Annotated in this window: 45 protein-coding genes and 2 pseudogenes (1 of these 47 running past the window's edge); 32 read left to right on the top strand and 15 right to left on the bottom strand. The window is 63.0% G+C overall.

Annotated features, from left to right (window positions below):
• Positions 1-67: 67 nt before the first annotated feature.
• Together H276_RS0120505 and H276_RS0120510 are read left to right on the top strand one after the other, a co-directional pair.
• Positions 68-817, top strand: a complete 750-nt coding sequence (locus H276_RS0120505; RefSeq protein WP_026357071.1) for an SDR family oxidoreductase — start codon at positions 68-70, stop codon at positions 815-817.
• Positions 818-1068: 251 nt separating this feature from the next.
• A complete protein-coding gene (locus tag H276_RS0120510; protein WP_026357244.1) occupies positions 1069-1521 on the top strand; it encodes a pyridoxamine 5'-phosphate oxidase family protein in 453 nt (150 codons plus the stop codon).
• Between the two features lie 142 nt (positions 1522-1663).
• Here H276_RS0120510 and H276_RS0120515 read toward each other — a convergent pair whose 3' ends face one another.
• Positions 1664-5134 carry a serine/threonine-protein kinase gene (locus H276_RS0120515; protein WP_019973159.1) on the bottom strand — a complete coding sequence of 1157 codons (3471 nt, stop codon included), beginning with the start codon at positions 5132-5134 and terminating at the stop codon, positions 1664-1666.
• A 705-nt stretch (positions 5135-5839) separates the two neighbouring features.
• Entirely contained in the window at positions 5840-6292 is a 453-nt protein-coding gene (soxR, locus tag H276_RS0120525) for a redox-sensitive transcriptional activator SoxR (protein ID WP_026357245.1), read from the bottom strand.
• Positions 6293-6458: 166 nt separating this feature from the next.
• Here soxR and H276_RS0120530 point away from each other — a divergent pair, with 166 nt between their 5' ends.
• From H276_RS0120530 to H276_RS0120545, 4 genes are all read left to right on the top strand, one after another.
• The gene (locus H276_RS0120530; protein WP_019973162.1) at positions 6459-7640 is read left to right on the top strand and encodes an FAD-dependent monooxygenase; all 1182 of its coding nucleotides are present in this window, start codon (positions 6459-6461) and stop codon (positions 7638-7640) included.
• 26 nt (positions 7641-7666) lie between these two features.
• Entirely contained in the window at positions 7667-8134 is a 468-nt protein-coding gene (locus H276_RS23365) for a pyridoxamine 5'-phosphate oxidase family protein (protein WP_019973163.1), read from the top strand.
• A gap of 300 nt (positions 8135-8434) precedes the next feature.
• Entirely contained in the window at positions 8435-8653 is a 219-nt protein-coding gene (locus tag H276_RS0120540) for a dodecin (protein ID WP_019973164.1), read from the top strand.
• A 246-nt stretch (positions 8654-8899) separates the two neighbouring features.
• Positions 8900-9754, top strand: a complete 855-nt coding sequence (locus H276_RS0120545; protein WP_019973165.1) for an SDR family NAD(P)-dependent oxidoreductase — start codon at positions 8900-8902, stop codon at positions 9752-9754.
• A 109-nt stretch (positions 9755-9863) separates the two neighbouring features.
• Here the strand turns inward: H276_RS0120545 and H276_RS0120550 are convergent, their stop codons facing one another.
• Both H276_RS0120550 and H276_RS0120555 read right to left on the bottom strand, forming a co-directional pair.
• Positions 9864-11999: a DNA gyrase subunit A gene (locus tag H276_RS0120550; RefSeq protein ID WP_019973166.1), complete on the bottom strand. Its 2136-nt coding sequence runs from the start codon at positions 11997-11999 to the stop codon at positions 9864-9866.
• A gap of 9 nt (positions 12000-12008) precedes the next feature.
• Complete coding sequence (locus H276_RS0120555) at positions 12009-14051, bottom strand: toprim domain-containing protein (RefSeq protein WP_019973167.1); 2043 nt, start codon at positions 14049-14051, stop codon at positions 12009-12011.
• A gap of 490 nt (positions 14052-14541) precedes the next feature.
• On the opposite strand from H276_RS0120555, the gene H276_RS0120560 reads away from it, so the two are divergent.
• The 5 genes and pseudogenes from H276_RS0120560 (at position 14542) to H276_RS0120580 (ending at position 18225) form a co-directional block, all read left to right on the top strand.
• Complete coding sequence (locus H276_RS0120560; RefSeq protein WP_019973168.1) at positions 14542-15159, top strand: YigZ family protein; 618 nt, start codon at positions 14542-14544, stop codon at positions 15157-15159.
• A 594-nt stretch (positions 15160-15753) separates the two neighbouring features.
• Positions 15754-15936, top strand: a complete 183-nt coding sequence (locus tag H276_RS23370) for a hypothetical protein (RefSeq protein WP_036461477.1) — start codon at positions 15754-15756, stop codon at positions 15934-15936.
• Positions 15903-16064: pseudogene (locus H276_RS24285) on the top strand (pyridoxal 5'-phosphate synthase lyase subunit PdxS); the annotation flags it as partial. The gene H276_RS23370 and the pseudogene H276_RS24285, both read left to right, overlap by 34 nt.
• Positions 16065-16069: 5 nt before the next feature.
• Positions 16070-16396: a WhiB family transcriptional regulator gene (locus tag H276_RS24290; protein WP_026357246.1), complete on the top strand. Its 327-nt coding sequence runs from the start codon at positions 16070-16072 to the stop codon at positions 16394-16396.
• 518 nt (positions 16397-16914) lie between these two features.
• A complete protein-coding gene (locus tag H276_RS0120580; RefSeq protein ID WP_026357247.1) occupies positions 16915-18225 on the top strand; it encodes an NAD(P)/FAD-dependent oxidoreductase in 1311 nt (436 codons plus the stop codon).
• Between the two features lie 318 nt (positions 18226-18543).
• Here H276_RS0120580 and H276_RS0120590 read toward each other — a convergent pair whose 3' ends face one another.
• A complete protein-coding gene (locus tag H276_RS0120590) occupies positions 18544-19554 on the bottom strand; it encodes a response regulator transcription factor (protein ID WP_231376726.1) in 1011 nt (336 codons plus the stop codon).
• A 628-nt stretch (positions 19555-20182) separates the two neighbouring features.
• Between H276_RS0120590 and H276_RS0120600 the strand changes: the two genes are divergently transcribed.
• From H276_RS0120600 to H276_RS0120640, 9 genes are all read left to right on the top strand, one after another.
• A complete protein-coding gene (locus tag H276_RS0120600; RefSeq protein ID WP_051111494.1) occupies positions 20183-20425 on the top strand; it encodes a hypothetical protein in 243 nt (80 codons plus the stop codon).
• Positions 20426-20429: 4 nt separating this feature from the next.
• Complete coding sequence (locus H276_RS23375; protein WP_019973177.1) at positions 20430-21977, top strand: sodium:solute symporter; 1548 nt, start codon at positions 20430-20432, stop codon at positions 21975-21977.
• A gap of 152 nt (positions 21978-22129) precedes the next feature.
• Complete coding sequence (locus tag H276_RS0120610; RefSeq protein WP_026357248.1) at positions 22130-22963, top strand: urease subunit gamma; 834 nt, start codon at positions 22130-22132, stop codon at positions 22961-22963.
• Positions 22960-24666, top strand: coding sequence for an urease subunit alpha (gene ureC, locus H276_RS0120615; RefSeq protein WP_019973179.1), 1707 nt, complete (start codon positions 22960-22962; stop codon positions 24664-24666). The genes H276_RS0120610 and ureC overlap by 4 nt, the downstream gene beginning before the upstream one ends.
• A gap of 10 nt (positions 24667-24676) precedes the next feature.
• Complete coding sequence (locus H276_RS0120620; RefSeq protein WP_081625517.1) at positions 24677-25135, top strand: urease accessory protein UreE; 459 nt, start codon at positions 24677-24679, stop codon at positions 25133-25135.
• Positions 25128-25820, top strand: a complete 693-nt coding sequence (locus H276_RS0120625) for an urease accessory protein UreF (protein WP_019973181.1) — start codon at positions 25128-25130, stop codon at positions 25818-25820. The genes H276_RS0120620 and H276_RS0120625 overlap by 8 nt, the downstream gene beginning before the upstream one ends.
• A gap of 13 nt (positions 25821-25833) precedes the next feature.
• Positions 25834-26457 carry an urease accessory protein UreG gene (ureG, locus tag H276_RS0120630; RefSeq protein ID WP_019973182.1) on the top strand — a complete coding sequence of 208 codons (624 nt, stop codon included), beginning with the start codon at positions 25834-25836 and terminating at the stop codon, positions 26455-26457.
• On the top strand, positions 26454-27317 hold the full coding sequence (locus H276_RS0120635; RefSeq protein ID WP_019973183.1) for an urease accessory protein UreD: 864 nt from the start codon (positions 26454-26456) through the stop codon (positions 27315-27317). The genes ureG and H276_RS0120635 overlap by 4 nt, the downstream gene beginning before the upstream one ends.
• 759 nt (positions 27318-28076) lie before the next feature.
• A complete protein-coding gene (locus tag H276_RS0120640) occupies positions 28077-28316 on the top strand; it encodes a helix-turn-helix domain-containing protein (RefSeq protein WP_019973184.1) in 240 nt (79 codons plus the stop codon).
• 628 nt (positions 28317-28944) lie between these two features.
• Here H276_RS0120640 and H276_RS0120650 read toward each other — a convergent pair.
• Positions 28945-30240, bottom strand: a complete 1296-nt coding sequence (locus H276_RS0120650; RefSeq protein ID WP_019973186.1) for an MFS transporter — start codon at positions 30238-30240, stop codon at positions 28945-28947.
• Positions 30241-30448: 208 nt separating this feature from the next.
• Between H276_RS0120650 and H276_RS0120655 the strand changes: the two genes are divergently transcribed.
• Complete coding sequence (locus tag H276_RS0120655) at positions 30449-31084, top strand: GntR family transcriptional regulator (protein ID WP_036461490.1); 636 nt, start codon at positions 30449-30451, stop codon at positions 31082-31084.
• Positions 31085-31312: 228 nt separating this feature from the next.
• Here H276_RS0120655 and H276_RS0120665 read toward each other — a convergent pair whose 3' ends face one another.
• The 4 genes from H276_RS0120665 to H276_RS0120680 all read right to left on the bottom strand — a co-directional run bounded on the left by H276_RS0120665 (position 31313) and on the right by H276_RS0120680 (position 34498).
• Entirely contained in the window at positions 31313-33004 is a 1692-nt protein-coding gene (locus H276_RS0120665; RefSeq protein WP_019973189.1) for an MFS transporter, read from the bottom strand.
• Positions 33005-33439 carry a MarR family winged helix-turn-helix transcriptional regulator gene (locus H276_RS0120670; protein ID WP_019973190.1) on the bottom strand — a complete coding sequence of 145 codons (435 nt, stop codon included), beginning with the start codon at positions 33437-33439 and terminating at the stop codon, positions 33005-33007. It lies immediately after the preceding gene.
• Between the two features lie 59 nt (positions 33440-33498).
• Positions 33499-34125 (bottom strand): thioredoxin domain-containing protein, encoded by a 627-nt coding sequence (locus H276_RS0120675; protein ID WP_019973191.1) that lies wholly within the window; start codon positions 34123-34125, stop codon positions 33499-33501.
• A 127-nt stretch (positions 34126-34252) separates the two neighbouring features.
• Complete coding sequence (locus H276_RS0120680) at positions 34253-34498, bottom strand: MerR family transcriptional regulator (RefSeq protein WP_026357251.1); 246 nt, start codon at positions 34496-34498, stop codon at positions 34253-34255.
• A 210-nt stretch (positions 34499-34708) separates the two neighbouring features.
• On the opposite strand from H276_RS0120680, the gene H276_RS0120685 reads away from it, so the two are divergent.
• The 3 genes from H276_RS0120685 to H276_RS0120695 all read left to right on the top strand — a co-directional run bounded on the left by H276_RS0120685 (position 34709) and on the right by H276_RS0120695 (position 36950).
• Positions 34709-35158, top strand: coding sequence for an Hsp20/alpha crystallin family protein (locus H276_RS0120685; RefSeq protein ID WP_026357252.1), 450 nt, complete (start codon positions 34709-34711; stop codon positions 35156-35158).
• Positions 35159-35515: 357 nt separating this feature from the next.
• Positions 35516-36166, top strand: a complete 651-nt coding sequence (locus H276_RS0120690; protein ID WP_155943202.1) for a PAS and ANTAR domain-containing protein — start codon at positions 35516-35518, stop codon at positions 36164-36166.
• 82 nt (positions 36167-36248) lie between these two features.
• Entirely contained in the window at positions 36249-36950 is a 702-nt protein-coding gene (locus tag H276_RS0120695; RefSeq protein WP_019973195.1) for a M24 family metallopeptidase, read from the top strand.
• 27 nt (positions 36951-36977) lie between these two features.
• Here H276_RS0120695 and H276_RS0120700 read toward each other — a convergent pair whose 3' ends face one another.
• Together H276_RS0120700 and H276_RS0120705 are read right to left on the bottom strand one after the other, a co-directional pair.
• Positions 36978-37892, bottom strand: coding sequence for an undecaprenyl-diphosphate phosphatase (locus tag H276_RS0120700; RefSeq protein ID WP_026357254.1), 915 nt, complete (start codon positions 37890-37892; stop codon positions 36978-36980).
• 201 nt (positions 37893-38093) lie between these two features.
• Positions 38094-38759, bottom strand: coding sequence for an SDR family oxidoreductase (locus H276_RS0120705; protein ID WP_019973197.1), 666 nt, complete (start codon positions 38757-38759; stop codon positions 38094-38096).
• Between the two features lie 322 nt (positions 38760-39081).
• On the opposite strand from H276_RS0120705, the pseudogene H276_RS23380 reads away from it, so the two are divergent.
• Positions 39082-39862, top strand: a pseudogene (locus H276_RS23380) (SDR family oxidoreductase).
• Between the two features lie 76 nt (positions 39863-39938).
• Positions 39939-40721 carry a hypothetical protein gene (locus tag H276_RS0120715; protein WP_019973200.1) on the top strand — a complete coding sequence of 261 codons (783 nt, stop codon included), beginning with the start codon at positions 39939-39941 and terminating at the stop codon, positions 40719-40721.
• Between the two features lie 64 nt (positions 40722-40785).
• On the opposite strand, the gene H276_RS24295 is transcribed toward H276_RS0120715, so the two are convergent.
• Positions 40786-41136 (bottom strand): hypothetical protein, encoded by a 351-nt coding sequence (locus H276_RS24295; RefSeq protein WP_081625518.1) that lies wholly within the window; start codon positions 41134-41136, stop codon positions 40786-40788.
• 332 nt (positions 41137-41468) lie between these two features.
• Between H276_RS24295 and H276_RS0120720 the strand changes: the two genes are divergently transcribed.
• The 3 genes from H276_RS0120720 to H276_RS0120730 are packed head-to-tail and all read left to right on the top strand — an operon-like array spanning position 41469 to position 45021.
• Positions 41469-42356 (top strand): fructose bisphosphate aldolase, encoded by an 888-nt coding sequence (locus H276_RS0120720; protein ID WP_019973201.1) that lies wholly within the window; start codon positions 41469-41471, stop codon positions 42354-42356.
• Positions 42357-42379: 23 nt separating this feature from the next.
• Complete coding sequence (locus H276_RS0120725; RefSeq protein WP_019973202.1) at positions 42380-43306, top strand: ATP-binding protein; 927 nt, start codon at positions 42380-42382, stop codon at positions 43304-43306.
• Positions 43303-45021 carry a VWA domain-containing protein gene (locus H276_RS0120730; protein ID WP_019973203.1) on the top strand — a complete coding sequence of 573 codons (1719 nt, stop codon included), beginning with the start codon at positions 43303-43305 and terminating at the stop codon, positions 45019-45021. The genes H276_RS0120725 and H276_RS0120730 overlap by 4 nt, the downstream gene beginning before the upstream one ends.
• 61 nt (positions 45022-45082) lie before the next feature.
• On the opposite strand, the gene ykgO is transcribed toward H276_RS0120730, so the two are convergent.
• A complete protein-coding gene (gene ykgO, locus H276_RS0120735; RefSeq protein WP_026256513.1) occupies positions 45083-45205 on the bottom strand; it encodes a type B 50S ribosomal protein L36 in 123 nt (40 codons plus the stop codon).
• Positions 45206-45292: 87 nt separating this feature from the next.
• Here ykgO and H276_RS0120740 point away from each other — a divergent pair, with 87 nt between their 5' ends.
• Positions 45293-46309 carry a GTP-binding protein gene (locus H276_RS0120740; RefSeq protein WP_019973205.1) on the top strand — a complete coding sequence of 339 codons (1017 nt, stop codon included), beginning with the start codon at positions 45293-45295 and terminating at the stop codon, positions 46307-46309.
• Positions 46310-46339: 30 nt separating this feature from the next.
• On the opposite strand, the gene H276_RS0120745 is transcribed toward H276_RS0120740, so the two are convergent.
• On the bottom strand, positions 46340-47164 hold the full coding sequence (locus tag H276_RS0120745) for a class I SAM-dependent methyltransferase (RefSeq protein WP_019973206.1): 825 nt from the start codon (positions 47162-47164) through the stop codon (positions 46340-46342).
• Positions 47165-47472: 308 nt separating this feature from the next.
• Between H276_RS0120745 and H276_RS23385 the strand changes: the two genes are divergently transcribed.
• Positions 47473-56607 carry a non-ribosomal peptide synthetase gene (locus H276_RS23385; protein ID WP_019973207.1) on the top strand — a complete coding sequence of 3045 codons (9135 nt, stop codon included), beginning with the start codon at positions 47473-47475 and terminating at the stop codon, positions 56605-56607.
• Positions 56604-57671, top strand: partial view of a non-ribosomal peptide synthetase gene (locus H276_RS0120755; protein ID WP_019973208.1) — the start only. Its footprint extends 4446 nt past the window's final position; only the first 1068 of its 5514 coding nucleotides appear in the window; the start codon lies at positions 56604-56606; its stop codon lies beyond the right edge, outside the window. Before H276_RS23385 ends, H276_RS0120755 begins: the two co-directional genes overlap by 4 nt.

Raw genomic sequence — 57671 nt, forward strand, 5'->3', positions numbered from 1 at the left:
GTGGTGTGCGACGTAGTCTGGGTTTCCGTTGTTTGGGTTGGTGGTGTGGATGGAAGGTGTTGGCAGGGTGAAGGTGACGGTGTTGGGGGCGAGTGGTCTTATCGGGAGTCTGTTGGTTGATCTTTTGGTTCGGGAAGGCGAGGAGGTGGTGGGGGCGTCGCGGCGCTCGGGGGTGGATGTGTGTAGTGGGGTGGGGGTGGCCAAGGCGGTGGCTGGTGCGCAGGTTTTGGTGGATGTGACGAATGCGTCGTCTTTTGATGATGAGGAGGTGATGGATTTTTTTGTGTCCTCGACCAGGAATGTGGTGGCGGCGGCGCGGGCGGCGGGGGTGGGTCATTATGTGGTGTTGTCGGTGGTGGGGGCTGATGGTTTGCCGGATAGTGGGTATTTGCGGGCGAAGGTGGCTCAGGAGCGGATTGTTGTGGGTTCGGGGTTGCCGTTCACGATTGTGCGGGCGACGCAGTTTGGGGAGTTCGCGGGGGTGATTGTGGAGTCGATGGTGGTGGAGTCTGATGCTGATGAGGATGGTGAGCATGATGTGCGGGTGCCGGATGCGTTGATTCAGCCGATTGCTGCTGATGAGGTGGCGGCGTTTTTGGCGGAGGTGGCGATTTCGTCGCCGCGTAATCATGTGGTTGATATTGGGGGGCCGGAGAAGATTTCGTTTGCTCGGTTGGCTCGGGAGGTGTTGGCTGTGCGGCATGATGATCAGCGGGTGGTGGTGGATCGGCAGGCGCGGTATTTTGGTGCGGCGTTGAAGAAGGACAGTTTGGTGACTGGGCCGGGAGCGATGATCGCCTCGATCCCCTTCTGCTAACCAGTCCGCGACAGTGCCATCCTCACGCGCGGTGGCGGGATTCTCCATCTTCATCGACCCGAGTCGATCGCCCAAGTGAGTAGCCTTGTTGCGCAACGGAATTGAGGCGAAGACCCTGTCGGCGATCTGGTTGTCGGTCACGAGTTGTTGGTAATGCGCCCTGGGCGAATCGGTGCCGGTCGAGCTCGCCGGTGACACGACAAGCCGGCAACATCGAGACGTTTTGTACCCCGAGACGATAGTCTTGCTCTATGTATACTGCGGGACCACCAGTGACCGTGCTCGGCGAAGACGAGTGCTGGAGCCTTCTGTCGAGCTTGTCGTTAGGCCGGTTCGTGACCTGCCTGGACGGGCAGCCCGAAATCTTCCCGGTCAACTTCGTCACCCAACGTCCTACGGTGCTGTTCCGAACTGCCGAGGGCACCAAGCTCTTCGGCGCAGCGGCGGACTCTATCGTGGCTTTCGAGGCCGACTATCACGACGCCGCACTCACCTATGGCTGGAGTGTCGTCATCAAGGGCCGGGCACACGTGTTGTCGGGCAGCGCCGAAATCGACGAAGCTGAGCGGGCGCACCTCCGGCCGTGGACTCCGACGCAAAAGCTTCACTATGTGCGGGTGGAGGCTTCGGAGATCACTGGTCGTCGGTTCAAGTTCGGCCCAGAATCTGACCACGCAGTCGTCTACGACCGAAGCGGCACATGACCGCTGGTGTCGGCTCTCAGGTCTGCGCTGCTTGTTCGGCGCGCACCGAGCCTGTTGCCTGATCCGGGGATAGTGTCTGCGCGCAACGGCATCCCGGTCAGTATCTTTGCTGCACAAGGGATTCAGGTAGCACGATATCAGCTCACAGATCCGGACTGAGGCTGTCGTCCAGGAAAGACGAGGGGACTGGCGCCCAGTCGGGTTTCCACCGGTTCGCCTGCAACTCGCGGCGTAACGTCGCGAGCAGTGCACGGACCGGTGGCCCCTCATCAAGGAGGAACCGGACCATCCGGTGCTCGGCGCACACGGCCGCCGCCGCGGACAGCAGTTGCAGCGCCTCGGTGTCGTGGCCGGCAACCGCCAGGCACGTCACCAGGAGTCGCTTGGCTTGCAGCAGCGCCCTATCCCGTCCGCGTCCCTCCAACTTGTCTACCCATTCCCGCGCCCAGGTGATGGCCAGGTCGAGACGTTCTGGTTGAGTCTCGTTGAGCAGCAACCGAATAGCGGTGGCCTCCTCCAGCTGGAGGGTGACCTCGTCGATGCCGTCGACGGGATCGCGGCGAGCGGCGTGATCGATCCGCGGCGAAGCGGCCAGTCCGGCAGCGGCGGGTACGTGTAAGCGGACACGTTCGTGCTCGACAGCGGCGCGCAGGCGTCGCAGCGCCAGGGACTCGGCGACCTGCGTCCCCTCATCGAGATACTGCGCCGCGGCAACGAGGTTACCGCGCAGAGCCTTGATCCGAGCGCCGGTCGTATAACGCGCGATCATGAAGTCAACAGTGCCGTTCTCGGCGCCAAGTTCTTGGCTCAGGTCGAGAAGTCGCTCGGCTTCGGCGATCTCGCCGCGCTCATACAGCAGATCCCCCAGTAGAGCGGAGGCGATGCGGGCGGTATAGGAGTGTTGATCTCCGGCGCTTATGGCCAACCGAAGACCCTCGCGGAAGAGGTCTTCGGCGGCGGTCATGTCGAGTTGCTCGGAGGCGGCGAGCCCGGCAAAGCGATAGCCGTACACCACCGAGAGTGGCCCGCGCGTGCGTGCGTGATAGGGCAGAGCCCATTGGTGGCGGCGACGTGCGGCGTCGAAATCGAACCGGAACAGACTGGCGAACACTGCGTCGTCAGCCGCACAGGAGACCACCCAGGCAGGCAACGTTTCCGGGCGCGACAGGCACTCGGCGACAAGCTGTTCGACACCGTCGAGCTGATCGCTGATGACATGGATATCGGCCTGAATGATGTCGGCCTCTACCCGCAGATCGGCGAGTGCGGGGTCGTCACCCTGTTGCGCTGTGAGCAGGGTGCGCGCGCCACTCACGGCGGCCTGCGCGGGCACTGGGGAGACCGCCGCGTTGTTCGCCCAGGCGAGAGTGAGCTGCAGTCGTGGGCTCTGATTCACCCGCCGAAGCGGCAGTTTTGCCACCAGCCCGAGCAACGTGAACATCCGCCCTTGCTCAAGTAGCTCCATACCGTCGCGTTCGACCAACTCGACAGCTCGTCCCGGATCATCTGCGGCCAAGGCGTGATCGACGGCTTCGCTGAGCATCCCGTGCTCGGCGAACCATGCGGACGCGGTGCCGTGAAGATCATCGATGCGGCCCGGTTGATCGCGGTCAAGGCGTTGCCGCAGATACTGTGCGAACAGATGGTGGTATTGAAACCACTGCCCCTCCTCGTCGAGCCGGCGAAGGAACAAATCGCGCTGTTCAACCTCTTCCAGCATGGCCTGCCCGCCTCGGGCGCCGATGAGCGCGGAGGCGAGTGAGCCGCAGATCCGTTCAGCCACCGATGTCGCCAACAAGAAGTCGAGTATCTTCGGGTCGAGGCCGTTCAGGACGTTCTCGGCCAAAAACTCCCCGACCGCACGATGGCGTCCCGACATTTGCCCGATCAGGGTGTCCGGGTCTGACGATTCCCGCAGCGATAGCGACGCGAGCTGCAAGCCGGCAACCCAACCCTCGGTTGCCTCGGCCAGCCCGGCGATCGCCGAATCCGCCAACGACAGACCGCCGCGCTCGACCAGAAACGCCCGCGCCTCATCGACGTCGAAACGCAGTGCGGCGGCGTCGATTTCGATGAGCTCGTCTCGCACACGCAGACGACCCAGCGGCAGACCGGCTTTCGTGCGACTGGTCACCATCACCTGTAGGTGATGGCAGCCGCTGTCGAGCATGAATTCCATCGCCGCGATGGCCGCCGGATCGGAGACGAGGTGCCAGTCGTCGACGACCACCGCCACCGTCTCACCGCTCTGGTGGATTTCGTTGATCAGCGAGGTCAGCACATACCGCTCGGCCTGATCGCCATGCTCCTCGAGCACCCGCCCCAGTTCACCGGCAAGGGTGGGTCTGACCTGGCGGATGGCCTCGATGAGATGAGTAAGGAACCACACCACGTTGTTGTCGTCGGTATCGATCGACAACCAGGCCACCGCTGCCCCTTGCTCGGCGAGCAGTGTGCTCCACTGTCCGGCCAACGTGGTTTTGCCGTACCCGGCCGGGCCATGGATGAGGGTCAGTTGCCGACCCGCCCCGCTACGCAGGGTCTCGATCAATCGGTCCCGGTCGATCAGTGGCCGCGACGGGCTGGGTGGATGAAACCGGGTCAGTGGGACCGGCGGTGTGATCGAAATGGAGCGACGGGAGGTCAAAACTGGCGCGGCGCGCACCTCGGATCGCTGCGTATCGGACACGGTGGATCGCTGTGTATCGGACACGGTCGGTAGTGCCAGTTCGTCGACGATCAGCCCGCCGACGAGCTGTGCGTGCCGCAGCTGCTCCCCGAATGCCGCCGCCGTACTCGGTCGGTCTGGGGGATCGACGGCCATCGCCGCTGCGATGGCCGCCGAGACTTCGGCGGGGATATCTCCGCCGCGCAGGATCGGGGTCGGTTCGCTGGTGATCCTCAGGAACTGGGCGATCACCTGTTCGCCGTGGCGCCGCTCGAACGCGGCATGCCCGGTGATCGCGCAAAACAACGTCGCGCCCAGACCGTAGATATCGGAGGCAGCCGATGGTGACCGGCCCCCCAAGACCTCGGGGGCGGTGAAGGCGGGCGATCCGGTGATCACGCCGGTGCCCGTCTCATATCCGCCCGCCATCCGGGCGATGCCGAAATCGGTCAGCTGCGGCTGACCGTAATCGGTGAGCAGGATGTTCGCCGGTTTCACATCCCGGTGCAGGATCCCTGCCTGGTGTGCAGTCTCGAGTGCTCCAGCCAGCTTGACGCCCAGCGACAGGGCTTCGGGCCAGCCGAGCGGACCATGCTCGCGGATCCGGGTGTCCAGCGAGCCCCGCGAGTGGTACTGCATGACGATGAATGGACGACCAGAAGTTGTTGTCCCGACGTGTAACACGTTGGTGATGTGTGGATGGCCCGATAGCCGGCCCATGGCTCGTTGTTCGCGCAGGAACCGTTCCACATTCTCTGTACCCAGATCAGCGAGGAGTACCTTGACCGCCACCGTCCGGTCCAGGGCTGGTTGCAGACAGCGGTAGACCACACCGAATCCGCCTCGCCCAATCTCGACCACTTGTTCGAAACCCGCGGCCTGCAACTCCTCGGGTATCCGCACCATCGGATCGGGCTGGGTTGTCAGCGGATCGACTTCGGCCATCGCCGTCGCGCCTCCTTTCCGCCGTCCAATACCCGCCACAGTCCGCCGGACTTTGATCCCCGACCTGTGATGCAAGGATCCAGGCCGGACCGCCGAACACTGACCACGCGCATCATGCACCTGGTCGACCACCCATTATCGCCCAGTCGGCATCGCCCCACATGATCTCTGGCAACTTCGGCCCGCACCGTAACCGACAGTCGACCGGTCCGTAGAAGGTTTCAATTAATCTGGTTGCTGGCACCGTCTGCGATCCGACGGAAGTGGACGCGGGTCTCTTCGGGAAACGTCTCATCTCGCACCGCCGAGCTTGGTGCGCGATGCGCTCGTGTGCGGCCGCGAGTCACATGCTGATCTCTTGGTACTGCTGGGAGCTGAACCGAGCGTCTGGGATGCGGCCGGTCGCCGCCGAAGCCCGCATAGTTGCCGGTCGCTACACACGGTGAACCCGTCCGTGGGATCTGTTATGGCGCATAGTTTTTGGCCCAGCGCTATGGTGGCCCACGTTACGGCGTTCCGCCCCGAGGCTGTCTGGTGCGAGATTCAGAGTATGGATGAGAAGCTCTGACTGGGCGCCGCCGCGTTGCGCAGACATCGGGACACTTTGAGGGGCAGTGCCGAATGTCCATCAATACCTCGTAAAAGGCTGTCAGAGAATGCGTCGACGAGCTCGCTCTGATGGCCGGTGACGACAAGCGCGATCGGCTAGGCGGGGGTGATGAGTCGCCGTGGGCCGGGGCCGTTCCGGGACAGCGCGTCGTCGGGGTTGACGATGCGGCAGGTGGCCAGTGAAAGGCACCCGCATCCGATGCATCCGGTGAGCTCCGATTCGAGATGCTCGATTTCGCGGCGGCGGGCTTCGAGCTGAGCGTGCCAGCGACGAGAGATGCCGGTCCAGTCAGACTTGCTGGGCATGCGGTTGTCGGGTAGGTCGCTCAGTACGGCCGCTACCTCGGCCAGAGTGACGCCGAACCGTTGCGCGGCTTGGATGATGCTGATGCGACGCAGTACATGGCGTGGGTAGCGGCGCTGATTGCCGGAGGTGCGTGTCGAGGTGATGAGCCCTTGCTGTTCGTAGAACCGCACGGCGCTGGTGGCCATACCCGCGCGTTGGGCAACTTCTCCCACGGTGAGCAGCTCTGTTGGGTTGTGTGACAACGCCTTCCTCGTCCACTTGACTTCAACTGAACTTGAAGTTTTAGCGTACTGGATCGTGGACGAACGGATCTCGCTTTCCATCAAGTCCCTGATCGAACCTGTTGACACCGATCCATGAGTGAACGCATCGCCCGACCCATCGGCCATTATCCGAAAGGATTCGTCCATGACCGACAACGCGCCACCCGTTCTGATCGCCGGTGCCGGCATCGGTGGCCTCACGACGCTGCTGACGTTACATGCCTGCGGGATCGACGCGATCGCGATTGACCGCGCGACCACCCTTGACGCTGTTGGGGTCGGTATCAACCTGCAGCCGCACGCCGTGCGAGAACTGCACCGCCTCGGCCTTGGTGAGCGGCTCGGCGCCATCTCCATCGTTCCGCACGACCTCGAGTTCTACGATCCCCGCGGCGAGTTGCTCTGGCGTGAACCCTTGGGGATGTCCGGTGGATACAAGTATCCGCAATGTTCGGTGCACCGTGGAGACCTGCAAATGCTGCTGCTGGATGCGGTGACTGATCGCCTTGGTGAGCACGCCGTCATCGTCGACACTGCACTGGTCGGTGTCGACGACGTCGGCGACCATGTCCGCGTCACCACCAGCCAGGGCAATTCGTCGGCTGCGATGGTCGTGGGCGCCGACGGTATCCATTCCACGGTTCGCGCGCTCCTGCACCCACCAGAGGATGATCCGATCCTGCCATCAGGCACGCGGATGTACCGCGGTGCTACCCCGATGTCAGGGTTCCTCGACGGCGCCACCATGGTCATCGTCAAGACCGGTCACGGTGTGGAACTAGTGCTCTACCCCCTGGTCGGCGGGCTGATCAACTGGGTGCTGCTCGTCCCCGACGACCAGGACCCCGCCATGGGCCAAGCGGACTGGCAGCTACCGGTCGACCGCGATTACCTCATTGCGCAGGTGCAGGGCTGGCGCTTGGACTGGTTGGATCCGGGGGCGTTGATCGGGTCAACCAACACCATCACCCCCTACGCGATGGTCGACCGGGAACCGCTGACGTGGTGGGGCAGCGGACGCATCACCCTGCTCGGCGACGCCGCTCACCCCATGTATCCGGTCGGCGCCAACGGCGGCTCGCAAACCATCGTCGATGCCGCCGTGCTCGCCCAATGCCTGGCCCACGACCCGGCCGACGGTGTACGCGACTACGAGCGCCGACGCATCCCTGCCACTGCCGACGTCGTGCGTGCCAACCGGGAACGCCACCACAGCGATCCCCACCACCAAAGCGAGGCCGCCGCCCGCTATCGCGCCCAAACGCGGGCCGACGCCGATGCTACGACCACCGACGCACTCCATACTCCTGGCACAACAATCAATTAGAAGGGCGAGTAAGGCAGGTGCCGACGATGAAACCCTCCCAACTGACCACCCCGGAGTATGACTTCCTGCTGCATCATCATGTCGCGGCCATGCTGACTGTCGGCGCCGACGGCCGACCCAAGGCCGCCAAAATGGAGCCGGCCCTGCTCGACGATCGACTGCTGGGCATCGGCCACCGCCACAAGGTCCGCACCCGTCGGCTACGCCGCGACCCGCGCGCCACCCTGTTCTACGACGCCCCCGGCCCGGCCTGGCTGGCGGTCGAGGCCACCGTCGACATCATCGACACCCCCGACACGCCGCGTCTCATCGTCGAGTTCATGCGTGTACGCCAACAGCGCCCCAGCGGCCCCCTGGCCTGGCACGGCGACAATGACACCGAAGTCGAACTCGACGACACCGACTTCATGAACACGGTGTCCGCCGAAGGCTGCATCCTCTACCACTTCAACATCGACAATACTTACGGCAACCTGCCGGCTAACCGCTGCTAGCCGGGGTCGGTCCGATTAACGGTGTAAGTGGCATTTTCGGCTAGATCGTTTGGCCTCCCGGTATGCGGATCGAAGCGATGCCGACTAACCACGTCGTGCGAGTCGACCGGTGTTGTGGGCGAACACTTCCCGTGCACATCAGGTTGGAGAACTGATAGCGCGGCGTCACCGTGGTGGAATGGTTGCGCCGCACGATGTTCGGCACTGAACGATGAGTGGACAGGTCTAGAGGTTTGACCCCCGCCAGCGTATCTAGCCAGTACTCTGGGCGGTCAGGGTGATGTCGGAAAGGGGACCACTGTGAACGATCACGTCTACCGTGTCATCGAGGTCGTAGGAACTTCGTCGGACGGCATCGACGCGGCGATCCGTAACGCCGTCGCACGCGCTTCGCAGACCGTGCGCGAACTGGACTGGTTCGAGGTGGAGCAGATCCGCGGGCACCTCGACGACGGCGCGGTCAAGCACTTTCAAGTCACTATCAAGGTCGGATTCCGGTTGGAATCCGGCGGCGACTGAATTCGGGTTGACCGCTTGATCTCGGAGATCGTAGCGCCCTGAACGAGGGCCGGTTCATTCTTCACGGACTTGTTGCCACTCGCTCGATGGTTGGCGCGCCAACCGGTCCTGTCGTCTCGATATCGATTGCGGTGAAGGTCATCCCGGCCGCCGGATGCGGGGTGAGTCAGCTGTGAATCACCCGGGCCACGGTGCAGCGCGGTTAGGGTTGGTGGAGTAAGTGAATCGGTAGAGGGGGGTGCAGAGTTGGGTGATGGCCGGGTAGTCGTGGTGACAGGAGCGGCCCGCGGGATCGGACGTGCCAGTGCGGTCGCGTTCGCCCGGGCTGGTTACCGGGTTGCGGGCGCTGACATTGCGGCGCTTGCCAGTTCCGCGATGGACTACGAACCCGCTACACGCGATGATCTCGCCCGCACGGGAACACTCGTCGAGGAGGCCGGCGGCGAGTGGATGCCCGTGGTGTTCGATCAGCGGGATATAGCGGCCGTCCGCGACGGGTTCTCGGCAATCGTAGAGCGGTTCGGGGGCATCGACGTCGTGTTCGCCAACGCTGGTATTCAAGGCTTTGCCCCGTTGCTGGAGATGAGTGACGAGCTCTGGCATGACCAGATCGACATCAACTTGACCGGCACCGCCAACGTTCTGCGTGTTGCCGCTCCGCTGCTGGTGGATCGTGGTGCGGGTCGCATCATCATCGCGTCCTCGACGCAGGGGCAGCACGGCACCCTAGATGGGAGCGGGTACTCAGCGTCGAAGTGGGGCCTGATCGGGTTGATGAAGTCCGCAGCCCTGGAGCTGGGGAAGTACGGGATCACGGTCAACGCTCTGATCCCCGGATTGGTCAATACTGTGCTGACACGGCACGAGGAACGGTACGCACAGATCATCCACACCGGCGGAAACGAACCTTCGGGCAATCTGGGGGAAGATGAGCAGTCCGCGGCAGACAGCATGAAAAAGAAGCTGCCCCTGGGCGTCCCGTGGGTCGAACCCGAAGACGTCGCGCCGCTGGCGGTGTTTCTCGCATCCGATGAAGCGCGGATGGTGACTGGGACCAGCTTCGCCGCCACAGCCGGAGACAGTGCCAACATCACGGCATGAAGCCCTCAGGCGCAGCTGCAGCGAGATGGACGGTTGCCCAGGAGACGATGGACACCGTTGCGTTGCGCGCAACAACCCTGTGAACGCGCTCATCTCCTGACCATCCACCCTACGGCGCAGGCGACACGTCGGTGCCCGAACCCTTCACCGAAGCCTTCGCACGCTTCTCGGCCCGTACCGCCTTCCCGCCGCGCACAAACCCGGTTGGAGAGACCGACACCGACAGCAGCGCGTCCTCGCCGCTCACGAACGAGTGGAACCCGACGCCCGCGCCACCACGGCCTTTCACTGGGATATCGGCGACTTCGGTGACTTTCCAACCTTTTTCGGACGTCGACAGGATCGCTTCTCCGTTTTCGCACGTAATCGGCAGAGCAGCGATCACCTCGTCACCGGGGTCATCGGCGGTCAGCTTCACACCGGCCACGCCGTTGCCTGCCGCACCCTGCGGATTCACCGCGGCGGGGTCGATACGCAGAATCCTGCCGCGTCGAGTCACCAGCGCCAGATGGTACCCAGGTGTCAGCACACCGGAACGCAGCAGTCCGGTGATGTCCGGGGCGACCGGGATGTCGCGGATCTTGAACGGCAAGCCGTTTCCGTTGGTGAATTTGATCCGTCCGTCGATCCATACCGCCCAACCCAGGCCCGAGGTGAGTAGTTCGCCGTGACTGTCGGAGAACACACCGCGGTCGTCAAGGCGCCAAGCAGTGTTGACCTTGCGTTCGCGGGAGCCGTCCTCGTCGGCGCTCGATGCTGTTGGGGTAGCTTCAAAGTCCAGCACGGTCCGACGGTCGAATTCAGGCCCTTTGAACAGCTTTGCCGTATCCACGAGTTCGTTGTCGATGACCGTCCGTCGCGCGTCGGGGTTCGACACCAGCTCGGTCAGTTCGGCGAACTCGGCGTCCAGCTTCTCGGCCTCGGTCTGCAGTTCGATCACGTCGAGCCGTGTCAAGCGCCGCAGCTGCAGTGCCAGCACGTAATCGGCCTGCTCGGCGTCGATACCGAACCGCTCCTGCAGCCCTTGGCGGGCCTCGTCGACGGTGTCAGAGCTGCGGATGACCGCGACGGCAGTATCAATGTCGAGGTGGATCAGCATCAGGCCGGCCACCAGATGGCGCCGTGCGGTGACCTTCTCCAGCCGATACTCGCTGCGGCGCACCACCACTGAATCGCGCAGATGCAGGAACGCGCTGATCAGCTCTCGCACCGACCACCAGCGTGGCACCCGGTCCTCGTCGAGGGCCACCAGGCTGGCGGCGAACGTCGACTCCAGCGGTGTCAACGCGAGCAGTTGCTCGCGGATGGTTTCGGCGCTGTGACCGCGCTTGGCGGTGACCACGATCCGCAGCCCGTTGCGGCGGTCGGTCAGATCGGACATATCGGCCACGCCGGACAGTTCGCCGGACTCGACCAGGGCCCGGATCCTGTCCTGCACAGTATTACTCGCGACACCGGGCGGTAGCTCGGTGATGATGACGTTCTTCCCGTCGACCGTCAAGGTGCCGCGCACGGTGAACGCTCCGCGACCAGTGGTGATGTACTCCCGCAGCCCGGCTGTGCCGACCACGGTGGACCCACAGCCCCAGTCGGGGCCGGGAATGAGCTTCACCAACCTGTCGTCGGTCATGTTCGGGGTTTTCAGCAGTGCCCGGCACGCGGCCATGACCTCGCGGGGATTGTGAGCCGGCACCTTGGTGGCCCAGCCTTCCGCGATGCCGACCGCGCCGTTGCACAGCAGTACCGGCCACCGCGCCGGCAGCACCGTCGGCTCGATCCACTCACCGTCGAAGGTGGACACCATGGGCACCGCGTGATCGTCGAGTTCGGCGGTCAGCGCCGCGCCGGGCGCCGACAACCGCATCTCGGTGTAGCGGTCGGCAGCAGGAATATCACCTTGAATACGTGGGAAAGCGCCTTGCCCGTCAATGACTTTCACGCGCTGGAAGTCGGCGGCCATCAGCGCCGCGGCCCCGTACATCGACGCGCCGCCGTGCGGGTGCAGGTTGCCGGTGACCGCCGAACACACCTTCGAGGACTTCTGCGGTTTGTTGCCCGGCAGCAGTTTCGAGTCGTGCATCTGATAGAGCAGGCGTCGCTGGCCAGGCTTGAGCCCGTCGAATGCCGAAGGGATGGCGCGGTCGCTGACGCTGTAGAGCGCGAAGGTCAGCTGGTAGCGGTTCCAATAATCGTCGGCGCTCTGGTCGAGCACCAGGTCAGGGTTCTGTTCAATGATCGCGGTCACGTCGTGGTCCTAATCGAGGTCGAGGGCGGAGGTGTCGACGCGGGAAGCGACGTCGGCCATCCACGTGCGCCGGCCTTCCGGCGGCCCACCGAACAGGGTGTGGTGCAGTTTGTTCTCGTTGTCGTCGGGATGCACCCGAATCACGGTGCGCCGCTGCGGATCCAGCACGGTGTTCCAGAAATCGTCGGCGTCCATCTCGCCGAGGCCTTTGTTGCGCTGCACCTCTACCTTGCGTTTGGAGGTGGCGCGCATCTGCGCCACCGCGGCGTCGCGTTCGGACTCGTCCTGGCAGTAGATCCGCTGCGTGCCGTCCTTGACCACGAACAACGGCGGCAGTGTTACGTAAACCATCCCGGCCTCGACGAGCGGGCGGTAGAAGTCCAGGAACATCGATATCAAGCTCGAGTTGATGTTGCCGCCATCGGGATCGGCATCGGAGGCGAACAGGATCCGGTCGTACCGGCACTGCTCCGGATCGCAGTTGTCACGCAACCCGCAGCCCAGGATGCGTTCGATCGAGTCGAACTCGTCCTTGACCCGCGCCTTGCTCACGGTGAACCCATAGACGTTGGGCGGCTTCCCTTTCAGCGGGAAAGCTGCCTGGAATGTGGCGTCGCGCGCCGCTTTGATGGTGCCCAACGCCGAATCGCCCTCGCACAGGAACAGTTCCGCGCCCGAACCGCGGCCGGTCTCCCGGCTGGGCAGCAGCTTCGGCGGCAGCGACAGATTCGTCCCCAGCCCTTTGGCTTTCGACGCCGCGCGGGAGCGGGCCTTCGCGCCTTCGGCGCTGCGCCGCGCCCGGGCCGACTCCAGGGCCAGCTTGGTCCACAGCGACACGGCGTCGCTGTTGCCGGGGTTGGCTGCCCAGATGGTGACGCTGCGCGCCACGTCCGGCGCCATCGCCACATTCAAAGATCGTGACGACACCGCGGTCTTGGCCTGGGAGTCCCAAGCGACGTCGGGCGCGCGAGTGTCCACCGCCAGCGCGGTGACCGCGGCGAAATCCTGCGGCTCCGGGCCGTCCTCACCTTTGGCCAGGCCCAGGTCGCGGATGCGGGACGCCCGGTCGGCCAGGGCTTCGGACAACCCTTTCATCGCGGCCGTCAGATGGGACCCCCCGCCCGGGGTGCGCACGGTGTTACAGAATGCGGCCACCGTGGCCGGCTCGGCAGGCCCCGCGGTCAACGACCAGCGGAACGGCGTCGGACCGCGGCCGGTCGTGTACTCACCGCGCCCCTCCACGGCTGCGCGCACGTCGGGCAGAGGAGTGCCGCCGGCGGTGCACATGAGGTCGAGCAGGGTGTCGGTGCCCCACGGGCCGTTGAACGGTTCCATCAACGCGGGCGGCACGTCCTCGGCGGGCCAGCCTTCGTCGACGACGTGCAGGTGCACGCCGGGCGACATTCTGGCCGCGGCGTGCGCCCGCAGCAGCACCTCGTCGATGTCCACGTTCGAATCCGGCACCACGGCCGGGTCGAACAGGATGCGCACCGTGGTGCCGTGCGCGTCAGGCCTGCGGTTGCCTGAGCCGCGGAGTTTGTGGGTGTCAGCGCGGGTGAAGGGTGCATTTGCGTCGAACCCCCGGCCCCCGGCGCCGTCGAACACACCCGGGTAGCCGCGGCCGAAACTCTGCAGGTACGTCTTTCCTGCTCGATGAACCGTCACGTCGGTACGGGCGGAGATGAACACCGCGGCTGCGGCGCCGATGCCGTTCAAACCGGCGCCCGTGCTGGTGGCGTCAGAGTGGGCGGAGAACTTGCCACCGGCCCGTGCCGTGCCGAGCGTCTTGACGATGCCGTTCTTCCCGGTGACCGGGTCGGAGTCGACGGGCAAGCCGCGGCCGTCGTCGGCGACGCTGACCGATCCGTCGGCATGCAGGGTGATCGTCACGGTGGATCCGCCGTGGCTGGGGTCGGCGACCTCTTCGATCGCGTTGTCCACCAGCTCACGCAACGCGGTGTTGAGCACGTCCAGGCCCAGATTCACCGCTGGTCGTAGGCGGGTGTGCTGGACATCGTCGAGTTCGGTGATGTCTGCAGCGTTGTAACTCACTGCTGGTCCTTTCCATCAGGGCCGGTGCGGGACCGCAGGGTCCTGTAGGGGCGTGCCGGAGGAATGGTAGGCGGCAGAACCGACATCTTCGGGTATCCCTCACGGTGGCCGAGGCAAGTCTCTTCCTCGCCGCTGCGTTGATTGGTCCGGAGCTGGATGTTTACCAACGTCGCTGTCGGTGAGACAGAACGATCCTAGACGCTACTGGAGAACGACGATCTCGGCGCGTCCGGGATGACGGTTGACGATCGGTGGGTCGGCAGGGCGTCCCGACAACGATGACGACACTCCCGGGGACCATGACCTGAGAGTAATAGCGCCGGTGTGACTCCTGATGCGGTGGCTTTCGGGCCAAAAGTTGATGGTGGGATCATCTGCGGCGCAGACCGCTCATGGTGGTCGGCGTGAAACTTATTGCGTCATAACATATTGCGGAGCGCATGATCTGGTAACAGGTTCGTGCGCGACATCGACTCTTACAATTCCCCATATGCCGTTCTCGCTTGATCCTGAGGCAACGCCGCACTCCGATGAGACGATCAAGAAGTCGAGGTTCATTGCCCGACTTCGCTATGCCGACTGCGAAGAAGACGCCTACGGATTCATTGCTCTCGCACGCGAACTCGAGCGCGGAGCCGGTCATCACTGCTTCGCCTACATCATCGGTGACGAAGTCGAGAGTCGTATTGATCGGTACAACGACGATGGGGAGCCGAGCGGGACAGCCGGCGTGCCGATCCTGCATGTGCTGAAGGCCCGAGACGTGGTGAATGTGGTCGCAGTGGTGTCGCGATACTACGGGGGTATCAAGCTCGGAGCCGGCGGACTGGCGCGGGCCTATTCCGGCGGCGTAGTCGCTGCGCTCGAATCGACGAACCTGCGGCGTCGCATTCAATCGCAGGTGTTCACTCTCGCGGTGGACCATGCCGAGGCCGGTTGGGTTGAGGCGGAATTGCGCCGGCGCCGGTTTGATGTGGATGGTGTCGATTACGGCCAGAAGGCGGTGATCACCATTCACTGTGCCGAGACGGCAAAGCTGGACTCGGTGATAGGCGAAATAACCTCCGGCCGTGGTGAACTCATTCATGTGGGCCACGTATGGGGGTAGTTGCTCTACGAGTTGTTACCAACCGCTGTGGACGCTGGTCGGTGGGGGTTGCACCGGCGTGGACGAGAGTGGCCGACCTGAGGCATCGGTGATGTCGGTTCGACGCCCAATGCGAAAACCGGTGCCGCAGTGGGTTTCCCTCACCTGATCGTAGTGCGGCGGCTTGGCTGGGGCGCAACGGATCTAGCTGCTCCTCAGTCCGTCCTTAGCCATCAGTGATACATGTGTGTGTCAATTTCTTTCCTCGTAATGCGAATCAGCTTCCGCCTCCTGAATGTCATGTCCGGCAACAGCTGTCACAGGGTCCGTACCAGGGTAACCATTCGACGGAGCAACGTGACCGAGTGCGGCAAAGATGGGGAGAACTCCGTATCCAATTCATGCGGATCTCATCGCAGAATTGGTTTCGTCATCACGGCAAACACGCTGCGAGAACAACGTCAGCGGTCAACGGTCGACCCATCACGGTTAGCTCTCAGCTTAAGCCGCTTCGTATGCCACATGCATTGGAGGCATGAGACATTCGGAAATACGGCACGGTAATGCTCGGCCGCTGACACCAATTGCTCGCCAACTTGCAGGGAGGCATAGCTAGTGATCTCCGAAGGCTCAGCGCCAGCCGGGGTGGGTACTGCGCGCGTCAAGCGTGGTACGGCTGAGACGCTCAAGGGTGGCGTCATCATGGATGTCGTCACTCCTGAACAGCCGAAGATCGCCGAGGTCGCCGGTGCGGTGGCTGTCATGGTAATCCGGCTCAGCGGGCCGCGGCGATCGTGAAAGCCACCATGTTCTACGACGATCCCGATGTGCTGGCCAAGGTGTCGCAAGGGCTGGGGGAGACCATGGTCGGCATCAACGTGGAGGACATCGCCCAGCCGCATCGGCTCGCCGAGCGTGGCCGGTGATTGTAATGCCTGCTATCTTCCACTCACCTGCGCGCAGGTCAGGTGACGAGTGGGAATGGCAATTGCGTGCCGAATGCAGGACGGTAGATCCCAGCCTGTTCTTCCATCCCGATGGTGAGCGAGGTCACGCGCGACAGGAACGTCAGAAGCGCGCCAAGCAGGTGTGTGCGGACTGTCCGGTGGCGGACCAATGCCGGGACCACGCGATTGTGTTTCAGGAAGCCTTCGGAACATGGGGCGGAATGTCTGAGGAGGATCGCGCCCGCTCATTGTTTGCCCGTAAGGTTCACATCCGCACGCACCGACCTGCGCCAAGTAAAGACCACGGTTGACGATCGCACACTCTCGAGATCTCTGCGCATGCCGCTGAGACACCGCGCTGTGCTGAGACAAAATCCTAGGTGGTCGGTGTCGGTTAGCACCCTAGACACGACGCTCGACGTAGCCGGAGAAGCCACCGTTTGCTCCCCGTTTGCTCAACGAGGTCCTAGTTCTGTCGGACGAAACCAGGTGTTGGCGGGGCACCTAGCGCGTCCCACACTTGCGCTCCGTCCCGACGGGCTCGCCTACCCGGGCTGGGTGCTGAACACCCTCGGAGGTTTCCCGTCGCGATCGACCCGAGGATCGAGGTCGCCGCACGGCGATCGCGGACACATTTGTCCGTCTGCTACTCGAGCCGAACGCGCCGGCTGCCGCCCACGAGGAATTCAAGGTCTGGCAGGGGGACGCCGGTGATCCAAAACTACTGTTGCCGAACAATTCTGATCATCTATCGGTCCCCCCTGGCCCCACTACGACAGCGCCGCCGATGGTGCCGCATCTGGAACTGACAATGGAAGGAACATCCAGCATGGCGCAAGACGATATTGACGTTGTCGTGATAGGCGCTGGCTTCGCAGGCCTGGCTGCCGCCCGTGAACTCGGCTGGCTTGGCTTGCGAGTCACCACTGTTGAAGCGCGAAACCGTATCGGTGGCCGCACGCATACCGAACAACGCTGGGGCATCCGCCTTGAGATGGGCGGTACTTATGTGCACTGGCACCAGCCGCACGTCTGGGCCGAACTCTCTCGCTACGGCTTGGGCGTCGTCGTCGCCGGCGCCGCCGACGCGTCGCTCGCCTACTGGTACGCCGACGGGGCACTGCACAGTGGCACTGTCGGCGAATTTAACGAGCTCGCGGCCCAACGGATCCGCGACTTGATGCAGTCCGCGCGTGACTATCTGCCGCACCCGTATCGGCCCCTCGCCGGTATCCGAGTCGGGGATGTCGACAAGCTAGCAGTACCTGAGTATCTCGATCGGCTCGAACTGAGCGCGGTGGAACGTGATCTCGTCGACGCACTGATAGCGACCGACTCTAGCGGACAACCCGGCGAGGTGGCGATGAGCCAGACCTTCCGCTGGTGGGTGTTCGCCAATGGCGACTGGGACCAACACTTCGACATGACCGGCGGGTTCAAGATCGCCGAGGGCACCAGCGCGCTCGCGGCCCGCATGGCCGCCGACGCCCGCGGCGAGATTCGGCTGACTACCCAGGTGACCGCAGTCGAGCAGCAGGCGAATCGCGTCATCGTGACTCTGGATAACGGTGAGCAGCTCAACGCGGCCGCCGCGATCGTGACGGTGCCGCTGTCGACACTGCAGCGCATCGACTTCACACCGCCACTGTCTGACGGTAAGCGGGCAATGATCGCCGAAGGGCAGATGGCGAAAGGCACGAAGGTGTGGGCGCGCCTGCGTGGCGACTACGAACCGTTTCTGGCAATCGCTCCGCCGCGATTTCCGTTGACGGCAGCGCAAGTCGAAGGCCACGTCCACGGCGACACCATCGTCGTCGGCTTCGGACCCGACGCCGAGGCGTTCGACCCATGTGATCGCGCCGCCGTCGAACAGGCACTTCGGCTATGGATCCCGGACGCTGACGTGATCGACAGCTTCGGTCACAACTGGGTCGCCGACGAATTCGCAGGCGAAACATGGCCGATGCTGCGGCCAGGGCAGCTGACCCATCACTTCGCCGACCTGCGCCGACCCCACGGGCGCGTGTACTTCGCCGGATCCATATATGCCCGCGGCTGGGGTAGCTTCATCGACGGCGCCCTGGAGAGCGGCATCGAACAAGCTCGAGCCATCGCCGAAATCATCCAGCCGGGAGTATGAAATGGCCATTTTCATAAGTGCATTTAACGCCCACGATGCCCGAGCTCAAGCGTCCGCTCAAACTCTGGCACATCGCCTTCTTCGGGCTGACATATATGTCCCCCTATACCGTGTTCGACATCTTCGGTGTGTTACCCAGACGCCGCTTTGCGCTATTCGATATCAAAACGCGCACAACAGTATTCGATATTCTGCTGATTCGGCGCGTTCGCCCTGCTGTCAGACTCGATGAGTATGAGCACTCGGCCACGAACAGGTAGTCCCACTCACGCAGGGTCAGCCTGTCACCGCAGCGCGGTGATTCGAGGATGCCTGGCCTCAGCGGGCACAACCGAGGAGTAGCAAACCTTCGTCGAGTGCGACGACGGCTGCGCCAGTGCGCGATGAGCATCCAAGCTTGGCCATGACGTTCTCGATGTGCTTGCCGGCAGTTTTGGCAGAGATGGTGAGCTCGGTAGCGATTTGGGTGGTGGTCCGACTGCGTTCAAGCAGCGTGAGGACCTCCAGTTCGCGAACGGTCAATCGGTGAGGAACCGATGTCGAACGCTCGGTGACAAGGAAACCAGAAGGCAACGGAGTACGCGAAACGCGGTGCCATCCGCCATCCTGGTCCTGCCACAAACCTCGCCACTGCCGGGAGTGCACTGAAGCGCCAGCCGTGACGGCCTGCACCAGAACGGTTCCGGTCGCCAGCCAGGGTCCACTGAATCGTCCCGGGACGTCGTGACATTCGCTTTCGCCGCTCACGATCGTGCAGTGTGCGTCGGGCTCGATGATGCTCGCGATGTGGGCGGGTTGCCGCAGCACATCGGTGAGGATGGCCAGAATCGGCTGCAGTGCGGTCAGCGCTCCGCGATTACTGTCGCTGGGATACTTGACTGAATCGGTGTTCAGGTGCAGGTTTCCGGTGTAGCGGCCGTCTGCTGCGAACAGACAGGTCGTCACTCCTTCCCGGTACCCTGCAGGCAGCCAGTGGGTCTGCGCCGAGTAGAACGACCGATAGTCGAATGGCATATCAGCCCACCGCAGGGGATCCCTGTCCACATCACGCATATATCGGAACGCCTCGTCCTGCGCGACGAACCAGGTGTCCAGGTGGGCGATCTCTGTCTCTGAGTACCCTCGATTGGCGATCGTCCGATGACATCCGTTGATGGGGTCCCACACCTGCAAGCTGGCTGCCACATAGGGGATCGACGAGTGAATCTGCTCCAGAACGGAATCCGCAGTCGCAGCGGTATTCCCGCCGCTTGGCATCGTGGCAACGGCGGAGTTGATATCAAGGACGTTCACGATGTCTGCGGACGTCATCGACGTTCGAAGATCCATTTCTACTCCAGACTTCACCTTGTGGTTGAGGCCTTCACCTTGTGGTCGGCAGCGGTCATCGCGCCATCAGGTGGTTATGTTAAGCCAGTGCAGGCCAGCATCCTGCCGGTTTCGGCCGAAAATCGAGCAAGGTAGCTGTTGTCGAAAGGTGCGGGCCCTTCGACGATTGGAGAGTGACCGCTAAAGGACTGGGCTGAGACTGCTCAGTGGCGGGGCTTGGCACGCAACGCCGTGGCCGAATCTACTGTTCGGCATCGCCGCCGCGATATAAGTGGCCGCCGGCGACGCCGGCATCACCCTCCTTGCGGTGATCAGCTCCGTGCGACGCGAAGTGGTGTGCCGCAGCGCGGCAAAGATGGGGAGAACTCCGTATGCAAATCCCGCGTGCATGCGTCGCAGAATTGAGTTCGCCGTAACGGCAAGCACACTGCGAGCGCAACATCGGTCGTCATCATCGACGATCTCCATGAAGGTTGTGCCCCAGCAAATGATAAATCGCATGCCAGATGCATTGGTGCTCAGAGAGATTCGGTAGTCGACGCAGAACTGCGCTGCACGGGCGCTCTCACTGCCTCGTTCCGTTTCTGTGGGTGCCGCGTGCCCGGGCAGCTACTGGAAGGTCATCGTCATGCGTTCTCTGATCGAGCGCGCCCAACCGCGCACAGTCCGGATTCTGATCCTGGCTCCATATCTGGTGGCGGCACTCATGTCAGTGTTTCCGCCGCTGTACCTGTCGATCTCGGGAAAGAAGTGGGAGATCCTTGGCTTGCCGATCGGGATCGTCTACATGCTCGCCGTGTCGGCCCTAGTCACGTTGTCGGTCGTCACCGCGTACTACATCGAAGTCGTTCGAAACGAGATCGGGGACTAACGCCATGGTCGTGACAATCGGCTTGCTCACTCTGTTTTTCGCCTCGGTCGTGCTCGTGCTCTACATGAGCTACAAGAAGGACAAGACCTTCGACGGGTATGCCGTAGGCGGACGTTCCTTCTCCGGTTTCTACATCGCGATGTCGTACATGAATGCGTGGTGGCCCGGAACCACTTTCGTCGCCTTCTTCGGCGTGCTGGCCGGCTCCGGCGTCATCGGGTTCTACTTGTTGCTCTACTCCGTACTGGGCGCTTGCGCGATGTATCTGATGGCTACCCGCGCCTGGGGCTGGGGCAAGAAGTACAAACTGTTCACCCAGCCCGACCTCATCGGTCTGCGCTTCGACAGTGGCCGGCTCAAAATGCTCGCCAGTGTCATCGGAGTGGCAGCTAGCTTCCCGTGGATCGTCCTTGGCATGCAGGCCATGGGCGAAATCGTACGATGGGCCACTTTCGGCAAGATCGGAGTCGTACCGGCACTGATCATTGGTGTGCTCATCATCGCGGTCCGGCAGCTCTGGACGGTACAGATGGGTATGCGTGGCTTGATCATCAGCGACGTGTGGCAGGGCATCGTCGCCTATGGCCTCACGGCGGTGATTTGCGTCGTCCTCTTGTTCACCGAGTTCCACGGCTTGGTGGCCGTATCCGAACTGCCCCCGGCCAAATTCGTCATCCCCGGCTTCAACTCCCCACAGGGCGGTCTCTACTTCTTGGGCCTGGTGCTGTCTGGTGCCATCGGTTCATTGTGCTGGCCCGCGTCCTTCCAACGCATCTACACCGCCGACAGCATCAAGTCGGTCAAGTGGGGAACGGTCTTGACCTTCCCCATGACTGTCGGGTTCTTCGTGCCGCTCGGTCTCCTGGCCATGTCGGCGGCCACGATCGCCAACATCGCCGAGGACCCGCAGCACGGCTGGTTCATCCTGCTGAACTCCGTTGGCGGTGAATGGCTGCTTGGTGTTGGCCTGGTGATCGTACTCGCCGCCAGCATGGGGTTCGTCGACTCTTGGATCCAGGTGTGCGGAACCCAGCTGGCCAACGATATTGTCGGTAGCGCGCGTCCCCTGACAGACAAGCAACGCATCATCGTCTCGAAGCTGTCCATGCTTGCCTTCTTGGCGCTCGGCGCCGCATTCGCCTACCTCACCTTCAGCTACGGGAACCTGCTGACGTGGGCACAGGTCGCCTACGCAGTCATCATCCAGCTCGCGGTGCCGCTGTTCGCTGGGCTGTTCTGGCGGCGTGGCAGTGCCATGGCAGCCTTCTGGGGCCTTATCGTGGGATTCGTCGTGGCGGTGGTGCTGACCATTCCGCACGCGGATGACGGCGGAGCCATTCCCGCGCTGGGCGGTGTACCTGCGGGCATTGTCGGTTTGGTGGCCAATCTAGTCATCTACCTGACTATCTCACTGCTCACCAAAGTGCCCTCAGCAGAGCAGCAGCGGGTGGCCGACCTGTTCGGCTCGGTCTCCGACGCGTTGAGCCCGGAGCCTACTAAGGACTCCGAGCCGGAAGGTGGGCTCGGCGCCACTCCTCGCCCGATGCGGTGATCGGGTCGTAGTGGTCACGGTGCGCCCGGGGTACCGGTACGGAGTTTTCCTTATGGTGTCCCCGAGACGCAGCCTTATAACCTGAAAATATTGCCTCGCAATCACTTTGAAGACGTGGCAGTCAACCCACAAATACTCGAAACGGAGAGCAGATGCACCTGACGGTACGCGAGGAGGAGAGGATGCAGCTATGGACTGCCGCCGAGATGGCGCGCCGGAGGCTGGCCAAGGGCATCCGGCTGAATCAGCCAGAGGCGGTGGCTCTTATTTGTGACGAAGTACTTGAGCGTGCTCGAGAGGGCTCCATTCCCGTTCTCCCGGATCTCATGGAATACGGTGCCACCATCCTGCGGCGTGAGCACGTGATGACCGGTGTCGCCGAGATGCTGAAAATCGTTCAGGTCGAGGCACTTCTACCGGATGGCACCAAGCTCGTGACGGTCATGGACCCGATCCGGGGCGAGGCCACCGACGGCGACAACGAGGCCCCCGCGGCGTCGTGGGCACCGCCACCTATTCCTGAGTCGAGGGTTCCGGACGAGGCGTTCGAAGTCGGCGAGCCGGACAAGGTCGGACATATCGAGTTCGCCCCGACCCCCATCACCATAAATGTCGGGCGTGAGACGCTGGCCCTCGATATCGTCAACACCGGGGACCGGCCGGTGCAGGTAGGCGCGCACTACCACGTCGCTGAAGCCAACCGCGCGTTGGCATTCGACCGATCTTCGGCGTTTGGCTTCCGTCTCGACATTCCCAGCGGCACATCTGTGCGCTTCGAACCGGGCCAGAGCCGCCGCTGCCAACTGGTCCGGCTGGGCGGAGCTCAAGTTGCCCGGGGCATGAATGACATCACGAACGGTCCGACCGGAAGCGAACTGATCAAGGAGCAGGCCATGCGCCGCCTACGTGAAGGCGGCTACTGCTTCGAAGGGGAGACCTTGGAAATGCTGGCAGGCAAGGAAGCGAGCGGAGAGCCGAATTCATGAGCATCGACATCAACCGTCCGGACTATGCGACGCAGTACGGGCCAACGACGGGTGATCGCATCAGCCTCGCGGACACCGGTCTGGTGGCAGAGATCGAGCGCGATTACACCACCTACGGAGACGAACTGGTATTCGGCGGCGGAAAGACTATCCGGGACGGCATGGGACAGGTGTCCCGTTTCAAGCGGTCCGATGGCGCGCTGGACATGGTGGTCACCAACGCCGTGGTGATCGATCCTGTGCTCGGAGTGATCAAGTGTGACATCGGCATTCTCGACGGCAAGATCGTCGGAATCGGCAAGGCGGGCAACCCCGACGTCATGGAGATCACGCCGGGCCTGATCATCGGTCCGAACACTGACATCCTGTCGGTGGAAGGCCAGATCGTCACCGCCGGGCTGATCGACATTCATCCGCACTTCGACTCGGTGCAGCAGCTCTACGAATACCAGTCTGCAGGCTTTACGACCGTGATCGGCGGCGGTTCGGGCCCCAAGACCGTGGGCATCGAATGCCCAGGGGCCTGGAACCTGCAGCGCATGCTGGAGGCCATGGCCGATTTCCCACTGAACTTCGGCAACTTCGGCAAGGGCAACTCGTCCGACCCGGCCTCGATCGTCGAGCAGGTGCTCGGTGGAGCCACGGGGATGAAGATCCACGAGGACTGGTCCAGCTCACCGTCGGCCATCCGGACCTGCCTGCGGGTTGCCGACGAATACGACTTCCAGGTGCAGCTGCATGCCGACACGCTGAACGAAACGGGCTTCTACGAAGACACCATGGCGGCCATCGGCGGTCGCGTCATGCACATCTACCACTGTGAAGGCGCCGGCGGCGGGAACGCGCCAGACATGATGCGGTGCGTGGGCGAGGCCAATATTCTGCCCAGCTCCACCAACCCGACAAACCCCTTTTCGCTCAACACTTATGACGAAGAAATAGACATGCTCATCACATGTCACAATCTCAACAAGGCTGTTCCCTCCGATATGGCCTTCATTCAGGGCCGGGCCCGCGCCGAGACCATGCGCGCCGAAGACGTACTTCATGACATGGGCGCCATTTCCATGATCGGGTCGGACAGCCAGGGCGTGGGCCGGGCGGCCGAAAGTGCCCAGCGCGCTTTCCAACTCGCCGCGGTCAGCAAGGTGCGCACCGGCCCGTTGCCTCAGGATAGTGACCGCAACGACAACTTCCGGATCAAGAGGTATCTCGCCAAGGTCACCATCAACCCGGCGATCTGCATCGGAATCGACTCCTACGTCGGCTCGATCACCCCGGGCAAGATGGCCGACCTGGTGTTCTGGCGGCCCGAAATGTTCATCGCCAAACCAGAATTGATTCTCAAGGGCGGGTTCATCTCGTGGTCGGCGATGGGCGATCCCGCCGGCTCGCTGATGACCGGTCAGCCACTCAAGTATCGCCCCCAATACGGCTATTACGGGCGCAACCCCCGCCGGTTGGCGTACTCCTTCGTCACCCAGGCCGCGATCGACAACGGATTGGCCGACCGTATCGACTGCCAGGAGCTGCGGCCGATCAAGCGGAGCAGGTCGATCTCGAAGCGCGACATGATCCACAACAACTACATGCCCGACATCAGCATCGACCCGGAGACGTACGCCGTCACCGTCGACGGCAAACGCATCACCGTGAAGGCAGCGAAGACACTGCCGCTGGGCCAGCTGTATTACCTGCGTTAGAGAGGATTCCATGAACACCAATAATGTGGTGACCGCAAAACTCGGGTCGATAGAGACGAGGGACAGCGTAGAGATCGATCCGGTGATCCTCACCGCCGACGAACGCGCCCGCGGGCATATGAAGGTGCGTTCGGAAGGCGGCCGTGAGGTACGTATCTCGTTGGATCGCGGTTCCGACCTCGACGACGGCGATGTGCTGGCGATGGACGGTCACGTGGCCGTAGTCGTCCAGGCCTGCGACGAGGACATCCTGGTGGTGTCGCCTGCAACGGCAAGGGATTGGGGGACCGCCGCTTTCGTGATGGGCAACCTGCACCGGCCCGTTCGCTTCAGCGACGATGCCATGCGGACACCGTACGAGCACTCCACCGGGCAGGCATTGGACGAGGCGGGGATCGCCTACACGCGTACGACGGCTCCCCTGGTCGGGCGACGCATTAAGGCGGTGGGCGGACATTCGCATGACTGATGACCAGGGGCTGCTGTATCTGTTGCAGGTCACCAGTGCGGCATTCCCCTCGGGCACCTATGCCCATTCGGCGGGCTTCGAGACCCTGCTGGACAGTGAGCTGATCGTCGATCGAAAGTCGTTGTGCGAGTGGGCTGATCAATGGCTGGAGCTCAGTGTGGCGCCCTCTGAGGGGGTGACCGTCGGGCTGGCGCATGACGCGCACCGTCTCGGACGCTTCGACGACCTGCTCGCGTTGGACCACATCTTGAGCGCGATCAAGTCCGGTAAAGAGCCCTTGGAAGCCAGTTCGGTGACCGGCCGCGCGACGCTACGCACGGTCGAACAGGCCTTCGGCACCCAGGTGCAGGACTACGCGGCCGCGGTCCGCGCCGGCACCGCGGCCGGGCACGCCGCCATCGTGTTCGGGGTGTATGCCGACGTACACGGCGTTCCTCGAAAGACCGCCCTGAACGCGTACCTGTTCACCGCGTACTCGAATCTGGTGGGTGTGGTGGGTCGTTTGCTGCCCCTCGGTCAGCGAGACGTGCAGGCGTTATTGGCAGACAGCCGCGGTTTGGTGCAGCGTTGTGCGGAGCGGGCCGCCGCCATCATGTCTCTTGACGAAATCTGTTCTATGACACCACTTCTAGAGATTGCCAGCATGCGCCACGAGCGCTTGACTACGCGTCTCTGCATTTCTTGAAAGGACTGCTCCAATGCGTAAACCGATTCGCCTCGGCGTCGGCGGCCCCGTCGGTTCCGGCAAGACCGCGCTGATTGAGCGGCTGGCCCGCAAGATGTCGGCCAACCATTCGGTCGCGGCCATCACCAACGACATCTTCACCCGCGAGGACGCCGAATTCCTCACCCGCAGTGGTGCGCTGCCTCCCGATCGAATCATGGGCGTGGAGACCGGCGGCTGTCCGCACACCGCCATCCGCGAAGACGTCTCGATGAACCTGCATGCCGTCGACACCATGGTGAGCCGGCATCCGGATCTCGACCTCATCTTCGTCGAAAGCGGTGGCGACAATCTGGCGGCGACATTCAGCCCCGATCTCGTCGACGCGCACATCTACGTCATCGATGTCTCCGGCGGTGACAAGATTCCGCGCAAGGGTGGGCCTGGGGTCACCAAGTCAGATCTGCTGGTGATCAATAAGATCGACCTCGCCGAGATGGTCCACGCCAGCCTCGATGTGATGCGCAGGGATTCGATCAAGCAGCGCGGGGATCGACCCTTCCTGTTCACCGATCTGATGTCGGAGCAGGGCCTGGACGACGTGATCGCGTGGATCGAACGCGATCTCATGTTTCTCGACGCAGCATTGCCGCGATGACGACGGCGACCTTGGACGCATCGGCGTACTCGTCCGGTGAGATAGGCAAACACGGGTCGCTGGTGGTGCGCGCCATGGTCGAACGCGGCAAGACGCGCTTACAACCGACGTTTCGGCGAATCCCCTACCAGTGGCACGGTGCCCATTATCAGGACAACGATGACCAACCGTTTCTTCTGGTGCAGAACTCCGGCGGCGGATTCGTCGAAGGCGACAGCGGGCGGTTTCACCTGACCATGGAGCCGGGCACCCGGGCGCTGGTGACCACCACCGAAGCCACCAAGTTCTACCGCAGCGAGGGTGGCGGCAGTTCCGCGGAGTCCTACCGCTTCGACGTGGGCGCCAACGCCCTGCTGGAGTACGTACCGGACGAGGTGATCCCGTATGCAGGGTGCCGGGCCGTGCGCGACACCCGGTTCTGCTTGACCTCGCCCTCGCGGCTGTTCGCAGCCGAAGTCATGGTGGCGGGGCGGGTACATTTCCGTCGCGATGAGCTGTTTGGCTTTACCGCGTTACGATCTCGCTTCCAGGTAGATATCGACGGTGTCCCGCGGTACCTCGACAACCTGATTGCCGAGGGGGCCGACATACCCAAGATCGCGCGGACTTGGGGCGGGCATTGCGTACTGGGCACGATCGTGGTTTACGGGCACCCCGACGATGGCTTGGCCGCGCAGGTCGAACAGGCACTCAGCGCCGACGAAACGATCCATGCAGGCGCCAGTGTGCGCAGCGGGATTCTCGTGGTGCGCATCCTCGGCTCGGCCACGTGGCGCGTGCACGACGCGGTGTACGAGGTGTGGCGGCAGGTGCGGCCGGCCCTGGCTGACAAGCCAGCTCGTCGCATCCTGAAATGTTGAGCACGTCAGCCTCACCGAAGGCTGGCGGGACCTCCTCGGCGCCCACACTTATGGCCACACCAAAGCCGAGCCAGGTCAAAGATTCGACATTTTCTGGAACGGGGACCGCAGCGAAATCCAGATCTAAAGCGGAACCCACTTCTCGGTCGCTAGCTGACCGAGCACCCCGACTGGTCCGCTGGCGACTATGACACGCCAGTGGGGCCGGAGACAGTGGAGCTCCCAGTAAGGACGGATTATCGTGCGCGACACTATACCTCAGCTGGGTATTCCACGGTCGTTCGCACTTGGTTCGTTTTTGCGTCGGCCTCCTGGGCAACAACTGGCCAGTAGAGGCGGCATCAGTGGGCCGTAGATCCGAGCAAGGAGGTCTGCCATTACGACCACGCTCGCGAAGCCCAGCGCATCTGGAAGCGGTCCGACCGGCTGAACAAGCCCGCGATGGCGGCGGGAGAAATGAAGAGCATCTGGCGGCGATGCAGTCGTGGGAAGTAGCTGCACGGGTAGTCTCCGGTGCGGCGATCTGTATCCGCTCGGCGGGATTTACTATCCGGAAATCGTTGGAGTACTGCATCTTTGGTCGCGGTCTGGCGCTCAACGGTGACAGATCGCCTACCTATCTGGAGCACGCTCAAACAACGACGAAATCTCGATACGTACTGGCAGTACGCGATTGGTGACACTCATTCCAAGGCGATGCTGCTCTCTAGGTTTGGAGACTACGGGCAACACACATGTGATGCTGACTAGAGGACGACGATGCACGAGGCCGAACAGTTTGACGAACTGACTGTCCAAGCCCGGATTGGGGCCAACATTCGACTACGCCGCGAAAAGGTGGGGCTGAGCCAGCGAGCCCTGGCTGAACGCGCCGACATTGACCGTTTAGTCCTCAACCAGTTGGAGAACGGATGCCGTGGGTGCACGGTGACCGTTCTCGCCCGGTTGGCCGTCGAGTTGGGCACGAGTCCGTCAGCGCTCGTCATCGACATCGTCTGAAGCCCATATGCCCTATGGCGGAGAGAGTGAATTGCAGTGTCCATGATCGTCATCAGAGAATTCCAGGCCAGGCATGGCGCTGACGAATCTCTCACCGCACATATGTCACCGGTATGCAGTTCATAGTCGAGACGTGGAAGTCGCCACGGCGTGCCGAGCCCGAACTCATCGTCTGCGTTTTCCAGACTTCCCCGATTTCTCGGAGGGCTCCATCAAGCCGAACGCGATAGCTTCCCGTTCGTCCTCAAGGACGGTACCCGCGGCGGCAGATCGACGCCGACGGGTGGCCCAATCTATACCGCTGAGCGGCATGAGATGCACATACTGCAACGGCAGCAACGAGATTCACGTGGCCATCGCGGTCGCTCGCGACGAGTTGCGCGGTTACGGCCAAGCGTTCCACCGCCGGTGGCAGGTGCCCACGGGGTGCGGCCCGGTCAACGAGGGCACTTCAACCGCCAGCGCACGATGATGTCGGTCACTGGGGGTGAGGTGTCGCCCACCGTTTTGGAGTTACGGCCGGGTCGGCCTGCTTCGGGCCGTTGGGTGCGAAAGCGGCTCGCCCGCAAGGAAACTAACCGCCGGATTCGTCGACACCCCGCGGGCGATGTGAAAGAAGGAAAGTCCATCAGCCGACTCGACGGTGCCAGAGGAGCGTGGGAACCAGGATGAGACTGACGAGCCCGGCGGTGAGTGACAGTGCCGCGTAGCCGGTGCTCGCCATCATCACGCCTGATAACGCCGCACCGGCCGCTCCGGCGACCGCGATGGCAACGTCGATGGTCCCTTGGATTCGCGGTCTGTTGGTCGGGTCGGTCGCGTCGACCACAAAGGCGGTGCCCGCGATCAGACCGAAGTTCCAGCCCACGCCGAGCAGGATCAGTGCGGTGATCATCCACGCCAGTGACGGTCCGGGGGCTAGTGCGGCGACCAGGCCCGCCGCGAGCAGGGTGACACCTGAGGCTGCCGCCATCGCCGATCGCCCGACCTTGTCGACCAGAACGCCGGTCACCAATGACGGCAAGTACATTGCCGCGATGTGGAATCCGATCACGATGCCCACGGCTGACAGATCGTGGTGGTGGCTTTGCATGTGTATCGGCGTCATGGTCATGACCGCTGTCATCGCCATTTGGGACACGACCATCACCATGGCGCCCACGTAGGCGCCGGTTTTCGGGTGCAGATCCGCAGCGGTAGATAGACGCTCGACTTCTGGTGCCGACGCCTCGGAGATGTCACGGGCGACAAAGTACGGGTCAGGGCGCAGCATCGTGATGAGAACCAGTCCCGCGGCGGCGTAGGTAACGGCAGCGAGCAGGAACGGACCGGCCAATACCGGAATTCCGATGCTGAGAGCGACTTTTCCCATGGGGGCGATCAGGTTTGGCCCAGCGACGGCGCCCACCGTTGTCGCCGTCAACGCCACGCTGATCGCCGTACCGCGTCTGGCTGGTTCGGCCAGGTCGGTGCCGGCGTAGCGGGCTTGCAGGTTGGTCGCGGTACCGGCCCCGTAGACGAATAGTGCCCCGAACAGCAGTACGACGTTTGCGCTGGCGGCGGCGACCACCACACCAAGAGCACCGAGACCACCCGCCGTGAATCCCAGACCGAGCCCCATCCGACGGCCCGACCTCTGCGTGAGACGGCCGATTAGAAACGCCGCTGACGCCGACCCGAGCGTGAACAGTGCGGCTGGCACGCCCGACACATTCTCTGCCCCGAGCATGTCCCGAGCCAGCAGGGCGCCCACCGACACTCCTGCGGCGAGACCAGCGCCGCCAAGGATCTGGCTGATGATCACCACACCGAAAGTGCGTTTTTGGACTCGCCGGACGTCGTCGTCGCTCCAGCGGTTCTTCTCGACTCGCTCTCGGCCGAGAAGCTCGATTTTGTTGAGCGGCATGCGATCCGCTTGTGACATGACGTCACCCTTCTCGGTTGGGTTCGAGCGGCCTGTCGTCTCGGGGGTCGTTGGTGTCGGCTGTGCCCGGAGATCGGCGACGGCGATCTAGTATCCTAGTTGCATTTGAGATAGTCGCAAGTCGGAATCGGTTGGGGCGGGCGGCTACGATCGGCGGCGACTTGACCCAATGGCTCCGGCCAGCGCGTGGCAGGGGCAGGGGAGTGTGATGGGCGACGAGACGGCGGTCAACGCCGCGGGGCGCGCTTATGCCGACATTCGTGCTGCCATCATTCGAGGTGAGTTCGCGCCAGGCTCCATGCTCAGCGAGTCGACGTTGGCGACGTCGATGTCGATGAGTCGAACCCCCGTACGCGCGGCGCTGGGACGCCTGCAGCAGGAGGGGTTCGTCACCATCTATCCGAAACGCGGCGCACTGGTACGCGAGCTCAGTGCCGACGAAGTTCGCGAATCGGCGCAGGTGCGACACGCGTTCGAGTCGGCGGGTGTGCAACTGGCAGACTCCGGCGCCCGCGAGGTCCTCGGCCACCGGCTCGCGGCAAATCTGCAACAGCAGCAGCAGGCATTGGACGACGGAGATTTTCCCGGCTTCGCGACTCTGGCGATGCAGTTTCACCGTGCGTTCGTCGAGTTGGCGGGAAACTCCATCATGTTGTCGATCTACGATCGGCTGCAAGACCGTCAGTATGTGTCGATTCTGCGCAGTCCCATCGTCAACCGGGATCCCGACCGTGTCATGTCCGAGCACCACTCATTGTTGCGGACAGCGAAGGATGGCGACTGGGCAGCTTTCTCAATGGATTTGCGCGCACATCAGTCACATAGCAACGACCTCGCCGAGTGAACGACGGCATCCGCGGGGTCGGCAAAATTCAGATGCGCGAGGTGGTTTGAGTTGGAACACATGGCGGGCGGTTCAACAACGATGACGGTAAACCAGCCAGAGGCACCTCTGGTGCCCACGGAGGTGGCACTGCAGCAGCCCGACCGCGGATGGGTGCGCCTCGATGTCGTCGCCAGCGGTGTGTTCGACACGAGATCCGGACGGCCGTTGTAGCCCAGCCTCTTCGCATCACTTAAGCGTGTCGTGGTCGCCGACGCGGCCCCGGGCCAGTGACGCGAAGGCGGCCAGGAGTGCAAGACCGATCGACACCCCGAAGACAACCGTGAGCCCATGATGGAATGGGTCGCTGATCAGATGCGGGAAGAACTCGCGACCGGTGATGGCGTCGCGATCGGCGGGCGGCAGTGTCGTGAGGACACCGCTCGGTGTCAAGAGGTGCTCCAGCGGATTGACGCCCAACACCGCGGCGAACAGTGTCGAAACCGGTGGAAGCGCGGCCACTTCTTGCGCGACCGCAGACGGCACCCCTCGGTCTTGAAGACCTGTCGTCATTGCCCCCGGCAGACTGCCGGCCAGACCGACGACCATGAGCGAGAAGAACACTCCGATCGACAGCGCGGTTCCGCTGTTCAGGAACGTTGCACGCATCCCCGAGACCACGCCTCGCTCAGCGGGTGGCACGCTGCCCATGATGGCCGAGGTGTTGGGTGCGGCGAACATGCCGCTGCCGATACCGTTCAGCGCGATCAGCGCGGCAAACGCCCAATATGGGAAATTGATGGGCAACAACAGCAGTCCGACGAAGCTCAGCCCGAACAGCACCATGCCGGCCGAGGCGATACCGCGGGCTCCCAGGCGGTCCGACAGCGCACCCGAGGTCGGACCCGCGATGAGAAACCCTGCTGTCAGCGGCAGCATGAAGATACCCGCCCATAATGGGGTGTCGGCGTAGTCGTAGCCGTGTAGCGGTAGCCAGATCCCTTGCAACCAGATGATGAGCATGAACTGCAGGCCGCCCTGGGCGAGCGCCGAGGCCAGCGTGGCCGCGTTGCCGGCGCTGAAAGCCCGAATCTTGAACAGGCTCAACCTGATCATCGGTTCGGCGACGCGGGACTCGATGACGACGAATGCGATCAGCAGCAAGATGCCGGCGATCAAGGTGCACAGGACGAATGGGCTGTGCCATCCGGTGGTGTGTCCGCCGTGCGGCTGGATTCCGGCGGTGATCGCGATCAGCACCGCCGACAGGCCGACGGCGAAAGTGACGTTGCCCCACCAGTCGATGCGTCCGCGGTGGCGTTCACCGTTGTCACGTAACCGGCGATAGGCCCAGACGGTGCCGAAGATCCCGACCGGCACGTTGATCCAGAAGACCGCCCGCCAATCCCAGGCTGCCAACAGCCCGCCGGCGACCAAGCCGATGAACTGGCCGGCCAATGCCGCCACCTGGTTGAATCCGAGGGCGAAACCTCGACGATCGGCTGGGAAGGCATCGGTGAGGATCGCGGCGGAATTGGCCGTCAGCATGGAGCCGCCGACAGCCTGCAGCAGCCGCCAGCCGATGAGCCATTGCGCGGCCGCGACGCCGTCGAGCGGGTCGAACGACAGCAAGATCGACGCGAAGGTGAAGACGGTGAAACCCAGGTTGTACACACGGACCCGTCCGTACATGTCACCGATCCGGCCCAGTGTCACCACGAGCACCGACTGGACCAACCGATAGCCCATGATCATCCACAACAGATAGGCGATGTTGGCGGGCGCCAACGGATCCAGATGGATGCCGCGGAAGATCGCCGGCAGCGAGATGATCACGATCGATCCGTCGAGTGCGGACATGAAGACCGCCGCGGTGGTGTTGGTCAACGCCACCCAGCGGTAGTTGTCGCGGGTTTCGGTAGTTTGCTCGTGGACAGTCATCTACAGGCGGTGGGCAAGTCGTTCGATCAGGGGCACTGCCGCGGCGATCTGGGCAATCTCGGCGTCGGTGAAATCGGCCAACCCCGCGGTGAGCTGTTCGACCCGTGCATCGCGTCTGCGGTTGACTTCGCGCCTACCGGAGGCGCTGATGGACAGAAGGATTCGCCTTCCATCGGTCGGATCGGGCTGCCGTGTGATGAACCCTCGAGCTTCGAGTTCACCGATGGTGGCGCCCATCGACTGCGGACTGATCTGCTCTTGCCGAGCCAGATCGGCTCCTGTTGCCGGGCCGCCACGGTCGAGCCTGCTCAATGCGGCCATCTGTGGAAATGTCAGAACGTCGGCAACGGGATTCTGCCGTAGCCGCCTGCGCAGCAAGCCCATGCACAGGAACAATGCCCGCGCCACCTGCTCGGTCTCCCGGCTTGCCCGCATATCATCAGGCTAGGCTTATCAGTGTGTACTGATCAACCCGACCTGTATCGCCAACGGTGTCAGCGCGGAAGCCGGTCGAGCCAGTCGGAGTTCCCGTCGGCGGTCTTGTCGTCGATAACGACAAGTGGCACACCAGGTTCGGGGAATTGGCTGAGGAGTGCGAGGTTGTTTGCCGCGATGGCATGCGCGTCGTAGGGGATGGGTAGCCCGAGTCTGATCATGTCCTGCGCCGATTGCGGCGCGCCGACACGGTCGGCCAGGTCGGCGAGCTGATCGTTGCCGAGGTCTGTCGGACCCTTTTCTTTCGGTTGTTGATCGGCGGCATAGATCTGTTCGATGAAGCGCCACGTGATGTCGCTCGATTGCGAATAGTCGGCAATGATGAACGCTGCGTAGATTGCACGGCTGTCGTAACTGCCACTTGCCGAGTACTTTTCGAGAAAATTGACGAATCGGAGGTCGATGTGAAGCTTGCCGGCTTCGATGCGCCGGCCGATCTCAGCCCCCTGGTCTCGGATCATTTCCCCGCTGAACGGGCACAGGGGGTCGAGGTAGAGCTCTATCCGGCCCGGCGCCGCGGGGTCGCCGAGGGCGATGGCATCGCCGGCGGTCGATGCAACGGCCGCGTGGGCGCGACCGGCACCGGGGCCCCACACAAGCGCGATGGCGAGCAGAGCCACCACCATCGCGATGTGAATCGATCGAAATACCCGCCGATCTGGCAAGCCGGCTCCTCTCAGGTTCGCGTTCATAAGTTTCATCATGGCCCGGGAATCGGTGGTGGGCCGTCAAGGTCGGCGAGGAAGTGGGCCCTTACTTGCGTCGATCGATGATGGCGCGGAGTTCCGTGTTGTCATCTTCGAGGTCGAGGATGCGGGCTATGCCGGCGATGTTGATTCCGGCGGCCACCAACGTCGTGATGCGCCGGATCCGATTGAGGTCGTCGGTGCTGTAGCGCCGGGTGCCTCCGTCAGTACGGGTTGGGGTGAGCAACCCATGGCGCTCCCAGAGGCGCAGTGATTGGGTGGCGGTGCCGGATAGCTCGGCGGCGACGGAGATGCCGTAAACACCGTGGCTGGGGGCCGGTGTGACATGCGTGGGGGAGTCGCGGCCCGACGCCGGGCGGGGGCTGTTGGGTTGCGCAAAATCTCGAGTCGCCACCTACTTGCCTCGCATCCTGCGTAGTGCTATATAAAATCTGTGCTGACTGGCATAGATTACCAGTCGGCTCCCGTTCAGAACATGAAAGGATGCGTGGAGGTGACCACCATGCTGATGCGTACTGATCCGTTCCGGGAATTGGATCGCTTGACTCAACAGGTGCTCGGCACCGCCGCACGCCCGGCGATCATGCCTATGGACGCCTGGCGTGACGGTGAGGAGTTCATCGTCGAGTTCGATCTGCCTGGCATTGCGGTGGACTCGCTGGACCTGGACATCGAGCACAATGTGGTGACGGTGCGTGCCGAGCGTGCGGCGGTGGATCCGAATCGGGAGATGCTGGCCACGGAGCGCCCCCGGGGCGTGTTCTCGCGCCAGCTGGTCCTCGGAGACAACCTGGACACCGACAAGATCGCCGCGAGCTATAACGACGGTGTCCTGCGGCTGCGGATCCCGGTGGCGGAGAAGGCAAAGCCACGCAAGATCGTTGTCGATCGTCCCCGCGGCACCAAGATCATCGACGCCGATTCACCGGCCAGGGAATCCATCGACGCGTGATCTGCCGCGGCCGCTCCGGCGGGGCCGGTAAGTAGCGATTGTCGGAAGGGGGTGAGACCACCGCGAAGTACCGCCGAGGGTGGCGGCAACGCGCCGCCATCCCGCGGCGAGTCATCGGACTCATCTCTACATCGACCGATACGAGCGCCGGCCGCTGCGGTCGAAACCTGTTGGTTTGCTAGCTTCTGCCCTGAAGTCGGGGCTCGGGTGACGCACCGTAATTAGGATGTGGTCATGGCTGTTGCTGGTGAAGACGCTTCCACTCCCGGGACTGGCGTCTCCGAGCTTGCAGGCGTGGCGCATGTCGATGTGATTGATGTGGTGACAGAGGAGCTTGTCGACCAGGGGTCATCTCCGATGGGCTGGTTCCGCTTCTATTTCGATGAACAGCGCTGGGAGTGGTCGGCGCAGGTTGCGCGCCTGCACGGCTATCAGCCCGGGACGGTGACGCCGACGACGGAACTGGTGCTCTCACACAAGCATCCCGAGGACCGCGACAAGGTCGCACACGCCATCGAGGCGATCACGAACACCCGCGGTGCGCTGAGCAGCCGCCACCGCATCATCGACACTGCCGGCGGAGTGCACTGGGTGGTCGTGATCGGAGATCAGTTCTTCGATGACCACGGCGCGGTGATCGGCACGCACGGCTTCTATGTCGACGTGACACCCGCGGAGCATCAGCGGCTCGAAGCCGAGCGCCGGCGGCAGGACCTCGTCACTGCGCGGATAGCGGAGATCGCCAACAGCAGAGCCCGCATCGAGCAGGTCAAGGGCATGTTGATGCTCGTCTACAACGTAGGCGAAGATGTGGCGTTCGATGTGCTCAAGTGGTTGTCCCAGGAGCACAACGTCAAGCTACGTGTCCTTGCCGAGCAGCTGAGTACCGATCTGCGCGAGATCGCTCGCGAGACTGTCGACCAGTCGACCTACGACCACGTGCTGCTCACGGTGCATCAACGTCTCGCAACTGACACCGAAGTAGCACTGGACGCGAACACGACGTAACGCCCACCGACATTCGGTCGGCGCTTCACGTGTACCTTGCCGTCTCCGCTGGGCAGCCGGCCGCCGGGGATAGCATCGAGCAATGGATCGACCGAGCGTGGACGAGGCTCACCGAGCCGAGAAACTCATCGAGGCCCAAGGGATGGCGGCGAAGCTGTTCGAGGAGATCACCGATCGAGGTTTGGTGCGTGCCGGTGTCGGTGAGCGGGTCCTGTCCGACGAGATTCGGGACTTGGCAGCCGAGATGTTCGGCATTACCCGACACTGGCACAAGCGCATTGTCCGTTCGGGGATCAACACATTGGAGACTTTCCGCGGCAGCCCGCCCGATCGTCATTTGGCGGAGGATGACGTGGTCTTCCTCGATTTCGGGCCGATATTCGAGGAGTGGGAGGCCGATTTCGGCCGAACGTATGTGCTCGGCGACGATCCTCGCAAGCTGGAATTGCTCGACCGGCTGCCTCAAGTCTGGGTGGCCGGCCGGGACTTCTTCCGCAAGGAACCCGATGTGACCGGCGAAGAACTGTACGACTTCGTCGTCGCCATGAGCCGCGACGTCGGTTGGGACTTCGGCGGAATCATCGCCGGCCATCTGGTCGGCGAGTTTCCTCACGAAAAGATCGATGGCGAAGACATCGAGTCCTACGTCGCTCCCGGCTCGACCCGTCCGATGCGTCGAAAAGACCGCGCCGGCAACCAGTGTCATTGGATCCTCGAGGTGCATCTTGTCGACCGTGAGCATCGCTACGGCGGATTCTACGAAGAGCTACTCGACTTGCCGTGACCCGAACCCCACCGATCCGACGGCTCGCTATCTCACCGTGAGCCAGAGGAGGCTGCCGATGCCGGCGATGAGGCAGTAGATCGCAAACGGAGTGAGGGTTCGGGTTTCGAAGTACCGAGTCAGAAAACGCACCGCCACATAGGCGCTGACAAAAGAAGCGAGACTGCCGACCAGCACCTGAGCCCCGATCCCCGTGCCCTGCGGGCCGAACAGTTCAGGGATCTTCAACATGCCCGCAGCCAGGATCACAGGTGTGGCGAGCAGAAACGAGAACCGCGCGGCGTCCTCGTGTGACAAGCCGCGAAGGAGACCGGCAGCCATGGTCACACCGGACCGGCTGATCCCCGGTAGCAGTGCCAGCACCTGTGCGGAGCCGATCATCACACCGCGAGCGAGGGGAATCCGACTGATGCGCACATCCGCTGTGGTGAGCAGATTGCTCGATGCGGCCGCTCCGGGTGCATCGGCCGCAGTCATCGCGTTCGTGCGACGGCGCAGTCGTTCCGCCCCGTAGAGAACCACACCGTTGACGGCGAGGAACACAGCGGCCGGTACGGGCTTTCCGAGTGTCGTGCGGAAGAGGTGGTCCAGCGCCAGGCCGGCGACGCCCACGGGAATCGTTGCGGCGACGAGTATCCATGCGAGCCGCTCGTTGGGCTCGACGATGTGTCGGTAGCGGATGGATGTGATCAGGCCGCGGACGATGGCGACCCAGTCGCGCCAGAAGAATACGAGCAGCGCCAGCGCAGTCGCGACGTGCAGTCCGACGATGAATGCGAGATACGGGGATTCGGGTGCGGATACGTCGAGATCGCGGCTCCACTGGCCACCGACGAGCGCGGGGATGAGGATCGAATGGCCAAGGCTGGACACCGGGAACAGTTCGGTGACGCCCTGTAGCGCGCCGACGACGAGTGCCTCCAGATAACTGAGGTGTGGCACGCAAAGTTCCCTTCTGCCGTCGACGCCTCGCCAGAACTCGATGGGGCAGCCATGTTCGGGCGAGTGGATGTTCGACGCGGTCAACGACGACCGCAGCCGGAACCACCGTAGGTGGTTCCGGCTGAAGATCTCCTGAATGGACACGGTGAACCGGCTGGGACCTCCGCGCCAGGACGATGATCACCGCACCGGTGGACCGGGCTAGACGGGTTGGTGCATGTGGTGATCGGAGCCGTTGACGTAGACGATGCTGGGGTGGCTGGGCGAAGTTGCGGCGTCGGCGACTGCTGCGGCGAAGTCGATGGTGGTTTCGTAGATGATCTCGCCGGACACCACGGTGAAGTTGATCCCGTGCCGGTCGAATTCCTTGCGCATCGCGTACAGAGTGGTCTCTCCGGCCCGCATGCCGGCAGCGACGGTTGCGTAACCCTTCGGCACTGCCTTGTGGGGATAGAAGTGTGCCTGGTGGCTGGTGACGAAGACGATGCGGCCTCCAGCGGGGATCAGGGGTAGGGCCAGTCGCGCCAGACGTCGCTGCGCGTCACGGTTGAGGTGCATTGCGGTGCCCGGCTCGGCGCAGTGCTGCAGCCGGCCCGATGCGTTGAGTACCAGCATGTCGAGTTGTCCGAAGCGGTTTCCGATGTCGTCGATCATCGCAGCGACGGCCGCTTCGTCGAAGATGTCGGCCCCGGCAGTCGAGGCGTGCCCACCGGCGCAGCGGATGGCGTCCGCGACGTAGTCCGCTCGGTCCGCGTCGGACCGGTAGTTCACCACCACATGGATGTCAGGATGCGCGAGCTGGAGTGCGATTTCGGCTCCGATGCCTCGCGATGCACCGGTCACCAGAGCGATCCGTTGGCTCTGCATATTCGGTTCCTTTCGCTGGTAGGGGGCCAAAACGCATGGGTGCGCTCAGCCGCCGCGACAACCGGATAGGGCAACCGTACACCGATATTAAGAAAAATAAGAGGTAACTAAGGTCACGATAAGGTTTAGGTGCGGGCGATGTCGTGACCGATCCGCGTTGGCCGGACTCCGTTTCACAGCCGGCCCTCGTGGTCGGAGAACCCGTCGGCACCGTGCAGGTCATACGCTGGCGTGGACGGCGGTTGACGACGAATTCAGGAGTTTTCATGTCACAGTTCGATGTTTCCGACCGCGCCCGTCAGTACCGGGAAGGGGCATCGGCATGAGCGGATTGGATCTCACCGGCCGCACCGCGATCATCACCGGCGGCTCCCGTGGTATCGGTTTGGCTGCGGCACAAGCGATTGCCGCGGCCGGCGGCAATGTGGTCCTGACCTCGAGAAGGCAGGACTCCGCCGACGCCGCAGCGGCCAAAGTGGAAGGCAACGCTCTGGGTGTCGCCGCGCACGCTGTCGACGAACAAGCTGCCGCGCGGTGCATCGACCTGACGTTGGAACGATTCGGCAGCATCGACATCCTGGTCAACAATGCCGGTACCAACCCGTCTTTCGGTCCGCTCATCGACCAGGACCACATCCGGTTCGTCAAAACCTTCGAGGTCAACCTGTGGGCGCCGATTCTGTGGACCTCGTTGGCCACCCGGGCCTGGATGGGCGAGCAACGGTGGTTCCATCGTCAACACCGCGTCCATCGGCGGTATGGGATTCGAGCCGAACCTGGGCCTGTACAACGCGTCGAAAGCCGCGCTCATCCACCTCACCAAACAGCTGGCACTGGAACTCTCGCCCACGGTGCGCGTCAATGCCGTGGCCCCCGGTGTGGTGCGCACCAAGCTCGCCGAGGCGTTGTGGAAAGAGTATGAGGGCCAATTGAATTTGGTCACCGCGTTGGGGCGCATTGGCGAACCGGAGGACGTCGCTTCGGCCATCGCGTTCCTGGTGTCCGACGCGGCGGGTTGGGTGACCGGGGAGACGTTCGTCATCGACGGTGGTCAGCGCCTTGGTGACGCTGCGCCGTTCCGGCGGCAGGGCAGCCATGGTTGAGGTGGCGGTACTTGCCTGGACTTGACCGGAGGGTACTGGCAGGACACGGCTCGGGTTGACCCGTAAAAATGGCGGTATGGGACTTTCCGTGTTGCCCAAAGCACACCTGTCTGACGTCGAGGTCGCAGATGCACTGCGGCGGGCTGTGAATGTGGCCGGCGTCATTCTCGACATGCTGTCGGAAGCCGATCCGCTCGGGTTGCGGCGCCGCACCCACGATCTCGGTGCGCCCCCGAGGAGCGAAGATGCCGGGGCTGGCGGGGGGTGCGCTGATGTCGTGCTCGATCTCGCCGCCAAGATGCTCGACTGCGTCGACGTGCCGGGCACCCGCTCGTGGGAACGCAAGGACCGTGCAGCCCGGATCCACTGGTGGGTGCGCAGGGTCGGCGCGATCGACACTGTTCTGGTCGCGTTTCCCGGGGCGTTCGGGATTTTCGCCGATCGGCTGCCCATTCAGGATCTGTTCGGATTCGCCAGCCAGACCCTGGTGCTGTGTGCCGTCGCACGGGAGTACGGGATCACCGACCAGTCGACACAGGTGCGGCTGTTGGCGTCGGTGTTGTGCTCACGTGAGATCGACGAGGATTCCGCTGCAACGGGTTCGGATGACTCGTCGACCGAATCACCGGACCTGCCGTTGCTCGGTAAACTCTGGCACCTGGCCGGCATCCTGAATGCTGTCGGCGACGAACTCGGCAAACGGCCGCAGCCCCGCAAGATTTTCCGGTACTTCGGCATGGTGCCGTGGATCGGCGCGGTTGCGGACTATCTGGGCGAATACGGCGCATTGGAGCGTGCGGCAGCCGAGGGTGAAAACTGGATCGCCGCCCAACCGCCCTTCAACGTCCCAACGGGGTGATGAGTCGGTCGGTGAGATGCTGCGGCGCGGTGATGAGCGCCGCGCCGCAGCATAGACGTTGGTATCACGCGCAGCGCAGTGGATGGAACAGATCGAAAAGTGGTCCAGCGCAAGGCCCCACCCAGTCACGGGGCGGCGCCCAACCGGGCGGCGGATACCAACCGGCCGGCGGGGTCCAGTTGGACGGCGGATACCAACCGGCAGGAGGTATCCAGCCGGGCGCGGGGTATCCGTTGTTCCATCCGGCCCCCCACTCGGGGTGATACCAGCCGCGGTGGGGCCAATCCTGGCTCCAACTAACGGTATTCGCGGCAGGGCCGGCGGCGGAGGCGGGCGCCGGGTGCACCAGCGTTGCGGCGAACGTGACGCCCGCGGCCACTACACCCAGTGCCACCATCGGCAGTGTTGACTTCATGGCGCAACTTTCCTTCCTTGCGTGAGCCTGCTACACGTTCCGAAAGTAGGTCGCGTAGGTAAGTGTGCGAATAGTGCGTGCCGCGAGATCGCTGTGAACGGATCAAGGTGCTGCGGCCTGATCGTGGTTATTGCGTGCCATCCAGCCGGCCCGCCAGACCAGGAGTCGGGCCACGCCGACGGGCCATGGCGCCGACAGTGGGCGGGTGCGCTCGAAGGTCTTCCTGGAACCCGATCGTTGCGGTGCCGACTACCGCTACACTTATTGAAAATCATTATCAGTAAGCTGGTGCTGGCAGCGTAATTGCGCTCACAGCCCCCGAGGAGGTTTAAATGCCTGATCCGCAGCAGATGCGTCGTTTCGAGCAGGGAAAAGGGTTCGTTGCTGCTCTCGACCAAAGTGGTGGCAGCAGCCCGAAGGCGTTGCGCGACTATGGTATCGACGAGTCGGGCTACTCGTCGGAGGCGGAGATGTTCGACCTCATCCACCAGGCCCGCGCCCGCATCGTCACCAGCCCCGCTTTCAACGGAGATCGGGTACTCGGTGCGATCCTGTTCGAGGGCACGCTCGACCGCCCGATCGACGGTAAGGATCCCGCCGTCTACTTGTGGGAGGTCAAGGGCATCGTCCCGTTCCTCAAGATCGACAAGGGCTTGGAGGCAGAGCAATCCGGCGTCCAGTTGATGAAGGCGATTCCGGGTCTTGACGATCTGCTGGTCCGGGCACGTAACCAGGGTGTGTTCGGCACCAAGGAGCGATCCGTGATCCACGCTGCCGATCCCGAAGGCATAGCGTCCGTCGTTGCGCAGCAGTTCGAGCTGGGCGAACGCGTGCTCGCCGCCGACCTGATGCCGATCCTGGAACCAGAGGTCGATGTCAACACGCCTGACAAGGCATCGGCTGAAGAATTGTTGAAGTCCGAACTCCTGGCGAAGCTTTCGTCGTTGGGCAGCGCGAAGGTTGGTATCAAAGTAACCATCCCGACCGTCGACGGTTTCTACGACGATCTCATTTCTCACCCCAATGTCGCACGGGTTGTGGCGCTTTCGGGCGGATACAGCCGCGATGACGCCAACGACCGATTGCGTAGAAACCCCGGACTGATCGCCAGCTTCAGCCGGGCGCTACTCGACGGACTTACCGCGCATCAAAGCGACAATGAGTTCAACGAAACACTCAACGCGTCAATCGAGTCCATCTACCAAGCCTCGATTGCATGACGGATGGCGGATAAGCAAGACACATGACCGTCTTTCCGTTCACCGCAGTGCTCGGGCAGGAGGAGCTGAAGCACTGTTTGCTGCTGTGTGCCATCGACCTCGGAGTGTCAGGCGTGTTGGCGATCGGTGACCGCGGCACGGCGAAAACCACCACCGTCCGAGCCTTGGGAGCGTTGCTCGAGCGCGCCGGCGCGCAGTTGCCGGTCGCTGAGTTACCCCTGGGCGCAAGCGAAGACCGAGTTCTCGGATCCCTCGACATCGATCGAGCACTCCACGGTGAGGTGACATTCGCACCGGGCATCCTCGGCGCAGCACACGGGGGCTTCCTCTACATCGACGAAGTGAACTTGCTCGACGATTACCTTGTCGACATCCTCCTCGATGTGGCTGCTTCTGGAGTAAACCGTGTGGAGCGTGATGGCATCAGCCACACACACCCGGCACGTTTCGTGTTGGTGGGCAGCGGCAATCCCGAAGAAGGCGAGCTGCGGCCGCAGTTGGAGGATCGGTTCGGCCTGGCCACTTTTGTGCGCACCATCAGCGACGTGGAGATGCGTCTGGCGATCGTTCGTCGTCGTCTGAGTTTCGAGGACGATCCCGAGAAGTTCGAACGTGAGTGGCTGGATAGCGAGCAGCGACTGGCCGACCGGCTGCTCGCGGCGCGTGACGCGTTGGAGGACGTGCAGATTCCCGAGCGGGTTCTGCGCCAGATCGTCGACGTATGCGTCGAGTCCGGCGCAGTCGGCCACCGCGCTGATCTGGTGCTGACCCGGGCCGCTCGGGCGACGGCAGCGTTGGGCGGCCGCAGGCAGGTGACGCATTCCGACGTTGCGCTGGCAGCGATCCCGGCGTTGCGCCACCGCACCCCGAGGCAACCCGCCGAAAGAGCTACGGCTCCGGCTGCTCGCGTCAAACTCGCTACGGCGCGTGTTCTCGGCGTCGCAGGATGAATCGGGATCAACCCGCGCCGGGCCCGGAGTCCGACGTGATCGCGCGGTGGAATGCTGGGGATCGCTTCGGCGTGTTGTGTACTGGTGATCCACTTTTCGCAGAGACCGTCTACCGCTCGCTCGCCCCCACCGCGGACCGTGCGTTCGGAAACGCCGAAGCAGTCGGTGCCGAGGATCTGGTGGGTTTCGATGGTGACCGCGTCGTCGCGCTGGCATGGGATGCCGCCAGTGTGCACCCCGCCCTGATGCGCCGCTGCACAGCCGTCCTTCACTGCGGTGACGTATCGGGCTATCCCCGAAAGGTGGTGCGGTCACCTGCGGACCTTGTCGCTGCGACCGTGCGATTGCTGGAGGCCGCAGGAATCCGAGACCACGGTATCGAAGTGGCCGCCACGCGTTTGGCGGTCGGCCTGCACAGCGGGGGATGCAGCGATCCACTGTGGGTGGTGCGCACAGTCGTCGCGGATCCTCGGCGCGAGAGCACCGCGCGAACCGATCCGAACAGCGATGCGGAAGAGACAGCGGAGGCACGACCCGGTACGGAATCGGAGGCCGGGGAGGATGTCGGCCAGGAGTCACCGATGCGGGCAGAGCCCGACCTTGAGGCGTCGCCACCTACAGATGACGACCCGGACCGTGATCGCGATGCGCGAGGTGAAGACCAGGCGTACGACGCCAACCAGGATCTCGTACAGCCGACAGAACCAACCGACCCGGGTGCTCAGCGTGCCGACTTGGATGTAGACGATAGCGCCGAACGGGGTGAAGCGGAGGTGTCGGTGTCCCAAATGCCACTCTCAGCAGACGATGCGAGCGGAGAGGCGGAATCGAATCGGGTTCCCGAGCGCGGTTCGAACTCGGACTCAGAAGCGCAGAGCCAGGGTTTGGTTGTCCCGCAAGAAGATTGTGAGGGGCAGGGTTTAGGCGGAGCGCTCGGCTCCGGTGAGCTACGCGTGCAGTGCGCGCTGAGTGCGTCTCCGCCGCGCGGTCGGCGAAACACCAAATCGCATCTGCGGGGCAGCCGCGGTGCGCACAGTCCGTCTCCGGAGCACGGTCCGGTCGTGAGGGTGGTGCCGCCGGAGCGTGCCGGTGGACGTATTGCGGTGATACCGTCCTTGCGTCGTGCCGCGTGGCGTCGGGCGTTCAGTACCGAGATCGACACCGAAGCACCTGGGTTGACTCGCGAGGACTTGCGGGGCGCGATACGCCGCCGCCGCGGGGGCCACCACACGGTCATCGTCGTTGATGGCTCCTCCTCGCTCGGCCACGCCGGCATGCTCCTTGCCGGCGCCGCTGCCGACCAGGCCGTCGCCGCCATTGCTGCGCGCCGCGGTGTTGTGTCGGTGATCGTCGCGGCGGGGCAACGGGCCCGTGTGGTCGTCGAGCGTTCGACAAGCCTCGCCCGAACCAGGCACGCACTTGTGGCCGCGCACACCGGCGGCGGCACACCTTTGGCTCACGCACTTCGTCTTGCGATCGACGCACTCGCAGAGGACGAATTACCAAGGCGGAGAGTTCTTCTCCTGACTGACGGTCGACCCACTGTCGGTCTTTGTGGGATCCACTTGCCGGTGGCAGCCGCAGTGGAGGAACTCTCCCAAGTGCTGTCGGAACTGACGCGTTGCATTCCAGACGTGACATTGCTGCCCGTCGGCCCCGGATCTGCAAGAGACGCCGCACTATTCGTCGCTGCCGGCGTCCGTGTCAGTGGCTAGCGGGTGCGGCAGTCATTCGCGGGAGCGACGGCCGCGGTGGCCTCATCGAGGATCGGCCAAGTCAGCCTTGGCGCCCTTTGAAACGGGGGTTGAGCTTGTTGATGACGTAGACCCTGCCCTTACGCTTTACCACCTGTGACCCGGGCTGGTTCTTCAGCGACTTGATGGACGCTCTGACTTTCACGCTGGCCTCCCTTTTGATAACGATTATCATTACCATCATACGGAACCCGAGCGGGCTACGAAAACAGCGGGAGAAGGACAGGCACTGGTGGACGTCGTGGACATGGTCGCAGTGGTCGGAGCATGCGGACCGGAGCGCCTGCGTCACGCCAAGCGATTGGCCGACATGTCCAATCGGAGTTTCCTTGTCGTCTCCGATCTTGGCGATTCTGATCCGATCAGCGAGGCGATCGACCAGCTCAAGTGGCGCAGATGCACCACGGGCACGGTGGTGGATTTCCCCGCCGATACCGATGTCCTAGAGCTGATTGGTGCGGTGGCAGCAGGCGACAGTCCCATTCGTTTGGCGGCCATCGTCTGTGTCGTAGACGCCGTTCACTTACTCGATGACCTTGATCGGGATGACTACGTAGCGACGTCACCAGCGAACACGCACGACGTGACGGCGGCTGCGCTATTGATCGCCCGGAAGATCGAGTATGCGTCGGCCGTCGTGCTTGTCAACTGGACATCGCTTCCCACTGGGCGACTATCGGCGCTGATGGCGCTCATCAGTCACCTCAGCCCGCAGGCGCACCTGAGCCTGCACAGTGACGATCTCCCGTTTCCTCCGACAAGTTCCCCCTACACTTCAGGCCAAGACCGCCCGGGGTGGGTGCATCTCGTCAACGGCGACTTCGATCCCCGCATGACCGACACGCGAGTGAGCGCGCTGCGCTACGAGCACTTGCGGCCGCTGCACCCGCTCCGAATGGAGCGACTGCTCTACACCATCGAATCAGGCTGTTTCGGGAAGGTGATCCGCTCAGTGGGATTCTGCCGACTTGCGAGCCGGCCCAATGTTGTCGCGCAGTGGGATCACGTCGGCCGCATGGTCGTGCTGGCTCCCCTTGCAGTCGACGGCACCCTCGGCGCTGACGAAGAGATGCTGGCGATCGGGCAGGAATTGGCGTTCATCGGACTGGATTTGGACGGTGACGGCCTATGCGCCGCACTGGACGATGCGATGCTGAGCGACGAGGAGTTCGAGGGAGGCCCAGAATCGTGGCTGCGGTTCCCTGATCCGTTCCCACCCTGGAACATCGCGTCGGAGCGTACCGACTAAGTTCCCGAGAAAACGTCACCGCTTCGTCGTTTATGGCGAGGCTTCGAATCGAAACACGTTGAGTCGGTAGCTATTGACAACCGAAGGCATGAGCCGCGCCATCAACTGCATGCCATAACGGTAACGGGCCGGCCAGGTCCTGAGGATCTCTGGTTGCGGGGTGGCGAATGTGCGGCTGTCGAGTAGGCATAAACCCCAGCGCTCCAACATGTGAGGGTCCTCGCAAACCCATTTCATTCGCGCAGCCACCTTCTTCATGGCGCCGTTTCGGTCCTGATTGGCCAACATCTTGGCATTACCGGTGTCGAACGCAATTTCTGATCGCGGGAACCTAGTCGCCAGATTCCCGATCGCTTCGCGTACCTGCATCTCCGTGAAGTAGAGCAGCACGGCTTCGGCGACGAAGAAGTAAGGGCCACCAGTGGCGCTGACAGTATCGAACCAGTCAGTGTCGAGCACCGAACCAACGACCATGGAACGTCTTTCCGTGTCGGCAAAGTATCGTCGGCGCAGATCGATGGCGTCACCCAAATCGACATCGAACCAGTGAGCCTGACCGTTGTCGACTCGTTCGAAGCGGGTGTTCAATCCGGTGCCGACTTCGATGACGGTGCCAGTGGGGTGATGGTCCAGGAACTGGCGGACCCAGCCATCGAAGATGGCGGTGCGGATCACCGAACCAGGTAGTGACCCACCCCGGAACTTGTCAAAGTCGTAGTCAAGGGCCTCGACCAACTCGCGAGCGCGTGTGTCGTTGAGGAGTGGATGCCGCGTGCGCGCGTCCAGTGCGCGGCCGTAGAGCGGTATCAGCAGGGTCTCCTGCACTTCGCCCAGTTGGGGTTTGGTCTTCTTCATCGGCGCCTTTCATACGCATATGCGCGTAATAATTTCTGGAACACTCGATGTCGCTGCGTGGACACCTGGTCGACTGTCCTGTGCGTCAAATCCCGCAGAACGCATGGTGATTCGCTGAACAGTCACCGAGGTGTCCTGCACAGCGTCATTCGACAATGATAATCATTTTCAATAACATGCATAGTACCCCGCAGGACGCTGCGGGCGGGCGGCACGTCCTGCATGAACCGGACTGTTCGTATCGATCCGCAGTCTCGCTACTGCCTTTGTGAAGCGGAGCGAGCAGAAGATGGAGGCCAACTCCGAAGATGACCAACTCCGGAGCGACCCAGGCAGTGGCTCAGGCCGCTGGCAGTACTGTGCCCGACGTACTGGCTGAGTGGGTGAAGCTGAGGCCACACGTTGTCGCGCTGCGAAATGTCAGCGAACAGGGTGTCGAAGAGATGACGTATCAGCAACTCTGGGATCGAGCGAATCGCATCCGAGACAAAGCTTTTGCCGATCTTGTGCGAGGTTCACGTGTGCCCATGCTCATGCCGGGCGGTATCGATTACGTGGCGGGGTTCTTTGCCGCGCTGATCGCGGGGCTGGTTCCAGTCCCGGTGTATCTGCCCTCAATGCGCGCGCCTGAGCGATTCCTCGCCCGAGCGCAGAGCATACTGCGTGATTGTGAACCGGGGGCGGTGTACACGTGCTCGGACATCGTCGACGTAATCGAACGTGACCACGTCTTGGGACGGCTGTCAGTTCGCACACCGGATTCGGTCATCGGTGGCAGTGTGCCGAATCGGCAACAGGCGATAAGTGCCAATGATGCTGCATTTCTCCAGTATTCGTCGGGGTCGACTGGAAACCCGAAGGGAATAATCAATACTCACGCATCCATTCTGCGTCAGGCTGCGATCGGCTTGAGGGCGTGGAACCGGCCCGATGACGTGCACACTGTCAGTTGGCTGCCGCTCTACCACGACATGGGCATCATCTGGGGAGCATTGATGCCTCTGCTCAACGGCGGCACCGCCACCCTCATCCCTCCGCACGAGTTCGTCCGCAATCCGCGGATCTGGCTCGAAACCGTCAGCAGTACTCGCGGGAACTGGATCAGTGGACCAGATTTCGCGTATCGGCGCTGTATCGATGCGTTCGATGACAGGTCGATCGAGACGTTGAACCTGGATTCTCTGCGTCTTGCCACCAACGGCGCTGAGCCCATCCGTAGCTCAACGCTCCGGGCGTTCGGCTCCAAGTTCCGGTCTGCCGGTCTACGTGACGACGCGATCGCGCCGCAATACGGCCTCGCCGAGGCCGGCCTGGGGGTATCGGGCTCAGACGGTCCGCGGCCGTGGGTGGAGACGCACTTCGACGCAAACAAACTCGAACGGGGCCGCGCCCTTGAGGTGACCACTTCTGAAGCAGCTGAACGGCGTTCGCGAACCCTGGTGAGCTGTGGTGACTCGACGTACGGTTGGGATGTCCGAATCGTCGATCCGGTCGCGCATACGTTTCTCGGTGAGGGCAAGGTCGGCGAGATCTGGTTGAGCGGCCCTGGTTTGCCGGAAGGCTACTGGCGCCGACCGGAGGAGACCGACGAAATCTTCCATGCGACAACCCGAGAAGGGACCGGGCCATATCTCCGCACAGGTGATGCTGGATTCACCCACCAGGGCGAACTTTACATCTGCGGACGGTACCGCGACCTCATTCTGGTCGGTGGCACGAACCACTTCCCCAACGACATCGAGTCCACTGCGGAGACCGCGGCGTGCGGTGTCGCGCCCGGCGGTGCCTGCGCGATACAGCCAGAGCACGGTCAGGCCGAGGACGCCTGGTGGCTGGTCGTAGAGACTGAATCCTCACCGGAAGACCTGGGGGACTTCAGTCGGGTTCTGCGCCGCAGAGTGCTGGCGAACCACCAAACAGCGCCGGACCGGATCGTCTGGGTCGCGCCTCGGTCGCTACCGACGACCACGTCAGGAAAGATCAGGCGGCGTGAGACGCTCAATCGGCTCGTCGCCGGAGAGTTCGACATTCTCTACGAGTTCCGAAGCTCGTCGCAGTCACCCGCCATCGGCGTAGCACCCCAGGATTCTTCCGGGTCAGTGCTGGCCAAGACCGTCGCCGACCTTCTGGCGGTGCATGTCGAAGATTTGTCGCCGGACACAGACTTGGTCGCACTTGGGCTCACGTCGGTAATGACAGCCCAGATTGTCAATTGGGCGTACTCCCAATCGCGATATCTGGATTTCGCTGACTTGTATGCGGATCCAACGCTGCGCGGCTGGCAGCGACTGTTCGACTCTGCGCTGATGGACGAGACCGGCGACTCCGGCTGGGCCTCCCCGGATGTCGGGACGGCAACGGCATTGCAGCGGGCTTACTGGGTGGGGCGTGGGGCGGAACAACCTCTGGGAGGTGTCGGCTGCCAGACGTACTTTGAGCTCGCCGGAGTGCGCCTCGACGCCTCGCGCTTGGAAAGAGCGCTTGACGTGATGGCTTCTCGCCACCCCATGCTGCGTGCTCGCTTTCCCGAGGCAGGTCGGTTTGTCGTGGATGCGAATATCCACCAGGAACCCTTACGCGTGCACGACCTTGTCGAGGCGGACGAGACAACTTGTGACACACACCTCGAGGAGGTTCGATACCGGCTCCGCACACACCGATTCGACATCGAAACCGGTGACACCTGGACTGTGGAGCTGAGTCGGTTCCCGAGCCACAGCGTGTTGCACTTCGCAGTCGATCTCATTGCGACTGACCTCACCGGTATCGGCATCTTGCTCCGCGACCTGGCCGCGATCTACCGCGGTGACCGAGAGGTTTCGTCGCAGAGATCGCTACGCACCCGTGTTGTGCGCACATCCTCTTTGGCAGATGTGCAGGTGGAGTCGCTCGTCGAAGGTCCGCAGCTACCGCAAGTCGAAGAACCCGAGATCTCGTTCCGCCGACACCAACACACCCTGACCGCGGCGACGCTGCGGGAGATCGACGACGCATGCCATGCGCACGGAGTGACGCGCGCAGCCGCGTTCCTGGCGATCTACACGCTCATTCTTCGGCGGTGGTCCAGCAGCGAAGACTTCGTCGTCAACGTGACGACGTTCGGTAGAGCTCCTGAAAATGCCGATCTGATAGGTGATTTCACGAAGACCCACCTTCTTCGCGCACCGTCTTCACGGGGCCAGACTCTTGTCGATTACGTTCGCAGTGTTCAGCGTTCGCTTCGAGATGCTCTCCAGGGCCCAGAATCGACCGACCTACTCGGCGCTGCGCTCCGCGCGGGGACCGGACACTCGGGAATTGTGCCGGTGGTATTCACCTACGCGGCAGACGATCCGATTCTGACTGCCTGTGAAACAGACACCTTGGGTAGGGTTAGTCACGTTCGTTCGACGACACCTCAGGTGCTCATCGACAACCAGGCGTGCATGATCGACGACGATGTGGTGTTGTCGTGGGACTACCGCGCCGGGTGCTTTCCCGATGGCGTCGTCGACGACATGTTCGAAGCCTATGTCGCGCAACTGAACTGTCTCCGACGTCGCGACTGGGGGACGCCGATCTCCATCGACCTCTCCGCCCACTCCCACCAGATTAGAAACCAGCGCAACGCCACCACAATGCCGGCCGAATCGGGCTTGCTCTACGACGGCTTCCTACAAATCGCAAAGTCGAGCCCCAACCGAGTTGCCGTGCGTTGGCATCCGGATGAGTACTCGTCCGCAGACGATAAGGATCCCATCGCAGGTCCTCGCGCTGACCTCACTTACGGCACACTCGCAGATCTTGGTGGCCGGGTGGCGGCTGCGGTGGCCGAGCGCCACCAACCTGGTTCGGTCGTCGGCATTCAGCTTGCCAAGGGGCCTGCGCAGATAGTGGCCGTACTGGGCGTCATGATGGCCGGCTGCGCATACTTACCCCTCGCAATTGACCAACCACCGGAGCGGTTACGCGCGATCTGTGCGAAGGCAGGAGTATCCGGACTGCTGCGAGTCGACGACAACGCCGCCGTTGCCGGTGTCGTAGTCCACGAACTGTCGGCCATGACCAGTTACGAGGTTGCGTTACCGCGTGGCGTCGACCCGGATGATCCTGCGTACGTGATCTACACGTCTGGATCGACCGGAGAGCCCAAAGGCGTGGTGATCTCGCATGGCGCTGCGCTGAATACGATCACAGATATCAACCGGCGCAACATGATCAGCGCCGATGACTCGATCCTTGCGGTCTCTGCGCTCGACTTCGACCTCAGTGTGTACGACATCTTCGGCCCACTGAACTGTGGTGCAACCATCGTCACCATCTCAGAGGACAGTCGGCGCGACGCATTCCACTGGGCGTCTCTGATCACCGAATTCGGCATAACCACCTGGAATTCGGTTCCTGGCCTGATGGACATGCTGTTGGTTGCAACGTCGCATGAACCGCCGGCGCTGTCCAGCTTGCGATCGGTCTTTCTTTCGGGTGACTGGATACCGTTGGACATGCCCGGCCGTCTCCAGCGGGCCGCCCCACGAGCCCGCCTGGTAGCGATGGGCGGGGCAACCGAAGCCGCGATCTGGTCCAACGAGTTCATCGTCGAAGATCTAGACCCGACCTGGACCTCGGTGCCGTACGGGTATCCCCTGGCGAACCAGATGTTCCGCGTCGTAGATGCCGAAGGGCACGACTGTCCCGACTACGTCGCAGGTGAGCTGTGGATCGGTGGAGCAGGTGTCGCGTTGGGATATCACAACGCGCCGGACCTCACCGCGGAGCGATTCCGCCGGGACGCTGCAGGCGTCCGATGGTATCGGACCGGTGATCTCGGATGCTACTGGCGCGACGGCACATTGCAGTTTCTCGGTCGGGCCGACTCCCAGGTCAAGATTCGCGGCCATCGGGTGGAGTGCGGCGAGATCGAGCACACGCTACGCAGACACCCGCTGGTCGAGTCCGCCGTGGTCACACCGATCCTCGACCGCACCGCCTTGGGCGCTGCGGTGGTTCCGTCCGCCGGAGCCGTGCCGGACGGAGCCGTGCCGTCCGGGGCCGACTTCCACGACGAGCTACGTTCCTACCTCATCGAGCGGTTGCCCCAGTACATGGTGCCCAAGGCATACATCTCGTGCGATCGGTTGCCGGTCAACGTCAATGGAAAGGTCGACCGGGTCCGAGCGGCAGCCGATGTGGAGGCGGCCGTGCGAGTGTCATTGGCGCACGGTGCCGAACTGGGCCTGACCGAGATCGAGCAGGTGGTGGCCGAAGTGTGGTCCGATGTACTCGGTGTGTCGATCACAACCCGTGACGACAATTTCTTCGCCCATGGTGGCGACAGCTTGCGCGCTACGGAGGTGGTATCCCGGTTGCGGCGAAAGGGATTGGTAGGCGCTGAGGTCGGCCATCTCCTCAGCCATCAGACGCTGGCCCAGTTCAGTGTGACGTGCGCGATCGGCAGCACTTGCGAAGATGTCGTCGTTGACTTCGAACCAGGGGAGCCCACCGACGAATTTCCCCTGACCAGGCTGCAACAAGCTTATGCACTCGGGGCGTCCGGTCTCAACGGGACCACGCGCGCGCCCACCTACTTCTCGATTGTCTTATCGGTCGCAGCGGACTCGCCGGCTATCGAATTGGACCGGTTCACACGTGTCCTCGACGGGTGCGTCGAGGAGTTCGCCATGTTGCGGTGCGCTCTGGCATCGGACACCACGCAGATCGTGCACCCTGGCCCCAGGCCGATAACCGTTCACCTGCTGGACTCCGAGCACGACGACCCCGACGCACTGCTACGGCACCTGTCCCGTGCCCGATTCGACCCGTATTCGGTTCCGGTGATTCAATGCTTCGCCCCATCGCGGTCGCCGCGAAACATTGGTCTTCTCATCAGCTATCTGGGTCTGGACGCACGCAGTCTGTCCACTGTGGTTACGACGATTATCGCCGACTACGAGCAACGGGATCGGCCCCGGCCGATTGATCCGTCGGCCAGCGTCTTTACTCGGTTTGTCGACGACAGCCGGCGCAGCGTCGCAGCTGCAGAAAGTGATGCCGACGGTCCGCCGATGCTTCCGCTGCGCGAAGATCGGCCGGACTCATCGACACGAGCATTTTTTGTGCGGCGCAGCTTCACCCTCGACGAGCATGACGCGGCTGCGCTACGCAATCGCGCGGTGCAGCTTAACGTCACGCCGACGGCGCTGATCTTCGAGACCTTCATCCGGGCACTGCATTCGATCGGAGCGGGAGAACGCTTCGCGGTGACCGTCCCACGGTCGCACAGGCCGGACTATGCTCCGGTCGATCGCGAAGTCCTGGGAAACTTCACCCGGCTGGCGTTGTGTGGGGTCGATTATGTTGCGGTGCAACCGGGGTCCACTGAAGCACTGGCTGTGGCGCAAGAACAACTGTGGCATGCGATAGGCCAGGACGATGACGCCACGGGCGATCTCGCCGTGTCCAGGTCCATGGGCGGGTATCCAGTGGTGTTCACCAGCACCATCGGGCTCAGCCGACAGAATCCAAATGGTTTGAGGTGTACCCGGGCACTGACGCAGACGCCGGGTGTCTGGCTGGATTGTCAGGTGGAGGATGACGCCGCAGGTATCCGGCTGAGCTGGGACGTCGCTGTCGACGTGCTCGCCGAAGCGCCACTCGCGACGGCGTTCTCGACTTTCGAAGTCGAGGTGCGAAGGTACACCGGTCGCGTCGACCGCTCGCCGACGCCGCCGTCGCGGATCGAACCCCCCGCCGAATCGGACTGGGCGAGTGCGGTGATCGCACGAGCGGTGCACAACTGTGCATCCGAACGTGTTCTGCCGAGGTACGCATCACTGGTGAAGTGTTGGCAAGCTCTGCCCTGCAGCGCATCCGAACCGAACGATCCGGAAGTCGAGCGTGCCGCCATCCGGTTGGTCGACATCGTTACTGGAGCCGTGTCGTCACAGACCCTCATCGGTGACCCCCGGCTGGCCCCGGAGGCGATGCTGTTGGCTGATGGCCGCACACGCGCAGCCCTCGACGGCCTGACCGAGCGGGTGTTCACGCATGCCCGAACAGTCGGCCGGAGACTTCGCGTCATGGAAGTCGGCTCCCGTACCGGATTGATCACCCAATACCTGACGGAGGCGGTCGGGCCGGTGGTCGAAGAATATCTGTGTCTTGAACCGAGTCCGGTGTTGGCCGAGATGGCGCGTGAGCGCAGCGTCTCGGTTCCGACACGACACCTCGAAAGAGTATCCGATGACGAGATCGATGTGGTGATTTGTTGTGGCTCACTGCATCAGCTGTCTGGAGTGGGAACGATGCTCGACGACATCTCGATGTCCGGCGGCGGCTGGTTGTGGGTTCTGGAGAACACCGACATCGCACCCGCCACCTTGGTGAGCGCAGCTGTGCTCGACCCGGGTCTGGTGTCGCCGGAGTCAGAGGTGCTACGTCCGGCTGATCAATGGTGGCGTCTTCTGGCAGACCATGGGTGGAAACCCGCACAGATGGTGCAGGACGGCACAGGTGTGACGGTCTTGGCCCACCGTCCGCGTGGCGTCCGACACCGTGGCGGAAACCCGCGCCGCACTACGGACTTACGTCCGCCCTGGCCGGAGCAGCCGGTGGCTGCCGACGCCAAGACGATCGCGACGATCGCCGAGGTATGGCAGCGTCATCTGCCCATCGATGAGCCGGGAGCCGACGCAGACTTCTTCCTACTCGGTGGCGACAGCCTGGTGGCAACGCGCGTGTATGCCGATCTGAGGGCCGCCGGATTCAACCGGCTCGCATTCGTTGACCTGTTCAACTACTCGACGCTCGGCGCGTTAGCCGCTCACGCAGGCCCGCCGACGGCGGCCCTGCCGCCAGCGGCCGGCCGGCCGGCGCAGACTGCAGATCACGACCCGGCGAGGTTTCCGCTCACCGTTGTCCAAAACGCCTATCGGGCCGGGCGCGGCGCCGAACTGGTGCTCGGCGGAGTCGCCGCACACTGCTATTTCGAGTTCGAGTTGGCAGCCTTCGATTCCGAGAGATTCGCTTCTGCCGCCTACGAACTTGTCAATCGGCACCCAGGATTGCGCACCACGGTGTCGCGAGGGTCCGCTGAATCCTCGACCGAGTGCGCGGTCGTGCATCCCATGCCGATCGAACCGGTGGTGCGCCGATATCAGGATGTGCGTGCCGCGATGCGCAACCAGGTGCTCGACCTGAATATCCGTTCGGGCATCGATTTCGGGGTGCAGGAACTAACCGGCGGCCGTGCGCTTGTCGGGATAAGCATGGATAACACCATGCTTGATGGTGCGAGCATGATGATCGCCTTGGCCGAGCTCGATCACCTGTATCGGGGCGGCCGAGTTGATGAGCTACCGGATTTGACCGCATCTTTCGCAGACTATGTTCGGTGCCGGCCTGAGCTGTCTCCCGGCGCCGACGAGGTTGAGCTGCCGCAGTTGGCAGCCAGCCGGGACTATTGGCGTGCTCGTCTCGCGTCACTGCCGCAGGCGCCACGGGTTACCCAGTTCTCCACACTGCTCGACATCGAGCAGCCGAGGTTCGAGCGGGCCACGGAAACAATCGAGCGGGCAACGTGGTCGGAGATCACCCGCTTGTGCCGTGGCGAAGGCGTTACCGTTGCGTCCTTTCTGCTGACCGCCTACGCCGTGACCCTCGCCCAGTGGTCGGGTACCGATCATTTCTGTATCAACGTCACGCTGTTCGATCGTGATCCCGAGATTCCTGGAATCGAGCACGTCATAGGAGATTTCACCTCGTTGGTGTTGCTTGAGTGTCGCGTCGACGAGTCCATCTCGATCTGGAAACAAGCGCGCCGGATCCAACAGCAACTGATGACCGACCTGCCTCATCGCGGGGCTGACGCCGTATGGCTGCAACGGGAATTGCTTCGCCACCACGGCAGACCCGATGCGGCGTTGTTCCCGGTCGTGTTCACCAGCGGTCTCGGCCTCATCGATACAGCGACCCGGACCGCACCTCAGTTCGGTCAGCCGGCGTACGCCGCCTCACAGACTCCGCAGACGATCTTGGACTTCCAAGTGTGGGAGAGTGCCGGGGCCCTGCGGTTGTCCTGGGATTATGTCGCACAGGCGGTACCCTCTGCGCAGGCGCGGGCAGGCCTGGCCCGACTGGTGAACGTCATATCTGGAGTTGTCGAGCACAACGACGCAGCCACCACCGACCCCCCGGTTGGCGAAGAGACCATGGTGCAACATGTTTCACGAATATGCGCCGAGGCACTCGGCCGTTCTCACGTCGGTCCCGATGACAATTTCTTCCAGCTGGGGGGCGATTCGGCAGCTGCCACGAGAGTGGTCGAGCAGATAAGCCGCCAGCTATCGGCATCGGCCACGCTTCGAATGCTGTTCGCCAATCCGGTGATCGGTGAGTTTGCGGCAAAGCTGGACAGGGTCCAGCACATCGAAGTCGGCGATGGACCAGTTGAGGAGGGCGTGCTATGACCACACCTGCGGGAACCAATGCGGCCGAGCTGGTCGAGCACCTGCGCAGTCTTGGCGTGCAGCTGTGGACAGACGGAGCGAATGTGCGTTTTCGAGCACCACAGAACGTTCTCAGCCCGGATCTGAAAGCACAGCTGGCAGCGGCGAAATCGGAAGTCATCGTTCAGCTCAACGCCGAGACGACCGTGCTGCGTGCACGACAGGACAGGTTCGAGCCGTTCCCACTCACCGACGTGCAAGCCGCCTATCTGGTCGGCCGCACGTCGGCGTTCCGCTGGGGCGGGGTGGGCTGCCACGGGTACGGCGAATTCGCCGTTGACTACGTCGTGACCAGGCCTGCCCCCGAGCTTTATGGTGAGGCCTGGCGCAAGGTCGTCGATCGCCATGACATGCTGCGCTGTGAGGTACACCCCGATGGCTACCAGACGATTCGCAGTGACGCGCCCGACGGGCTGACAGTCCGCGAATGTCACAGCGCTGACGAAGTGGAGCGCGAGCGTTCGAGAATCGCCCACCAGCTGCGAAACCGCGTCTACCCGTTGGGCAAAGCCCCGATGTATGACATCGTCGTCACTGTCGGCCCCGACGACGCGGTAGTGCATCTGTCGATCGACCTGCTGATCGCCGACTTTGTCAGCATTTCGATATTGATGGCTGACTTCGAAAAGTGCCTGGTCGACCCTGAATGTGAACTCCCACCAGTTGATTTCACGTTCCGCGACTATCTGCTCAACATGGTCCGCGAACGGAGTTCTGCGATTGGAACCGATCGTAGGCAGCGGGACCTCGCTTACTGGCAGGACCGCCTCGACCACATGCCGCCACCGGTCACCCTGCCGACGTTACCGGCCGAAGAGGTCCAGCAGGCTTCGCAGAAGGGCACGACGTTCTCGCGGCGTTCGATGAGGTTGTCTGAGGCCAAGTTCGGCGCGCTGAGTAGATATGCGGCGCAGCATGGGGCAACGGTCAACGTCGCCATCATGTCGGTGTTCAGCAGGGTCATCGGTCGATACGGTGACCGTGACCATTTCCTGCTGACTTTGACAACGATGGACCGGCAGCCC

This window comes from Mycobacterium sp. 141, assembly GCF_000382405.1.
Lineage (GTDB): Bacteria > Actinomycetota > Actinomycetes > Mycobacteriales > Mycobacteriaceae > Mycobacterium.

Bases quoted from the DNA above. Each gene is read 5' to 3' on its own strand.
- H276_RS0120510 (WP_026357244.1), top strand. From the start codon at position 1,069: ATGTATACTGCGGGACCACCAGTGACCGTGCTCGGCGAAGACGAGTGC.
- H276_RS0120515 (WP_019973159.1), bottom strand. From the start codon at position 5,134: ATGGCCGAAGTCGATCCGCTGACAACCCAGCCCGATCCGATGGTGCGG.
- H276_RS0120530 (WP_019973162.1), top strand. From the start codon at position 6,459: ATGACCGACAACGCGCCACCCGTTCTGATCGCCGGTGCCGGCATCGGT.
- H276_RS23365 (WP_019973163.1), top strand. From the start codon at position 7,667: ATGAAACCCTCCCAACTGACCACCCCGGAGTATGACTTCCTGCTGCAT.
- H276_RS0120560 (WP_019973168.1), top strand. From the start codon at position 14,542: ATGCCGTTCTCGCTTGATCCTGAGGCAACGCCGCACTCCGATGAGACG.
- H276_RS24290 (WP_026357246.1), top strand. From the start codon at position 16,070: ATGCCTGCTATCTTCCACTCACCTGCGCGCAGGTCAGGTGACGAGTGG.
- H276_RS0120580 (WP_026357247.1), top strand. From the start codon at position 16,915: ATGGCGCAAGACGATATTGACGTTGTCGTGATAGGCGCTGGCTTCGCA.
- H276_RS0120590 (WP_231376726.1), bottom strand. From the start codon at position 19,554: ATGGATCTTCGAACGTCGATGACGTCCGCAGACATCGTGAACGTCCTT.
- H276_RS0120600 (WP_051111494.1), top strand. From the start codon at position 20,183: ATGCGTTCTCTGATCGAGCGCGCCCAACCGCGCACAGTCCGGATTCTG.
- H276_RS23375 (WP_019973177.1), top strand. From the start codon at position 20,430: ATGGTCGTGACAATCGGCTTGCTCACTCTGTTTTTCGCCTCGGTCGTG.
- H276_RS0120610 (WP_026357248.1), top strand. From the start codon at position 22,130: ATGCACCTGACGGTACGCGAGGAGGAGAGGATGCAGCTATGGACTGCC.
- ureC (WP_019973179.1), top strand. From the start codon at position 22,960: ATGAGCATCGACATCAACCGTCCGGACTATGCGACGCAGTACGGGCCA.
- H276_RS0120620 (WP_081625517.1), top strand. From the start codon at position 24,677: ATGAACACCAATAATGTGGTGACCGCAAAACTCGGGTCGATAGAGACG.
- H276_RS0120625 (WP_019973181.1), top strand. From the start codon at position 25,128: ATGACTGATGACCAGGGGCTGCTGTATCTGTTGCAGGTCACCAGTGCG.
- ureG (WP_019973182.1), top strand. From the start codon at position 25,834: ATGCGTAAACCGATTCGCCTCGGCGTCGGCGGCCCCGTCGGTTCCGGC.
- H276_RS0120635 (WP_019973183.1), top strand. From the start codon at position 26,454: ATGACGACGGCGACCTTGGACGCATCGGCGTACTCGTCCGGTGAGATA.
- H276_RS0120640 (WP_019973184.1), top strand. From the start codon at position 28,077: ATGCACGAGGCCGAACAGTTTGACGAACTGACTGTCCAAGCCCGGATT.
- H276_RS0120650 (WP_019973186.1), bottom strand. From the start codon at position 30,240: ATGTCACAAGCGGATCGCATGCCGCTCAACAAAATCGAGCTTCTCGGC.
- H276_RS0120655 (WP_036461490.1), top strand. From the start codon at position 30,449: ATGGGCGACGAGACGGCGGTCAACGCCGCGGGGCGCGCTTATGCCGAC.
- H276_RS0120665 (WP_019973189.1), bottom strand. From the start codon at position 33,004: ATGACTGTCCACGAGCAAACTACCGAAACCCGCGACAACTACCGCTGG.
- H276_RS0120670 (WP_019973190.1), bottom strand. From the start codon at position 33,439: ATGCGGGCAAGCCGGGAGACCGAGCAGGTGGCGCGGGCATTGTTCCTG.
- H276_RS0120675 (WP_019973191.1), bottom strand. From the start codon at position 34,125: ATGGTGGTGGCTCTGCTCGCCATCGCGCTTGTGTGGGGCCCCGGTGCC.
- H276_RS0120685 (WP_026357252.1), top strand. From the start codon at position 34,709: ATGCTGATGCGTACTGATCCGTTCCGGGAATTGGATCGCTTGACTCAA.
- H276_RS0120690 (WP_155943202.1), top strand. From the start codon at position 35,516: ATGGGCTGGTTCCGCTTCTATTTCGATGAACAGCGCTGGGAGTGGTCG.
- H276_RS0120695 (WP_019973195.1), top strand. From the start codon at position 36,249: ATGGATCGACCGAGCGTGGACGAGGCTCACCGAGCCGAGAAACTCATC.
- H276_RS0120705 (WP_019973197.1), bottom strand. From the start codon at position 38,759: ATGCAGAGCCAACGGATCGCTCTGGTGACCGGTGCATCGCGAGGCATC.
- H276_RS0120715 (WP_019973200.1), top strand. From the start codon at position 39,939: ATGGGACTTTCCGTGTTGCCCAAAGCACACCTGTCTGACGTCGAGGTC.
- H276_RS24295 (WP_081625518.1), bottom strand. From the start codon at position 41,136: ATGAAGTCAACACTGCCGATGGTGGCACTGGGTGTAGTGGCCGCGGGC.
- H276_RS0120720 (WP_019973201.1), top strand. From the start codon at position 41,469: ATGCCTGATCCGCAGCAGATGCGTCGTTTCGAGCAGGGAAAAGGGTTC.
- H276_RS0120725 (WP_019973202.1), top strand. From the start codon at position 42,380: ATGACCGTCTTTCCGTTCACCGCAGTGCTCGGGCAGGAGGAGCTGAAG.
- H276_RS0120730 (WP_019973203.1), top strand. From the start codon at position 43,303: ATGAATCGGGATCAACCCGCGCCGGGCCCGGAGTCCGACGTGATCGCG.
- H276_RS0120745 (WP_019973206.1), bottom strand. From the start codon at position 47,164: ATGAAGAAGACCAAACCCCAACTGGGCGAAGTGCAGGAGACCCTGCTG.
- H276_RS23385 (WP_019973207.1), top strand. From the start codon at position 47,473: ATGACCAACTCCGGAGCGACCCAGGCAGTGGCTCAGGCCGCTGGCAGT.